At 38.1% G+C, this 57,671-nt stretch carries 52 protein-coding genes, 1 pseudogene, 2 riboswitches and 1 other annotated feature (2 of these 56 cut by a window edge); of the genes and pseudogenes, 20 read left to right on the top strand and 33 right to left on the bottom strand.

Features of this window, described 5'->3' with window-relative positions:
* The 8 genes from MY533_RS01815 to MY533_RS01780 form a co-directional block, all read right to left on the bottom strand.
* Positions 1–1,065, bottom strand: partial view of an adenosylcobinamide amidohydrolase gene (locus tag MY533_RS01815; protein ID WP_248717807.1) — the 5' portion only. The gene continues 411 nt to the left of window position 1, outside the view; the window shows 1,065 of its 1,476 coding nt (coding positions 1–1,065); it begins with the start codon at positions 1,063–1,065; its stop codon lies off the left edge, out of view.
* Positions 1,062–2,063 carry a FecCD family ABC transporter permease gene (locus MY533_RS01810; protein ID WP_132360296.1) on the bottom strand — a complete coding sequence of 334 codons (1,002 nt, stop codon included), beginning with the start codon at positions 2,061–2,063 and terminating at the stop codon, positions 1,062–1,064. Before MY533_RS01810 ends, MY533_RS01815 begins: the two co-directional genes overlap by 4 nt.
* A complete protein-coding gene (locus tag MY533_RS01805) occupies positions 2,060–3,025 on the bottom strand; it encodes an ABC transporter substrate-binding protein (protein WP_248717806.1) in 966 nt (321 codons plus the stop codon). Before MY533_RS01805 ends, MY533_RS01810 begins: the two co-directional genes overlap by 4 nt.
* A gap of 284 nt (positions 3,026–3,309) precedes the next feature.
* Positions 3,310–3,493, bottom strand: a riboswitch (cobalamin riboswitch).
* A gap of 300 nt (positions 3,494–3,793) precedes the next feature.
* A complete protein-coding gene (locus MY533_RS01800; protein ID WP_248717805.1) occupies positions 3,794–5,461 on the bottom strand; it encodes an acyl-CoA dehydrogenase family protein in 1,668 nt (555 codons plus the stop codon).
* A gap of 1 nt (position 5,462) precedes the next feature.
* The gene (locus MY533_RS01795) at positions 5,463–6,965 is read right to left on the bottom strand and encodes a class I adenylate-forming enzyme family protein (protein ID WP_248719129.1); all 1,503 of its coding nucleotides are present in this window, start codon (positions 6,963–6,965) and stop codon (positions 5,463–5,465) included.
* Positions 6,958–7,347: a MerR family transcriptional regulator gene (locus MY533_RS01790; protein ID WP_248717804.1), complete on the bottom strand. Its 390-nt coding sequence runs from the start codon at positions 7,345–7,347 to the stop codon at positions 6,958–6,960. Before MY533_RS01790 ends, MY533_RS01795 begins: the two co-directional genes overlap by 8 nt.
* A gap of 1,172 nt (positions 7,348–8,519) precedes the next feature.
* The gene (gene argS, locus MY533_RS01785) at positions 8,520–10,187 is read right to left on the bottom strand and encodes an arginine--tRNA ligase (RefSeq protein WP_248719128.1); all 1,668 of its coding nucleotides are present in this window, start codon (positions 10,185–10,187) and stop codon (positions 8,520–8,522) included.
* A complete protein-coding gene (locus tag MY533_RS01780; RefSeq protein WP_248717803.1) occupies positions 10,187–10,618 on the bottom strand; it encodes a YwiB family protein in 432 nt (143 codons plus the stop codon). The genes argS and MY533_RS01780 overlap by 1 nt, the downstream gene beginning before the upstream one ends.
* 205 nt (positions 10,619–10,823) lie before the next feature.
* On the opposite strand from MY533_RS01780, the gene MY533_RS01775 reads away from it, so the two are divergent.
* Complete coding sequence (locus tag MY533_RS01775; protein WP_248717802.1) at positions 10,824–11,768, top strand: threonine ammonia-lyase; 945 nt, start codon at positions 10,824–10,826, stop codon at positions 11,766–11,768.
* A 26-nt stretch (positions 11,769–11,794) separates the two neighbouring features.
* Here MY533_RS01775 and MY533_RS01770 read toward each other — a convergent pair whose 3' ends face one another.
* The 3 genes from MY533_RS01770 to MY533_RS01760 all read right to left on the bottom strand — a co-directional run bounded on the left by MY533_RS01770 (position 11,795) and on the right by MY533_RS01760 (position 14,013).
* Positions 11,795–12,553: a type II CAAX endopeptidase family protein gene (locus MY533_RS01770; protein ID WP_248717801.1), complete on the bottom strand. Its 759-nt coding sequence runs from the start codon at positions 12,551–12,553 to the stop codon at positions 11,795–11,797.
* The gene (locus tag MY533_RS01765) at positions 12,550–13,119 is read right to left on the bottom strand and encodes a TetR/AcrR family transcriptional regulator (protein WP_248717800.1); all 570 of its coding nucleotides are present in this window, start codon (positions 13,117–13,119) and stop codon (positions 12,550–12,552) included. The genes MY533_RS01770 and MY533_RS01765 overlap by 4 nt, the downstream gene beginning before the upstream one ends.
* A gap of 519 nt (positions 13,120–13,638) precedes the next feature.
* The gene (locus MY533_RS01760) at positions 13,639–14,013 is read right to left on the bottom strand and encodes a winged helix-turn-helix transcriptional regulator (protein WP_248717799.1); all 375 of its coding nucleotides are present in this window, start codon (positions 14,011–14,013) and stop codon (positions 13,639–13,641) included.
* Between the two features lie 166 nt (positions 14,014–14,179).
* Here MY533_RS01760 and MY533_RS01755 point away from each other — a divergent pair, with 166 nt between their 5' ends.
* Positions 14,180–14,896 carry a 3-ketoacyl-ACP reductase gene (locus MY533_RS01755; protein WP_248717798.1) on the top strand — a complete coding sequence of 239 codons (717 nt, stop codon included), beginning with the start codon at positions 14,180–14,182 and terminating at the stop codon, positions 14,894–14,896.
* A 233-nt stretch (positions 14,897–15,129) separates the two neighbouring features.
* On the opposite strand, the gene speB is transcribed toward MY533_RS01755, so the two are convergent.
* On the bottom strand, positions 15,130–16,002 hold the full coding sequence (gene speB / locus MY533_RS01750; RefSeq protein WP_142509221.1) for an agmatinase: 873 nt from the start codon (positions 16,000–16,002) through the stop codon (positions 15,130–15,132).
* 426 nt (positions 16,003–16,428) lie between these two features.
* On the opposite strand from speB, the gene MY533_RS01745 reads away from it, so the two are divergent.
* Positions 16,429–18,483, top strand: a complete 2,055-nt coding sequence (locus MY533_RS01745) for a transglycosylase domain-containing protein (protein ID WP_248717797.1) — start codon at positions 16,429–16,431, stop codon at positions 18,481–18,483.
* 345 nt (positions 18,484–18,828) lie between these two features.
* On the opposite strand, the gene MY533_RS01740 is transcribed toward MY533_RS01745, so the two are convergent.
* Complete coding sequence (locus MY533_RS01740) at positions 18,829–19,344, bottom strand: YwhD family protein (RefSeq protein WP_248717796.1); 516 nt, start codon at positions 19,342–19,344, stop codon at positions 18,829–18,831.
* Between the two features lie 165 nt (positions 19,345–19,509).
* Here MY533_RS01740 and MY533_RS01735 point away from each other — a divergent pair, with 165 nt between their 5' ends.
* Positions 19,510–19,695 (top strand): 2-hydroxymuconate tautomerase, encoded by a 186-nt coding sequence (locus MY533_RS01735; RefSeq protein ID WP_248717795.1) that lies wholly within the window; start codon positions 19,510–19,512, stop codon positions 19,693–19,695.
* A gap of 82 nt (positions 19,696–19,777) precedes the next feature.
* Here MY533_RS01735 and MY533_RS01730 read toward each other — a convergent pair whose 3' ends face one another.
* Complete coding sequence (locus MY533_RS01730; RefSeq protein ID WP_248717794.1) at positions 19,778–19,978, bottom strand: hypothetical protein; 201 nt, start codon at positions 19,976–19,978, stop codon at positions 19,778–19,780.
* Positions 19,979–19,998: 20 nt separating this feature from the next.
* Here MY533_RS01730 and MY533_RS01725 point away from each other — a divergent pair, with 20 nt between their 5' ends.
* Both MY533_RS01725 and MY533_RS01720 read left to right on the top strand, forming a co-directional pair.
* Complete coding sequence (locus tag MY533_RS01725; protein WP_132360266.1) at positions 19,999–20,667, top strand: class A sortase; 669 nt, start codon at positions 19,999–20,001, stop codon at positions 20,665–20,667.
* A gap of 235 nt (positions 20,668–20,902) precedes the next feature.
* A complete protein-coding gene (locus tag MY533_RS01720) occupies positions 20,903–21,766 on the top strand; it encodes an aminoglycoside phosphotransferase family protein (RefSeq protein WP_248717793.1) in 864 nt (287 codons plus the stop codon).
* A 238-nt stretch (positions 21,767–22,004) separates the two neighbouring features.
* Here the strand turns inward: MY533_RS01720 and MY533_RS01715 are convergent, their stop codons facing one another.
* From MY533_RS01715 to MY533_RS01705, 3 genes are all read right to left on the bottom strand, one after another.
* A complete protein-coding gene (locus tag MY533_RS01715; protein WP_248717792.1) occupies positions 22,005–27,230 on the bottom strand; it encodes a collagen binding domain-containing protein in 5,226 nt (1,741 codons plus the stop codon).
* Positions 27,231–27,720: 490 nt separating this feature from the next.
* Entirely contained in the window at positions 27,721–29,094 is a 1,374-nt protein-coding gene (locus MY533_RS01710) for an HD domain-containing protein (RefSeq protein WP_371873289.1), read from the bottom strand.
* A gap of 313 nt (positions 29,095–29,407) precedes the next feature.
* Positions 29,408–29,632 (bottom strand): YuzB family protein, encoded by a 225-nt coding sequence (locus tag MY533_RS01705; RefSeq protein ID WP_049667962.1) that lies wholly within the window; start codon positions 29,630–29,632, stop codon positions 29,408–29,410.
* A gap of 566 nt (positions 29,633–30,198) precedes the next feature.
* On the opposite strand from MY533_RS01705, the gene MY533_RS01700 reads away from it, so the two are divergent.
* The gene (locus MY533_RS01700) at positions 30,199–30,846 is read left to right on the top strand and encodes an RsfA family transcriptional regulator (RefSeq protein WP_248717790.1); all 648 of its coding nucleotides are present in this window, start codon (positions 30,199–30,201) and stop codon (positions 30,844–30,846) included.
* A 33-nt stretch (positions 30,847–30,879) separates the two neighbouring features.
* On the opposite strand, the gene MY533_RS01695 is transcribed toward MY533_RS01700, so the two are convergent.
* Positions 30,880–31,716 carry an octanoyl-[GcvH]:protein N-octanoyltransferase gene (locus tag MY533_RS01695; protein WP_248717789.1) on the bottom strand — a complete coding sequence of 279 codons (837 nt, stop codon included), beginning with the start codon at positions 31,714–31,716 and terminating at the stop codon, positions 30,880–30,882.
* Positions 31,717–31,873: 157 nt separating this feature from the next.
* On the opposite strand from MY533_RS01695, the gene hemQ reads away from it, so the two are divergent.
* Positions 31,874–32,623: a hydrogen peroxide-dependent heme synthase gene (hemQ, locus tag MY533_RS01690; RefSeq protein WP_248717788.1), complete on the top strand. Its 750-nt coding sequence runs from the start codon at positions 31,874–31,876 to the stop codon at positions 32,621–32,623.
* Positions 32,624–32,780: 157 nt separating this feature from the next.
* Here hemQ and MY533_RS01685 read toward each other — a convergent pair whose 3' ends face one another.
* The gene (locus tag MY533_RS01685) at positions 32,781–32,963 is read right to left on the bottom strand and encodes a hypothetical protein (protein WP_248717787.1); all 183 of its coding nucleotides are present in this window, start codon (positions 32,961–32,963) and stop codon (positions 32,781–32,783) included.
* A 965-nt stretch (positions 32,964–33,928) separates the two neighbouring features.
* Here MY533_RS01685 and MY533_RS01680 point away from each other — a divergent pair.
* Positions 33,929–34,354 (top strand): cell wall hydrolase, encoded by a 426-nt coding sequence (locus tag MY533_RS01680; RefSeq protein ID WP_305883980.1) that lies wholly within the window; start codon positions 33,929–33,931, stop codon positions 34,352–34,354.
* A 21-nt stretch (positions 34,355–34,375) separates the two neighbouring features.
* Positions 34,376–34,717 (top strand): spore coat protein GerQ, encoded by a 342-nt coding sequence (gene gerQ, locus MY533_RS01675; RefSeq protein ID WP_132360250.1) that lies wholly within the window; start codon positions 34,376–34,378, stop codon positions 34,715–34,717.
* 256 nt (positions 34,718–34,973) lie between these two features.
* On the opposite strand, the gene MY533_RS01670 is transcribed toward gerQ, so the two are convergent.
* The 5 genes from MY533_RS01670 to MY533_RS01650 form a co-directional block, all read right to left on the bottom strand.
* Positions 34,974–36,152 carry a M20 family metallopeptidase gene (locus MY533_RS01670; RefSeq protein WP_248717786.1) on the bottom strand — a complete coding sequence of 393 codons (1,179 nt, stop codon included), beginning with the start codon at positions 36,150–36,152 and terminating at the stop codon, positions 34,974–34,976.
* Between the two features lie 217 nt (positions 36,153–36,369).
* The gene (locus MY533_RS01665) at positions 36,370–36,750 is read right to left on the bottom strand and encodes a DUF423 domain-containing protein (protein ID WP_248717785.1); all 381 of its coding nucleotides are present in this window, start codon (positions 36,748–36,750) and stop codon (positions 36,370–36,372) included.
* 226 nt (positions 36,751–36,976) lie between these two features.
* Positions 36,977–37,243: a YwdI family protein gene (locus MY533_RS01660; RefSeq protein WP_132360244.1), complete on the bottom strand. Its 267-nt coding sequence runs from the start codon at positions 37,241–37,243 to the stop codon at positions 36,977–36,979.
* Positions 37,240–37,419: a uracil-DNA glycosylase gene (locus MY533_RS01655; RefSeq protein ID WP_248717784.1), complete on the bottom strand. Its 180-nt coding sequence runs from the start codon at positions 37,417–37,419 to the stop codon at positions 37,240–37,242. The genes MY533_RS01660 and MY533_RS01655 overlap by 4 nt, the downstream gene beginning before the upstream one ends.
* Positions 37,420–37,596: 177 nt before the next feature.
* Positions 37,597–38,274 (bottom strand): uracil-DNA glycosylase, encoded by a 678-nt coding sequence (locus tag MY533_RS01650; RefSeq protein ID WP_248717783.1) that lies wholly within the window; start codon positions 38,272–38,274, stop codon positions 37,597–37,599.
* 528 nt (positions 38,275–38,802) lie between these two features.
* Here MY533_RS01650 and thiD point away from each other — a divergent pair.
* A complete protein-coding gene (thiD, locus tag MY533_RS01645) occupies positions 38,803–39,633 on the top strand; it encodes a bifunctional hydroxymethylpyrimidine kinase/phosphomethylpyrimidine kinase (protein ID WP_248717782.1) in 831 nt (276 codons plus the stop codon).
* Between the two features lie 258 nt (positions 39,634–39,891).
* Here the strand turns inward: thiD and MY533_RS01640 are convergent, their stop codons facing one another.
* Complete coding sequence (locus MY533_RS01640; RefSeq protein ID WP_142509401.1) at positions 39,892–40,443, bottom strand: acyl-CoA thioesterase; 552 nt, start codon at positions 40,441–40,443, stop codon at positions 39,892–39,894.
* Between the two features lie 178 nt (positions 40,444–40,621).
* Here MY533_RS01640 and MY533_RS01635 point away from each other — a divergent pair, with 178 nt between their 5' ends.
* The 3 genes from MY533_RS01635 (at position 40,622) to bshB2 (ending at position 42,650) form a co-directional block, all read left to right on the top strand.
* Positions 40,622–40,948: a hypothetical protein gene (locus tag MY533_RS01635; protein WP_248717781.1), complete on the top strand. Its 327-nt coding sequence runs from the start codon at positions 40,622–40,624 to the stop codon at positions 40,946–40,948.
* Positions 40,949–41,596: 648 nt separating this feature from the next.
* Entirely contained in the window at positions 41,597–41,947 is a 351-nt protein-coding gene (locus MY533_RS01630; protein ID WP_132360232.1) for a YojF family protein, read from the top strand.
* A 13-nt stretch (positions 41,948–41,960) separates the two neighbouring features.
* On the top strand, positions 41,961–42,650 hold the full coding sequence (gene bshB2, locus MY533_RS01625; RefSeq protein WP_132360230.1) for a bacillithiol biosynthesis deacetylase BshB2: 690 nt from the start codon (positions 41,961–41,963) through the stop codon (positions 42,648–42,650).
* 51 nt (positions 42,651–42,701) lie between these two features.
* On the opposite strand, the gene MY533_RS01620 is transcribed toward bshB2, so the two are convergent.
* Entirely contained in the window at positions 42,702–43,445 is a 744-nt protein-coding gene (locus MY533_RS01620) for a TerC family protein (protein ID WP_248717780.1), read from the bottom strand.
* 245 nt (positions 43,446–43,690) lie between these two features.
* On the opposite strand from MY533_RS01620, the gene ilvA reads away from it, so the two are divergent.
* Entirely contained in the window at positions 43,691–44,953 is a 1,263-nt protein-coding gene (ilvA, locus tag MY533_RS01615; RefSeq protein ID WP_248717779.1) for a threonine ammonia-lyase IlvA, read from the top strand.
* Positions 44,954–45,148: 195 nt separating this feature from the next.
* Here ilvA and MY533_RS01610 read toward each other — a convergent pair whose 3' ends face one another.
* From MY533_RS01610 to MY533_RS01595, 4 genes are all read right to left on the bottom strand, one after another.
* Entirely contained in the window at positions 45,149–46,114 is a 966-nt protein-coding gene (locus MY533_RS01610; protein ID WP_248717778.1) for a nuclease-related domain-containing protein, read from the bottom strand.
* Positions 46,115–46,237: 123 nt separating this feature from the next.
* On the bottom strand, positions 46,238–47,032 hold the full coding sequence (locus tag MY533_RS01605) for an ABC transporter ATP-binding protein (protein WP_132360222.1): 795 nt from the start codon (positions 47,030–47,032) through the stop codon (positions 46,238–46,240).
* Positions 47,025–48,053, bottom strand: a complete 1,029-nt coding sequence (locus tag MY533_RS01600; RefSeq protein ID WP_248717777.1) for an ABC transporter permease — start codon at positions 48,051–48,053, stop codon at positions 47,025–47,027. Before MY533_RS01600 ends, MY533_RS01605 begins: the two co-directional genes overlap by 8 nt.
* 360 nt (positions 48,054–48,413) lie before the next feature.
* Entirely contained in the window at positions 48,414–49,436 is a 1,023-nt protein-coding gene (locus MY533_RS01595; protein WP_248717776.1) for an ABC transporter substrate-binding protein, read from the bottom strand.
* 567 nt (positions 49,437–50,003) lie between these two features.
* Between MY533_RS01595 and MY533_RS01590 the strand changes: the two genes are divergently transcribed.
* From MY533_RS01590 to trpB, 4 genes are all read left to right on the top strand, one after another.
* The gene (locus tag MY533_RS01590) at positions 50,004–50,258 is read left to right on the top strand and encodes a hypothetical protein (protein WP_248717775.1); all 255 of its coding nucleotides are present in this window, start codon (positions 50,004–50,006) and stop codon (positions 50,256–50,258) included.
* A 78-nt stretch (positions 50,259–50,336) separates the two neighbouring features.
* Positions 50,337–50,729 carry a DUF1259 domain-containing protein gene (locus MY533_RS01585; protein ID WP_248717774.1) on the top strand — a complete coding sequence of 131 codons (393 nt, stop codon included), beginning with the start codon at positions 50,337–50,339 and terminating at the stop codon, positions 50,727–50,729.
* Between the two features lie 246 nt (positions 50,730–50,975).
* Positions 50,976–51,020: riboswitch (PreQ1 riboswitch) on the top strand.
* 6 nt (positions 51,021–51,026) lie between these two features.
* On the top strand, positions 51,027–51,509 hold the full coding sequence (locus MY533_RS01580; RefSeq protein ID WP_248717773.1) for a QueT transporter family protein: 483 nt from the start codon (positions 51,027–51,029) through the stop codon (positions 51,507–51,509).
* Between the two features lie 83 nt (positions 51,510–51,592).
* Positions 51,593–51,793, top strand: a binding site (T-box leader).
* Positions 51,794–51,853: 60 nt separating this feature from the next.
* Positions 51,854–53,017: a tryptophan synthase subunit beta gene (trpB, locus tag MY533_RS01575; protein ID WP_248717772.1), complete on the top strand. Its 1,164-nt coding sequence runs from the start codon at positions 51,854–51,856 to the stop codon at positions 53,015–53,017.
* 42 nt (positions 53,018–53,059) lie between these two features.
* Here the strand turns inward: trpB and MY533_RS01570 are convergent.
* The 3 genes and pseudogenes from MY533_RS01570 to MY533_RS01560 all read right to left on the bottom strand — a co-directional run.
* A pseudogene (locus MY533_RS01570) lies at positions 53,060–53,266 on the bottom strand (fatty-acid--CoA ligase); the annotation flags it as partial.
* A 132-nt stretch (positions 53,267–53,398) separates the two neighbouring features.
* Entirely contained in the window at positions 53,399–54,352 is a 954-nt protein-coding gene (locus MY533_RS01565) for an L-threonine 3-dehydrogenase (protein ID WP_132360208.1), read from the bottom strand.
* 321 nt (positions 54,353–54,673) lie between these two features.
* Entirely contained in the window at positions 54,674–56,347 is a 1,674-nt protein-coding gene (locus MY533_RS01560; RefSeq protein ID WP_248717771.1) for a methyl-accepting chemotaxis protein, read from the bottom strand.
* 534 nt (positions 56,348–56,881) lie between these two features.
* Between MY533_RS01560 and MY533_RS01555 the strand changes: the two genes are divergently transcribed.
* On the top strand, positions 56,882–57,671 hold the 5' portion of the coding sequence (locus tag MY533_RS01555) for an FtsW/RodA/SpoVE family cell cycle protein (protein ID WP_248717770.1). Its footprint extends 380 nt past the window's final position; only the first 790 of its 1,170 coding nucleotides appear in the window; it begins with the start codon at positions 56,882–56,884; its stop codon lies off the right edge, out of view.

Here is a 57,671-nt window from a genome sequence, read left to right as displayed (position 1 = left end):
ATATTCATTAATAGCTACAAGATTTGTTGGGACAGCCGTTAACATGACGACGGTACTTGTAGATGAAAAATGTTCCTTTAGTAGAAATTCAGCGACCTCTCTCTTCACATCATTAATGACATAATCTATTGGTACAGAGCGATTTAACAGACAATCATACCAACCAATACCCGGATTATGGACAGCTGAGGACACTGTTTTTAACGGAAACTCCGATTGAAGTTTAATATAACGATCTGTAACAGTGAAATTTTCTTTTGTAATGACAGCACGCTGCTGCTGTTCAACTGATGCTGGCATCATGGTGATTTGAGGCTTTGGAATTTCTGGATGTGCGTAAGTTGCAACTCGAGCTTGATAGACGTCTTCGATTTGCGAAGCGATTAATACTTCATGCGGCGCCCCCAATGCTCGCATCCGCCCCTCCTCCATTAGCAATAATTCATCACAATAAAGGGAGGCTAAATTCATATCATGCAGTACCATAATAACGGTCAAACCACTTTCGATTGCTTCCTTTCGCACCATATCTAAAATTTGACGTTGATGAGCAATATCTAGATGGTTCGTTGGTTCATCTAGCAGCAATATTTCAGCTGTTTGCGCAAGTGCTTGGGCTACAAATACTCTTTGCTGCTCACCGCCCGACAAAAATTCCATCGGTGTTTGTTCATAGCGTTTCACACCAGTTTGCATCATGGCATGTTGGACTGCTTGTTCATCGCGATCAGTCCAGCTTGAAAAGAAGCCTGTTTGATGTGGATAACGCCCAAGTGATACTGCCTCCCGTACACTGTTAGAAAAAGCATTAGCATGTAATTGTGGTAGCACCGCCATTTTTTTTGCTAATGCACGGGCATTGTAAGAGCTGCTACTTTTACCATCTACTAATATAGTGCCTGCATTTGCTGGTAGTATACCACTTATTACTTTTAACAGTGTGGATTTCCCGCTACCATTCGGCCCTAAGATCCCTAGTATTTTGCCTTTTTCAACTGAAAAACTTATATCCCGGACGATAGGTACGTCTTCATAGCCGCCGGAAAGATGTTCAACAACAATCATGCCCGTACCCCCTTGCTTCTACGTTGCTTGTAAAAAATATAGGAAAAAACCGGTGCCCCAATAAATGCAGTAATGACACCAATCGGTAGCTCTCTTGGCATAATAATTGTTCGTGCTATTAAATCACAAATAATCAGCAAAGTTGCCCCATTTAAAAAGGATAATGGCAATAAGTGTCGGTGATCAGAGCCCCAAACCATTCTCGTCATATGAGGGACGACTAAACCAACAAAGCCAATCGTTCCAGAAACAGCTACCGCAGCTCCTGTCAACATGGATCCACCCACTAAAATAATATATTTACTGCGCTTAACATGAACACCTAAATGCTTCGCGCGTTCTTCACCATATAACAGCACATTTAACTCGCGTCTTTGTGTCCAAAGCATAATGGAGCCTATTATGACAAACGGGATAATCATCTGAACATAAGGCCAACCACGCATCGATACTGAGCCGAGCAGCCATCCGATAACTTGGCGAAGCTCTTCACCAGATAATGCAATCATTAAAGAAATTAAGGAACCTAAAAATGAACTAAATATAACTCCCGTTAAAATTAGAGTTTCCATTTTTAACGAGCGGTCTACTATTCTAGCAAAGCCCATAACAGCTACCATCGTTAATATGGCACCTATCATACTAAAGGTCGGTAATGTAAAATGACCTACTACAGGTATTGATATACTAAAAAAAATGGTCATAACTGCGCCAACTGATGCACCAGAGGAAACACCTAACGTATAAGGATCAGCCAAAGGGTTTTTTAATAAGCCTTGAAAAGCGGCCCCTGCAATTGCAAGTGACGCCCCTACAAGCCCTGCAAGCAAAACTCGAGGTAATCGAATTTTCCATAAAATATTGGCGGCTGTTTCATCAGCCGCCTTATTCCACAATACTTCTAGCGGAATATGAACCGAGCCTATCGCCACGCCACACCAGATGCTAATAATTAGAAGCGTTATTGCTGTTACATAGGCTACAATTTTTTTACTCATTTAAACGCCTCAGGGTAGACGGCCTTCGCTAATTCCTCAAGACCATCTGCTAAACGAGGACCTTGACGACTTGTTATATTTTCATCCACTTGTACTATGGCTTTATTTTTCACGGCAGAGATTGTCTCAAAGCCTGCACGTTGTGGAATTTTCGTTAAAATATTAGGTACGTAATTATATGCCACAACAATGACATCTGGATTTTTTGCGATAATTTGTTCAGCATCAATTTTATACCAGCTATTTGAATCTGCTGCCACATTTTCGGCATGAATCATTTCTAGCATTTCATTCATAAATGTACCTTTACCAGCTGTATAAATTTCTGGCTCATCAGACGACTCTACAAAGACTTTTTTCGCCTCAACACCGTCAAGTTTTGTTTCAACTTCTTTAACTTTTGCCTTCATATTTGCAACAATTTTTTTAGCCTCTTCTAGTTTTCCTGTTGCACGACCAAGCTGTTCAATTGTTGTGTAAGTTTCATTAAAGTTTTTTGCATCCGCTACAACAAATACTTTTACACCTGCCGCCTCAAGCTGTTCAATAGCTCCTTTTGAATAACCCATACCCGACGCATGCGCAAAAACGATATCCGGCGTTAAAGCAATAATTTTTTCAATATTATAATCCATACCGCCAACCTTTTCTTTTTTAGTAACCTCTGGTGGATAGTCATCATTATCTGTCACACCAACTATTTCATTATTTAAGCCAAGGCCAAATAAAATTTCTGTGTTACTCGGAATGAGTGAGACAATTTTTTCAGGAGGTGCCTCTAGCGTAATATCCTTACCGGTAGCATCCTTTATCGTCATTGGGAATGTTGCTTGGTCTACTTTTGTTGTCCCTTGTTGCTCAGAAGATGACGGCTTTTCATTTGTCGCCTCTTTTGTATTACATGCAGCAAGTAAGCCAATAGCTAAAAATGCTGATAACCCTATTTTCCAAATTTTCTTCATGTGAATCCTCCTCAGTCTATTTGTGCATATAGTTGTTATTGTTTTTCTGATTTATCGATACGTTTTAGTTTTTGATTACCTAACATTGTAGGGGTATATCAACATTGCGGACTTCTAGCCAACATTTTAGATTTATCACCTAACATTTTGAATTTATCGCCCCTGTTTTCAAATTTATCGACATTCATCTTCCAAAACAAATACCCCTCATCAAAAAATAATGAGGGGGTCAAATTTGCACAAAAATACATATACAAAATCCACCATCCTATCCTCGTAGGCTACAACGTGTTTTCTATAAAGGCAGGTCTCCTGGCTCGTGCTTCATACGCTTTTTCAAGCCTTCCCGAAATTTTCAGTGGCGCAGATTGAAAAAACTCACACATACAGTGGCGGGACCGCATCGGAATTACACCGATTTCCCTTTTCACTTTACTTAAGTAAAGAACCTTTATAATATTCAGTTGATTTTATTATACATGAAAATGAAAGAAGTCGCCTCCATTCGAGACGACTTCTATACAATCCATTACGCCTTGGCATAATTGCGTCCGGGATTGGCTTTGTGCTTAGGCCTGCGTGATGCAGGTCAGTTAGCCGTTATTGCATGGATGCGATGATTTTAGGCTAACATCCTATGTGAACATCTTTCCGATTCAGTGACATTCGCCAATATGATGTTGGTCACTCAGTCATCGCCACAGGACGTGGCGTTCTTAGACTGAGTTCCTCTATTTCAGCAGGTTATTTGGACACTACCGAACTAAGTTAAACTATATCTGAAAAATACTGTACCGTTTTCATTGGTGCACCCATTTCTCGCAATGCCCATGTATTCTCTAAATAAATATCTGCTAGCTTCTCATATTTGCCGCCGAATTTTTGTGCCCATTCGACTGCTACCACACTTTCATATAAATGCGCCATTTTCTCTGCGACCTTTTTTGCTTCAAACGATTTTGTTGCATCATCTAAACGGCTAAATGTTTGCAAAGTTGAATCTAGTTTTGCTAATTGATCCACAACAATTTCAACTAATGGACTGTCAGCTAGTTTTTCTAGACGTTCTTCCATGACACGAACAAACATTTCGTGCGCATGAAACTTATCAACTAAGCGAATGAGCTCTAAAGCTAAAATATTCGCAGTCCCTTCCCATACAGTAAGTACTTGTGCATCTCTTAATAACCGAGGTGTAACAAAATCTTCAATATAGCCGTTTCCGCCATGTAATTCAATGGCTTCACTAGCATAATGTACAGCTTGCTCTGCCGTTTCTTTTTTCATGATCGCAATATACAAACGGTTTAAAATAATATCTTCTTTAATCCCAAGCCCACTAGTTACTTTATCGTACAGCTGAATAAGATCAAAAACAGTGGCAACTTCTACATGAAGCTTGGCACCGAATTTCCCTAGTGTATCCTGGATCATGGGATATTGTGTTAAAGGTTTACCAAAGGCATGACGATTTGTCACATAATGCTTCGCCTCTAAATAACCGCGGCGCATTATGCCGATAGAAGCAACCGCATTGCAAATTCTCGATAAATTAAGTGCCTCCAGCATATAGTAAATCCCTTTATTTGGGTCACCGACAACATATGCTAATGCACCATCAAATTCCACCTCACCAGAAGGTACTGCTCTAACGCCAAGTTTATCCTTTAAACGGCGAATGCGCAGGTTATTAACTGTACCATCCTCATTTCGCCATGGAACTGCAAACAATGTTAAGCCCTTTGAACCCTCCTGAGCCTCTTCCATGCGCGCCAATACCATAGTTACTCCACACATTCCTGCGTTAGATGCAAAATATTTCTCCCCATATAAACGATACTGATTGCCGTCCTGTCTTGCCTTCACAACATTCGCTCCAACATCAGAGCCACCTTGACGCTCCGTTAAAAACGTAGCCCCCTCATATAGCTCTGTCTCTCCTGTTGCACAAACATGTGGTAAAAAGCGCGCCTTCACCTCATCACTTGCATAATGATCAAGGAGATAAGCCGTTGCCATTGTTAACGTAACAGGACAGTAAAAGCCTGGCTCAGCATGTGACAGTATATAGCCTTGGGCAAAGCTATAGACATAGTTACCCTTTCTACCTAATTGCGGAATATCCTTATGCACATAGCCAACAATGCCGGTATTGTATGTCTCTTCAATTGTTCTTTTATAGCCATCATTGACCCAAACCTCTGACACTTCTTCACCATAGGCATTATACCTTTGTAATCGAGGTTCACCCTCCCTATCAGTATGCTTAGCTCTCACATCAATATCTCCAGCACAAAGTTCACCAAAATCTGTTAGCTCACGTTTTGCATAGTCAACAAACTCTTTATCTAGCATCATTTCTAAAACTTTATGAAGTGTATCATTTTCGTTAAAAAAGTTTGTTGTTTTCATTTCTTCCCGCTGTAAAACTTTCATGCTATCTCACCCCTTGTCCCTTCAAGGATTGTTTTAGTATTTTGCCCGATGCATTTCGTGGTAACGCTTCCACACGTTCAAAGATGCGTGGAATTTTATATTTAGCAAGATGCTCCTCCAAATAAGCTTTAAGTTCGTCCTCGTCAGTTTCCGTTTTAGCGGCATAAACGGCCTTCACCGTTTCTCCCCACTCCGGATGTGGTACACCGATCACAGCCACTTCAAATATCCCCTCATAGCACAACATACGATCTTCTATTTCTTTCGGATAAATATTCACACCACCTGAAAAAATAACATCCTTTTTACGATCAACAATCCAAATATAGCCGTCCTCATCTATGCGAGCTAGGTCACCTGTTTTCAGCCACCCATCTATAAATGCACCCTTTGTGGCAACATCATCCTTGTAATAGCCCAGCATATTACCTTCACCGAATAGCACGATTTCTCCTACGTCACCCACACTGACATCTTCTCCATTGTCGTTAATAATCCGTAGCTCCGCCCCAAGTGGTGCACGCCGACCGATGCTCCCCGCCTTCGTTACATGCTCTTCACCAAACAATATTGAACCATTTGGACCAGCCTCTGTTAATCCATAGACACAGGTTACATGATCCGTTCGGAAAGCTTTTTGGATAAAGCGAATTTCATTTTGCGATAACGGCGCTCCACCATAAACCCACCATTTCATCGATGATAGATCAGCTGTTTGCAATCTTGGCATTTGGGCGGTTAACAAATAAGCAACAGGAGCTCCGAAGAAATGCGTTGTCCGTTCCTGCTCGATTGAATCTATCAATAAATCAGGTGTAAATGTTGGCGCTAGTATATTGGTCGAGCCTACAAGTACTCCTGCCATTAAAAATAAATGTAATGGAGCTGAATGCGTCAATGGCATCATAAGAAGAATCCGACTTTCTGGCTTTACTTCCATTTCTATTGCAATCATTTGCGCTACAGTTAAAATATTGCGATAGCTAAACAACACGCCCTTTGGTTTTCCCGTTGTACCCGACGTATATAAAATCGTTGAAACGTCATCTTCATTCAATTGGCAATCAATTGTTTGACTGCTTGCATGTTGAATAAGCGATTCATAATTTAGCCAACCAGCCTTCTCTTGACCTGTTTTGATTTTTAAAGGAACTATCGTGATGTTTTCAACTGCTGCAAAAATTGCCTCATGCACGAGAATAGCTTTAGCATCAGCATGCTGCGCTACATACTCAACCTCTCGCAGCGTAAATTTCGCATTTACCGGAACGACAATGGCTCCAATGCGCTGAATAGCAAAATAGCTAACAACAAACTCTACAACATTTGGCATAAAAATAATAACTTTGTCACCTTGCCAGACCCCCTGCTCTAACAAAGCATGACTAAGACGTGTCACTTGCTCATCTAAATCACGATAAGTCACACGTCTGCCCTGACAAACAACCGCTTCACTCATAGGGTACTTTCGCGCATTACGTGCTAATAAATTCGAACTATTCATCATGCATCTCTCCCTTTAAAGTCGCTAATTTTTCTGTAAATATGCCTTGTAATTGCTGTAACTCCTTTTTCATCTGTACAAGCTCTGCAATTTTGCTATCAATTTCTTGTATTTTTTCCTCCCCATATTCGACCGTGCGCTCCAACTGCTGAATGCCCGTGCGATCATCATCAAACAGCAATACCATCTCCTTGATCTCCTCAAGTGAAAAACCGTACCGCTTCCCTCGGAAAATAAGCTTAAGCTTCGCTAATTCTTTTTTTGAAAAGGTTCGCTGATTAGTAGATGATCGATTAGGTTTAAGCAGCCCTAGTTCCTCATAATAACGAATTGTCCGTGTTGAAACATCAAACTCCTTAGCCACTTCTTGAATCGTCTTCAACACCATCTCCCCTTTCCGTTTTTCATCAGTATATCATTGACGCTAACGTAAACTACAACAAGATTTCTGAATTTTGCAGAAAATTTAAGTTTTAGAGAGATGAATCTAATTATTTCAGGGATTTTATCTGGCACTTTAATGGTTCTATCCATGATATTGGGGGTTCTATTCATGTTTTTTGGGGGTTCTTTCCGTCGCTTGGCTGTCTCTTCCGTCGCTTCGACTATTCTTTCCGTCGCCTAAGCGGCTCTTTCCGTCGCTTCAGATTCTTTCCGTCGTTCTGGCGGTTCTTTCCGTCGCTTGGGCTGTCTCTTCCATCGCTTCGACTATTCTTTCCCTCGCCCCGGCTGCTCTTTCCGTCGCTTCAGATTCTTTCCGTCACTCCGACTGTTCTTTCCGTCGCTTCGACTATTCTTTCCGGCGCCTCGGCGGTTCCTTCCGTCGCTTCAAATTCTTTCCGTCGTTCTGGCGGTTCTTTCCGTCGCTTGGGCTGTCTCTTCCGTCGCTTCGACTATTCTTTCCCTCGCCCCGGCTGCTCTTTCCGTCGCTTCAGATTCTTTCCGTCGTTCTGGCGGTTCTTTCCGTCACTTTGGCTATCTCTTCCGTCGCTCCGGCTGCTCCTTCCGTCGCTTCAAATTCTTTCCGTCGCTCTGGTGGTTCTTTCCGTCACTTCGGCTGTTTCTTCCATCGCTTCGACTATTCTTTCCGTCGTCCCGGCTGCTCCTTTCGTCGCTTCAGATTCTTTCTGTCGCTCTGGTGGTTCCTTCCGTCACTTGGGCTGTCTCTTCCGTCGCTTCGACTATTCTTTTCGTCGCCTCGGCGGTTCCTTCCGTCGCTTCGGTTGCTCCTTCCATCGCTTCAGATTCTTTCCGTCACTTCGACAGTTCCTTCCGTCACTTCGACTGTTCCTTCCGTCGCTTCGACTGTTCCTTCCGTCGCCCTGGCTGCTCCCTCCGTCGCTTCATATTCTTTCTGTCACTTAGACTATTCTTTCCGTCGCTCCGGCTGCTCCTTCCGTCGCTTCAAATTTTTCCGTCACCCCAGCTGCTCTTTCCGTCGCCCCAGAATCTTCCCCTCAACCCGGCCACTCTTTCCCTCGCCTCAACCGCTCTTGCTTTCTAAAACAAAAAACCCCCGGCACATGATTGTGCCGGGGGCTAGAAAGACGATTATTACATTTTTTCCGGTGCAGATACGCCGATTAAGCGTAGTGCGTTGGCAATTGTTGTACGTACAGCAGTAATAAGGGCTAAACGAGCTTCTGTTAGCTCTTTATTTGAAGCATCTAACACTTTTTCAGCGTTATAGAAGCTGTGGAATGCAGCTGCTGTTTCTTGAATGTAGTTGGCGATACGGTGTGGTGTACGGTGCTTCGCTGCATCTGCTACCACTTTCGGGAAGTCGCCCACTTTTTTCAGTAAATCAATTTCTTTTTCTGCAGTTAACAGCGTTAAATGATCTGTTGTTGCAGCAAAGCCTTGCTCATTCGCTGAGCGTAAAATGGAAGAAATACGTGCATGCGCATATTGTGCATAATACACTGGATTTTCATTTGATTGAGATACAGCAAGATCAAGGTCAAAGTCCATGTGAGAATCGCCCGCCGTTTTCACGAAGAAATAACGAACTGCATCTAAGCCAACCTCTTCTACAAGCTCACGCATTGTAACAGCGTTTCCTGTACGTTTAGACATTTTGAACTTCTCACCGTTTTTATAAAGTTGAACCATTTGGATGATTTCTACTTCAAGTGTATCACGGTCGTAGCCAAGCGCCTGAATAGCAGCCTTCATACGTGGGATATAGCCGTGGTGGTCAGCTCCCCAAATATTAATTAATTTATCGAAGCCACGTACAATTTTGTCCTCATGGTAGGCGATATCTGGAGTCAGGTATGTGAAAGAACCATCGTTTTTAATTAACACGCGATCTTTATCGTCACCAAATGTTGTTGAACGGAACCAAGTAGCACCGTCTTCTTCAAATACATGACCATTTGCTTTCAGTTTATCTAACGCTACTTCGATTTTGCCGTTTTCGTATAGTGAAGTTTCTGAATACCACACATTAAAGTTTACACGGAAGTTTGCTAGGTCTGTTTTTAACTTGTCTAATTCTAACGCTAAACCATGTTGACGGAAGAATGCAAAACGTTCTTCAGCAGATTTTGCTAAAATTGCATCGCCATGCTCGCCTGCTAGTTTACCAGCGATTTCAATTATATCTTGACCGTGGTAGCCGTCCTCTGGCATCTCAGCATCCATTCCTAAAGCTTGCTTATAACGCGCTTCTAGTGAATACGCTAAATTATTAATTTGGTTACCCGCGTCATTAATGTAGTATTCACGAGATACTTCGTAACCTGCCATATCTAGCACGTTACATAATGAATCCCCTACAGAAGCTCCACGTGCATGACCCAAATGTAGATCACCGGTTGGATTCGCAGATACGAATTCAATTTGAATTTTTTCTCCTGCGCCAGCATTAGAACGACCATAATCAGCACCTTGCTCAAGTACTGCTTTTACTACACCTGATAAGAAATCTTTACGCACAGTAATATTCATGAAGCCAGGACCAGCAATATCGATTTTCTCGATATCTGTGCCTGCTGTGTCAAGATTATCCAAAATAGCTTCTGCAATTGCACGAGGTGGTTTTTTTGCTAATTTCGTTAATTGCATAGCAATATTTGTTGCATAATCTCCGTTTGCTTTATCCTTCGGTGTTTCAAGGTGAATATTTAAATGTGTGCCAGCCTCGACTAAGCCAGCTTTTTCAACAGCCTGCGCAATCGCTGTTTTAATGGCTTGTTGTACTTGTTCTACTGCGTTCATCATTGTACCTCCGTAAATGTAATGTCTAATGTATAATTGCCAACGGATTGCCCACCCATTAGTAAATCGTACTGTACATGGAAATCTCCGCTTACTGCCTGCTTTGTAAATGTCATTTTTTTCGTGTCAATGACGAGTGGCATTGAACCGAAATCACTCTCATAATGACCCATTTGTTGTTCAATTATGTTAAGTGGTAGTCGCATTTTTACTGCTCCATTACGCATAATTAATGCCTGTTCATTGCCTAGCTTCATAGTTGTGCGGATGGTTTTATCCTCCTGCACCTCTTCATATTTCAAATATATGCTTCCTGCTTTTTCAAGTAGCTGCCCTGTCAGCCACATTTCATAACTTTCAGACTCCCCATCAATCGGGTGAATCCTAGAAATGAGCTTAATGTTCACCTGCGATCTTGCTTCGTTCGCCATTATGGACGCTCCCTTTTATTGTTTTTACTATAACCTTTTTATTATAGGATGAATCCTCATATTTTTTCAAGGTAGAAGTAAGTATTCTATCCGATGTTTGTTCAGAATTACTTACCATTTAAGTATTGACACAATTTCCCTGTAAATCTACAGTTATATTATAAAGTTTGAATTTTCAAACTCCTTATCGAAATGAGGGTTGCTTATGTTAACACTTGAACAAATTCATGCTGCTAAACGAAGAATTTCTCCTTATATATTTGAAACACCTATTATTCGATTAAATGGGCTCGATCAGCTTTTAGGATGTCACGTCTACATAAAAGCTGAGAATTTGCAAAAAACAAACTCCTTTAAGCTTCGAGGGGCTCTCAATAAAATGCTTTCCATTCCACTAGAACAACTACAAAAAGGCGTAGTTGCTGCATCCTCTGGTAATCATGGTAAAGGTGTTGCCTATGCTGCCAAGCTATTAAATAGTATGGCGACCATTGTTCTACCGGATTCAGCTCCTAGCGTTAAGGTTGATGGAATACTTGCCTTAGGTGCAGAAGTTGTACAGTGTAAGCTGGCAGAAAGACATGTCCTAACTGAAAAACTTAGTCGTGATCATGGCTATTGCAACATACATCCTTATGATGATTACGATATTATGGCAGGACAAGGAACAGTAGGTTTGGAAATAGTAGCACAGCTTCCTGAAGTCGATACTATTGTTGTTCCTATTGGCGGTGGTGGATTAATTAGTGGCGTTGCAACAGCTGTCAAATCCATAGCCCCTCATATCAACATAATTGGTGTGGAACCTGCTGTTGTTTCGCGTTATACAAAAAGCTTAGAGGCAGGCGAAAGATTGCTTTTAGCGGAACACAAATCTTTGGCTGATGCTCTACTAACTTTACAGCCCGGAGAACGGAACTTCCCAATTGTTCAGGAGCTCGTCGATGAGGTTGTAAGTGTAGATGAGGCTTTGATCCAACGCGGGATGAAAACCTTCTTCTCCGAGGGTAAAATTATCGCAGAGCCTTCCTCTTCTATCGGCATTGGCGCTGCCCTACAAGGAATTTTACCTATTCGTAAAAATGAAAAAGTGTGCTTCCTTATTTCTGGAGGAAATGTCGGATTCAAAAAAGCATCCACTCAAATTTAATGAGTAGATGCTTTTTTGCTTGTCGTTTAAACGTAACTCTCAGGATTTTTTAAATTCATAACAGCCTTTTTAGGAAATAAAGCTCTCCAGAAATAAATTGCGAGACCCATTAACACTAAACAATGAAGGACATAAATAGAAACAGAAAGAACATTCTGCTCACTATCGGTCAAAAATGCAATAAAATCATGCGTAGCGTGCCAGACAATCGGGAAAATAATACTTTTTGTCTTTGCTACAATTTCTGCACAAACTAGCCCAAAGAGGCATGCATAAGTAACCTGTAGTAATGTCATTAAAAAATCCTGACCGGAAAGTAAATTTGTAAAATGACCAATACCAAATAAAATTGAAGAACCTATAATAGCCATTTTAAGCCCTTTTGCTGATAAATATTTGAAAACTAGGCCTCGGAAAATAAGCTCTTCACAAAAACCAACAGCAATAACAAATAGCAGTAAAATAAATACATACTGCGCAGAAAAACCATCTTTATCAGTAATACCGTTCAAGAATGTAGCCAGCTCAGAAACAATGATAACCGCTATCCACGCCTCTGCTTTAAACTTTCTAAATCCGAAATCTTGGAAAGAGAATCTACTTTTTTTCATGATCCAAAGAGTAACTAGTACACCAGCTGCAAAGGCAATAAATTGAATTAAAACTATAGAGCTTAAGCTACTTATATGTTTGACAGCTATAATTACACCAGCTACGAAAGGAAAAACAAGCGCAAGCAAAGTAAATAGTATCGATAAAAGAATAGGTGAATTTTTTATTTTCATTTATTCTCTCCATTCAATAATTTTAGTTTAACGCCTTCAAAAACATCTTTTAAAATACTCTCAATTTCCGAGCTGTCTAAATCGCAAGTATTCGTCGCACACATTGTCGCTATACCATGCGTAGTTAACCATATATCGATAAATAGAGATTTAGCAGAGGTTTGAGTTAACCCTGTTAATTTAGAAATTAATGCTATAATTCCTTGGTTTTCTACATCATTTACTAATTCCAAAAAGCTCGTGATCTTATATTTGTTGGAGAGAAATAACAGCTCAAATAACTTTTTTTCCTCGCGAGCAAAATTAATATAAGCTAACCCCATTCCTAAAAAAGAACTTTCTTGCAAGCCCTGAAACATTCTTTCGTTGTATAGATCGCTAGCCCTTTCATATATTGCATACTTTAAATCGTCCATACTCGAGAATAATCGAAATATAGGCTTTGTCGAACAACCTAATTCTTTTGCTAAATCTCTTGCATTAACACTATCAATCCCACTCTTCCTAGCCATTTCAAAAGCACAATCCATTAAAATTTCTTCTGTAAACCGCTCTTTTGGTGCCAAAAAAATTTGCCTCCTTTTAATAGGTAACACTAGTTACCTATAATGTAACAGTATTCCCCTTCCAATGTCAATAAAGTATTCAAAAAAATGCCAAGAATAAAAAAAGCTCACTTTATAAATGAGCCGTAAACTCCCAATACTATGGATGTCTGGAATGAAAAAGGCTAAAAGTGAGCTTATTACGCTTCCCCACTTATAGCCCCAGATATTCGTTATTTTAAATTTAACAACTCCGAAATTATTTCTGCACTACCTGGCGAAAACATAAATATTGAGCATGAAATACATAATAATCCTACAAATACAAAACTAATTTTCTTTATTAACAAAGATTGCTTTTTCATAAATATTCCTTTAATTACGAAAAATAGCCCTATAAATAAGATTAAGAAATACCAAACGCCCATTTTAGCTCACCCCTTTTACAAAGAAGACGTTAACAGTCAAGGGAAGTTCTACCATCCCGAACAGCTTGTGTATCAAAATTAAAAACCAGCAATGTAAATTATCCTAAATGACCTAGTTATTGCTTTCTTGTTTAATTTGATTGATTCTATTTTTTCCCCATTCATACATCATCTCAACGATTGGTAATAACGTCATCCCTAGTTCTGTCATGGAATATTCAACTTTCGGAGGGACTTCTGGAAACACTTCTCGGTGAACAATTCCATCTTCCATCAGTTCACGTAATTGGTTTGATAATATCTTATGTGATATTTTCGGAAAAAGTCTTTGAAGCTCACTGAAACGATGTGGTCCTTCGACGCCTAAATGCCACAGAATGACGACCTTCCATTTACCACTAATGATTGATAATGTAAGTTCTTTTTCACAATGGTAATCGTTATTTAATATTCTCTCTTTTATCTCTTCTCTTAATTTATCTGACATAGAGCTAACTCCCTTTTCATATAAGTAACTTTTAGTAACCTCCGCACTAAAAAGTGCACTCTTCACAATGTATAAAACCGTAGTAAAATGAGGATAGTCTTAAAGACAAATCTTAATCTATTTTTTCGTCTAAATAAAATTATCTCAACCGAAGGAGCAAAAAAACATGCAAACAATCGCAGGAAAAGTAGCGTTAATTACAGGAGCTGGGCGTGGAATCGGACGTGCAACAGCAGTAGCTTTTGCGCAAGAAGGTATTCACGTAGGTCTTGTTGGACGTACTCTTGAAAATTTACAACAAGTTGCAGAGGAACTTAAGCAGTATGATGTGAAGGTTGCAATCGCTGTGGCAAATGTGGCGGATTTAGACTCTATTACTACAGCCGTTGAATCTATTCGCGGAGAGCTTGGCGCCATCGACATTTTAGTAAACAATGCCGGAATTTCAAAATTCGGTAACTTCATGGACTTAACACCTGAAGAGTGGACAAATATTATCGATGTCAATGTAAAAGGTGTGTACTACACAACACGTGCTGTATTACCGGAGATGCTAGAGCGCAACACAGGCGACATCATTAATATCTCATCAACAGCTGGTCAAAAAGGTGCACCGATTACAAGTGCATACTCGGCTTCAAAAGCTGCGGTTATCGGACTAAGTGAATCATTAATGCTTGAAGTGCGTAAGAAAAACATTCGCGTTACAACATTAACGCCAAGTACAGTTGCTACGGATATGGCGGTTGAGCTTAACTTAACAGATGGCAATCCAGAAAAAGTAATGCAAGCAGAAGATTTAGCAGATTTAATGGTTGCTCAGCTTAAACTTCATCCACGTGTTGTATTAAAGCATGCTGGACTTTGGTCAACGAACCCTTAATAGAACTATTCGAAATATCAAGGCGCTATCTTTGGATGGCGTCTTCTTTTTTATCATGAAAAGGATAAGGAAAACGGGGCTAGCATATCGCTAACCCCGTTCCAATCGCTTCATTTCGAAGACCCTTACTTATTTGATCCAGCCCAAAATCATTTCTCTTAGCAATTTAGAAGCTGTATTGGCGACTGGCGTTTCACTTTCGTCGCAGAATGCATTATTTAGTGTTTCTGGTTTTATTTAATCCAGCCCAAAATCATTTCTCTTAGCAATTTAGAAGCTGTATTTGCTGTCATTTCAGATGAGTCGTAAATTGGTGCTACTTCAACTAGGTCAAAGCCCACAACATTGACGTTACTTGCTGCAATCGCATGGATTGACGCTAGTAATTCTTTTGATGTAATCCCTCCGCAATCTACTGTTCCTGTACCAGGTGCATGTGCGGGATCAAGTACATCTATATCAATTGTTACGTAAACATTACGTCCTGCTAAAGACGGCAATACTTCTTTTAATGGTTCTAGCACTTCAAATTTTGAAATGTGCATGCCATTCTCCTTTGCCCATTCAAACTCTTCCTTCATTCCTGAACGAATACCAAATGAATAGACATTTTTTGGTCCGATATGTTCAGCAATTTTACGAATCGGCGTTGAGTGAGAAAGTGGCTCCCCTTCATATTCCACACGTAAGTCTGTATGTGCATCGAAGTGGATAATTGCTAGATCATCGTATTTTGCAGATACAGCTTTCATAACAGGCCACGATACTAAATGTTCGCCACCCATACCTACAGGAATCTTGCCGTCTGCTAAAAGCTTCTCGATATACTTTTCAATTTCATCTAATGAGCGCTGTGCATTACCGAATGGTAACGGTATATCACCCGCATCAAAATATTTCACTTCATCTAGCTCACGGTCTAAATATGGACTATATTCTTCTAGCCCAATAGATACTTCACGGATACGCTGTGGACCAAAACGTGAACCCGGACGATAACTAACTGTCCAGTCCATTGGCATACCATAAATGACCGCCTGAGCATCCTCATATGTAGGATGACTTTTTATAAAAACGTTTCCTGAATAAGCTTCATCAAATCTCATTACTCAACCTCCACTATATAAAAAATTATTACATTCATTTTCACCACTAGAGTTGATATCCGTTCTGGGCATTTCTGGAGCTCCCATCCTCATACTCCAATCACCTTATTGATATGACATCTGTTCTAGCAAATGTCATTCAAATCCTTCAATAGGATGAACCTTTTATCATTACTCTATTAAGGACTTACAGGAATGTAATGAAACCTCTATCCTTGTATCCTCGTATACATTATTGGAACGTCTAGCAAAATTCGATTAAAATCTACAAAGTGTTTTTTTTGTCGAACACTAGCATTTCAAACAGTACAAAAAAAGTATAGATGTTTTTGAATAAAGTGCAATAGTTTTTACCAATAATTTCGATTAAATACGAATGTTCAGACACATACTATACGCAAGTGTGAGAAAACGAGGTGAAGTCGGATGCAAAGAAAAAGCTATCAACGTAAACAAAAGCGTGTAAAGCGTACGCGTAAAGTTCTTACCCTTTTTATCGCCTTTACATCTGCAATTGTAGTAGCATTTATAGCTTTACGCGTCTATGTTCAAGTGGCTGGTGCCCCACCTTTAACCGTACCTAAAGCGTCTATTTTCTTAGATGAAAATGAGAACCAAATCGGAGATCACTTTACGAATGAACGACGTTATTGGGTTGGGCGTGATGAGATGTCCCCCTATTTAGCAAAAGCGGTAGTCGCTGTTGAGGATAAAGATTATTATAAGCACAGCGGTTTTGATTTTTCTCGTATCGCTGGTGCAATATTAGTTGATCTTAAGGCTGGAGGTAAAGTTCAAGGAGCAAGTACAATTACGCAACAATACGCTCGAAATCTATATCTTTCACATGAAAAATCATGGACACGAAAATTAAATGAAGCACTGTATGCTTATAGATTAGAAGTTTTTTATGATAAAGATGAAATATTGGAAGGCTACTTAAATACTGTTTACTACGGACATGGTATGTACGGCGTAGAAGCAGCTAGTCGATTTTATTTCGGAAAATCAGCAAAAGATTTAACATTAGCAGAAGCTGCAATGTTAACAGGAATTCCAAAAGGTCCAAGTATTTACTCTCCTATTGTCAATCTAGATAAAGCAACTAATCGCCAACACGTTATTTTAAAACTGATGGCTGATCAAGGTGCTATTACGCAAGATGAAAAAACACGTGCAGAAAGTGAAAAACTTGTCTTAAAGAATGATAGCTGGGTTGCAGCAAAATCTGTAGCACCATTTTTCCTAGATGTAGCATGGCAAGAGGCTAGTGAAATTTTGAAATCGAAAAATCTCGACATTAGTGAAGGTGGCTGGACTATCCAAACAACTCTTAATCTAGAACACCAAAAGGCAGCAGAGGGTGCTGTAGCCAAACATATGCCTAATGATGATCTTCAAACTGCTTTTGTTAGTATGAAATCCAAAACAGGCGCTGTTACAGCATTAGTTGGTGGTCGTGACTATGCTACAAGTTCATTTAACCGAGTTACACAGGCAAAACGTCAGCCAGGCTCAACCATTAAACCTATTTTATATGCAGCAGCTTTAGAGAATGGTTATACACCTTTAACCTATTTAGATGTAGGTGAGACAACTTTCACTTATGATCATGGACGTGCCACATATGCACCCAAAAATGTTAATGGCAAATTTGCAAACCATGATATGTCAATGGCCCAGGCTATCGCTATTTCAGATAATATTTACGCTGTGAAAACTTTAGAGGAAATTGGATTTAAAGCATTTCATAATATGGCTGATCGCTTCAACGTGAATATCGGTACTAAGGACAATTTATCCATCGCGCTTGGAACGACTGAAACAACATTATATGAAATGACGAATGCGTATAATATTTTAGCATCGCAAGGTAAAAAAACTACGCCTACTACTATTGTTTCTATTAAAAATGCGAATGGCGATATCATCTATGAAAATAAGGAAGCTGATAAAGAAGATGAGACTGTTCTATCAAAAGAAAATACGTATATCTTAACAGAAATGATGACGGGTATTTTCGATCCAGTCTTTAGTGATTATTCTCCAGCTACAGGGATTGGCATTCGCTCTCGCATGACGCATACGTATGCAGCCAAATCTGGCTCTACAAATAGCGATCAATGGTTAATTGGATTTACACCTAGCTTAACTGCTGGCGTGTGGAACGGCTATGACCAAGGAAAAAATCTAACAGAAAGAGAAGATACTGCATCTACAAAGCAAATTTGGATCGACTTTATGGAGGCTGTCAATAAAGGAACAAAGAACGAAGATTTTGCAAAGCCTAAAGACGTTAAAGGTGCGGTCATCGATATTGAATCAGGTAAGTTAGCAACAAATGCCTGCCCAAAACAACGTCTCGTTTATATGGAGGCGAAAGATGTACCAACTGAAAAATGTTCAAACTTCGATATTCTCGATACGAATACGTGGGGAAAATTCTGGAATATGCTTCCATTCTCCATCTTTAAAGATTAACATGCGGAACCTTTATCGGAGATAGACGTTTTAATTAACGAAGGCTCTCGACAAAGTCCAGACATATACGAAAAAGAAAAGCTTTCTCTTCCCCGGAGCCGTGTCCGTGGGAACAGAAAGCTTTTCTTATTTATGGTTCGCGAAGTAGATGAGCATCATGGGGCATTTGGCTTGGGTTTGGGTTGTTCAAATGCCGCATAGCGCTCATCACATTCGCAGAACCAAGCGTCCTAGCTTACTAAAATGTAAGCTCTGCATCAAGTTTACTTTGTTTCAAATCCACTTTCAACCTTATATCGAAAGCGATCGCAAAATGTCACATATTGTTCAATCATTGTAGGTCTATTAAACAAATAAATCTTGACGCAATTGCTCCTCACTACGTGCCCACAAGTCCGGATTAAGCTCTTCTAGGAAAGAAGCTAACACCTTTTTAGATGGTGCGTCCATATGTTCAACAATAATATGACGTTTCATAGATTTATCCATTTTATTCACATGATCAGCTAAAATTTTATAGCCCCGACGTTTTTCGCGATTGACTACCATTTCACATGCAGTTACACCTGCATAGTAAGGTCCATCCGCTTTATGGTCTATCGTCACCCAAACTAACCAATACGGTTTCCCACCTTCTGAATCAGCACGATCTGTCGTAAATTTAATACCTCGTTCCACATCACTGCGAGCATGCATAGCACCAATTTCAACTGATGCCGTCCCCTCTTCTATATCGATAATGACTGGCGATACGTTTTCAAGCGAAAGCGAACCGATACCAAATCCCTTATGTCCGTCTGTTGGGTCATTTTTAATAATAGTAAAGCCCATTTTTTGTTTTTCTTTTTCTTCATTTGCCATACTTTAACTACCTCCGTTCTGCTATTATAAAAGTAAAGCATAGTTAAGCGCATTAGCACCGGAATGAACACGACACTGGCATTGCGCATATGCCTAAATACAAGTAAGAAGTTTATACTTTCTTATAAACACTATACAACATTATTCAATAAAGGAGGCAATATTATGCCATACGTAACAGTGAAAATGCTTGAAGGTCGTACAGAAGAACAAAAACGCGCACTAGTAAAAGAAGTAACAGAAGCCGTTTCTCGTACAGTTAATGCGCCACCAGAAAATGTAACAGTCTTCATCGAAGAAATGTCTAAAAACCATTACAGTGTTGCAGGCGTGCGCTTTAGCGATAAATAAAGAGTAACACGGGTAGAGCATATAAAGCTCTACCCATTTTTACCGTATTGTAGCCTTATAGTGCCTTGCAACGTTTGGAAAGCTATATTGCTTCGTTAGCTTCGTTTTTCGGTTTTAGCGGCGGAATTTGGCCTTTTACCGGCGATTCTCCTTGTTTTAGCGGCGGAATTTCACCTTTTACCGGCGATTCTCCCTGTTTTAGCGGCGGAACTTCACCTTTTAGCGGCGATTTTCCCTGTTTTAGCGGCGGAGCTCGACCTTCAATCGTTAACTCTAATTTCAATATTGGATGTGATCTATGAAATGAATAAATTTAAATTATCACTACTCATTTGTATGCTCATCATTGGCCTCTTACTTATTTTTATTAATCCCATTCAAAATGCAATTATCGCTCATTTAAGTAAACAACTAAATACAACTGATTACAGTGTAGACGATATTGAAAAAAACAAAAACGCGGATGTCGATTTTGAATTTGAAGCGGTGCAATCTCTATCCATTGCTGAAGTTTTAAAAGCTCAAACAACCGCAAAGAAAATGCCTGTTATTGGTAGCATCGCTGTTCCTAGTGTTGGTATGAAACTTCCTATCGTCAAAGGAGTTGGTAATGCCTCTCTTGCCGTTGGAGCAGGCACTATGAAGCCTAATCAAAAACTCGGTCAAGGAAACTACGCATTAGCAGGTCATTACTTTGAGGAAAAAGATATTTTATTTGGCCCCTTATACAAGGCAAACATCGGGGATACGATTTATTTAACGGATTTAACAAATATTTATGAGTACAAAATAACAATCAAGGAAATTATTGCTGCTACAGATGTTTATGTTATTAACGACATCCCCGATAAAACTATTTTAACCCTCGTGACATGCGCTGATAGAGGCACGAAACGACTTGCTGTACAAGCAGATTTTGTCGAGCAATATCCGTTCGACCAAGCACCTGCAAAACTATCAGAAACTTTTTAGTATAAAAAACATTAATACGAGTTATTTTTAAGCTAAACTAATTTCTGCATTAGTTTAGCTTTTATTTGTGATTAATATTATATTTAGGAATATTTGTTAAAATCAATTAAATTGGGTGTAAAATCGCACCTTATTTAACGAACGGCTGGTTTGTTGAAGAAAGGTTGTAATGTAGATATTGTTAAAAAACAAGAGTATTTCTATGGTAGGATTTTATTAAAAAGGGGAAAATTAAATGTTAAATCGTGTCATTCAACAGTTTGGATTGCAGGTAGTATCAATTAATGAGGTTGAAGACTCCTTTAGTTCAACAGTTTATAAATGTACTTTGTCTAATAGTGAAAATGTTTTTTTGAAAATTCCTTTTTCAAAATTGAAGTATCAGCGAGAGTTAGAAGCTTATGAAATCTTAAAAGGAAGAGTTTCCATTCCTGTAATGTTAGATTTTTGGTCTGGTGATGCGGAGTGTGCTGGAGCTTTTTTATTATCTGAATTAAAAGGAAAACCGTTAACATCTAAGGCTACACCATCAGTTGCGTACCAAGTCGGGGTTCTTCATGCTGAAATGCATTCTACTCGTCCTCCTGCAAATAAAGTGTTAGCGGGTATAAAAAATGAATTTACGAACTGGTCAAATTTTGTTGAACACCAATTTTATAGTTTTGCTGAAGATGTAAAGGACATTTTGGATGAACAATTATTTAAAAAATCCATTGAAAAATTTGAAAAGATGAAACAACAGCTCCCGTCTCCAGATGGCCCAAGCTTTGTACATATGGATTTTCGTCCAGCAAATATAATTGTTGATAATGACAAAGTTTCAGGAATAATAGATTTTGAAAGCGTAAGATTTGGTTCGACAGAAATCGATTTTACCAAACTGTATCGAGATTTTTTAAATGTTGATGTTAACTTGTTTAATGCATATCAAGAAGGCTATAACAGTATCAAGCCATTAATTGCCTTAGAAAATGTATTACCTTTCTATCGATTTACAGATGCATTCAATAGTATTGGATGGTGTAAACGTCGAGGAATTGAAAAAAATGCGTTATTTCTAGAAGAAAATTTAGTGAGATTAAAAAAATGGTTACTATAAAATATTGGTGATTTTCTCTGTTTGTGATGGAAGAAAAGGTTGGCTAACTTTAAATACTAATAATTGATATTTACTCGTTATTCCTTTTGGACAATAATCATACCAATACAATTCTTTAATAAATTATACAAAAATAAAAAAGCACATTACTAAACTTTTTGTTTTTAGTAACGTGCTTTTTATTGAATGTGTAACATTTTATGAAAGTGTTACCAAATTATTACCTGTACTTTGAAAATTATTTTACTTCTGTATTGCGGCGACGCAATAAGAATAATGCACCTAGAACGAGAGCCACACCAATTAGTGTAAGAGCTGTTTGGTTTGCTCCATTTGTTTGTGGCAGTTTACCTTGCGCCTTTAACTGCGCTTCCATTTCTTTAGCATCTGCTTTGATTTTGTCAATATCAAGTGATTTTGCTACTTCTTCCTGTTCCTCTTTAGATAACTTGTTGTATTTATCGAGGAAATCCTTATATGCATCTAAAGTGTCTTTATTTGCTGTAGAAGGATTGTATGGCTTTAAGTCTTTCCCTTGGTCAATGACTTCTTGTACAGATGGTTTTCCAGGTTTTGTTGGATTTTTCGAATCCGTTGTTGGGTTACCTGGATTTTCTGGATCAACTGGTTTCTCCGGTTCTGGATTTGGTTTGTTTGGATCAACCGGCTTCTCTGGTTCTGGAGCTGGCTTGTTTGGATCAACTGGTTTCTCTGGTTCTGGTTTTGGTTTGTTTGGATCAACCGGCTTCTCTGGTTCTGGTTTTGGCTTGTTTGGATCAACTGGCTTCTCCGGTTCTGGTTTTGGTCCAGGTCCTGGGCCAGGGTTTGGACCCGGTCCTGGTCCTGGGCCTGGATCAGGGTTTGGACCTGTGCCTGGTCCTGGGCCTGGATCAGGGTTTGGTTTTACTAATGCAGAACATGTATCTTTTACAGTAAATGAGCCAATTAAACTACTTCCTTCATATACATAGTACGTGCCTTGTTTAATAGCTTCGTTTGGCAATACAACCGTTCCAGTAATACTTGTTGTTAGAACTTCACTGTTGTCTAAACCTTTAACGATATTTCCATTAGTATCTTTTACCGTGATCTTTGCATTCGCATTAGGCATTCCATACTTAGTTTGTACAGTCAATGTAAACTCAGGACATGCAGGTGCTGCTGATATTTCTGCATTACATCTTTCTGAATATTTAACTGTTATTTGACCAATGAACAGATCACCTTGATATACACGATACTTACCAGAAGGAATTTTTGTAGGCTCAATAGTAATTTGCCCTAATTCATTTGTCGTTTGGTTTGTAGCAATAATTGCGCCTGTTTCATCTTTGATTGTGATATTGCTAACATTCGGACGTGGTTTATTATTTTCATCCTTCACCGTTAATGTGAATAGTTCACATTTTGGTGCTGGTTGAATTGATTTTTCACATTCGATATTTGTTTGGAAGGTACCAATTTTTTCACCACCAACTTCAACTGTGTAAGTACCTGGGTCTAAATCCCGTAATACAATAACACCTGTCTTAGTTGTTGTATTAATAATTTCTTTACCGGCAGCATCCTTAACAACGATTTTTGTAGTATTATCCGTAATTTTATTACCATCAACATCTTTTACTGTTAATTTGAACTCTTCGCATTTTGGTAATTGTTTAATGATAAATTCATGCCCACAATCTTTTGTATACGTTAAATTTACTGTTCCTAAGAATTGTTTACCTTCGTACACCAGATACTCGCCTGGCTTTACACCATTAGTAGGATTATTTTTGTTTGATTCAAAAATAAACTTGCCTGATGTGTCTGTTGATGCCTTTACTTCTGTAGTACCTGATTTTAATGTTAACTCTTTAATATTTGTACGGATATTTCCGTCTGTATCTTCAACCACGATTGTGAAGTTTTCACACTTAGGTGCTGGTTGAATTACATTTTCATCCTTACAATTATCATCGTATTTCACTGTAATGTTACCTAGCTTATTTCCATTTGAATCATAAACATCGTATTGACCAGCTTTAACTTGGTCTGGAGTAAAAGTAACTTTACCGTTTTCAACGGGATGATTTTCGGATATACCCGTCGCTTCACTTACTAATGTCACTGTTCCATTAACTAATTTACCGTCAATATCGTATACTGTTAATCCAAAATTTTTACATGCTAAACCACTTAATGGTTTGTTTTCAATTTCAATCACTTGGAAACCAGCATACTTACCTGATGTTTCGATTTCTTTTTCATCAAGTTCAAACTCTTTTGTTAATGGTTCATAGCCTGGCTGTGTTTCTTCAATTACTTTATATTTCTTACCGGCAGTACTTGGCGCTAATTTTAAGCCATAGTTTAAATAGCCATCTGCATTTGTTGTTTTTGACGCTAACACGGTGTTACCTGTGTATGGTCCTAGTAAGTCAAACTTAACGTTTTCCATTGGTAAACCTGTTGCTGCATCTGTTTTGATAATGACGAATGGTACTTTACCAACTTTACCACCACCATCATAAGTGAAGTTGTTTTTATTAAATACATCCTGACCATGATCACCATCTGTACTAGTATAAGCAACATCTACTGTGTTGTTTATACTCTCACCTGATGCTCCCATAAATACTGTTGAGTACGTAACGTAATATGCTTTATCACCATTAGGTAATTTTAATGTAAACGTACCTTTTTCAATATCAACGTTAAAATTAGCATCTGATAAACTAATTTCTTTACCACGAGTCGGTGTTGGGTTAGTTCCTGTAAAATTCATTTCATATACTTTAAATGAATCTTTTAAAATCAATTGGTTTGGATTACCTTCGCTGTCTTTATCTACAGTGTCAGTAATAACGATGTTATTTAATTGTGACTGTGCATAGTTAAACTTAAAACTCCAGTTAACTTGCGGAGAATTACCTACTTGTTTGCCTGTTTTATCTAAGATGTTCTTAGTATGAGAAACCGATACATCTTTCTCCCATTCTGCGTTAGGCTTAGTACTTGTATTTTCATACAATGCTGCTTTATTACTAATTGTAATGTCTGAACCATGTGGGAATACACCATCAGCATCTTTTGATGTATACGTCACCTTATAAGGTCCTTTAATCGATCCTAATTCGAGCACGATCTCATTTTTGTTAGGTGATGTATTAGTGTAATTTTTTGATGAGACTGGTTCAAATTGTCCTGCTGCATTTAATTGACCTTCAGTTACTGTAATACTAGTCACTTCTTGAGATGGATCTAATGTATCTTTAAATATTGCATTCTCAAATGTATTATAGTTAAAGTTTAGCTCAACATCCCAATGGAATGTTTTCGTTTCATAGTTATAATACCCATCTTTTTTACCATTTGCTTTTTGTTCTTCTTTAACCTTTTGCGTTGCTGAATCAGACGACTCTGATGTAAATATACCAGTGTCTTTCAATTTCACAGTATTCGTGTAAGTACGATCATTTGTACCAATATCTTTAATTTCATAATCTGTTGTATAGTTAATTTCAATTACACCATTAACAGGCTGTTCTAATTTAAGAATAAATCCTTTTTCTTTACCGTCAACTTCTGTTTTATCTAAAGTAAAGTCTTTAAACTCCTTACCATCAACTGTGACTGTTAAACTACCATCTTTTAATTTTAGTAATGAATCACCATACGTATCTTCAAATATTGTCCCAGCTTTCAACGCATATTTCGCTTGATTCGCTACAATCTTCCACGAGATTGTTTTATTTTGGTAGTCAACCCCAAGAGCAGATTTGTCTAATACTAGTTCATTCTTTTTATAATGAGAATAGGCGATACTTTCCAAGCCATCCTCACGAGTAACTGTATTTTTTACTTTAATTTCTGTTGTCGGATATACACCATCGGCAGGCTTAGTTTTGTATTTAATAACGTATGCTCCAGTTACATCGTCATTAAACGACAATTCGAAACCATTTGTTCTATTATGAGTTAAGTTATATTTTTCTTTAGCAACAAGTGTGCCATTCTCTTCATAAACGTCTACATTTCCGACTAAAATTTGTGTCTCATCCCATGTATCAGATAATATTGCCTGTTTTGCTGGAATATTACGCTTATTAAAGTTGTATTTAATGTTCCATTCCGTTGTTAAATCAGCAATATTAGGACCTGAACTTGACTTTTCTAAAGGTGTACCAAATTCAACATTCACATAAATTGGTTTTGTTGATGTTCCATTGTAAGTAGCAACGTTACCAAAGTTTGCATTTTCAACATTACCTGGATCGCCTACTTTTGTTTTATAAGTAATACGGTAACCTGTATGTTCCTTATTAGGTAAGTCAATTGTCATTGTATTATCGTTAATAGTTGTCGGTGGTGCTGGTGTTAATTCTTTACCTTCTGTTATAGCTCCCGTTGGAGAAATACTTAATTCTGTTACAGTTGGAATGCCTTCGAAGCTATGTTGATTAATTAATGTGTCAGTAAATATAGTATTACCAGTATTACTATTCACATCTAAGTTCGTATTAACATCTACTGTCCAAGTAATAAATTCACTATTTTTACCATCACGGTCTGCTTTACCTGATTTAGAAACTACTTGACCGCTATTTGCTGGTTGAAAATTCAATTCAATCGTCTGGTATCCTGGCACTTCAATATTCTGTAACCAACCATCACCTACAGATTGAAGTTCACCTTTAATAGTGAAATAAACATCTTCTACTATTGTACCCGCATTAGCTTCATCACGAATTTTATCCGTGAATGTAAGAGTAGCAGTTTGCCCTGAAACAACTACGTTACCAATTAAAGCACCTTGATAATATAAAGGTGTGTCTCCACTTAGACCTGCAAATTGACTCGGCAATGTATAAGTTAAAGTAGAACCTTCACTATACTGGTGACCTGGGGCTAAACCTAAATCCACTCTAAATTCTACAAAATCTCCAACTTTTCCTTGTGCCGATGTTCCAGAAACTTCTGCCCCATTAATTTTTAAAGTGATTTTCTCTTTAAAGTGAATATCTTCTCTATCAACAGGTAAACCAGGTGTTATTTGTTCATTCGGTGGCTGTGGTGATTCACCCTCTACTGGTTTGTTAGCATCGTCCCCTTCGCCCTTAAGGTCATCTTCACTTGGATTTTTATCTTCTGTACTTTGATTTTTATCCTCTGTACTTGGATCTTTGTCTACTGTACTTGGACTTTCATCTACTGTACTTGGATCTTTATCTACTGTACTCGGATTTTTATCATCCTCACTTGGATTTTTATCTTCTGTGCCACCTTCTCCATTTGTGCTACTAGTAATATCACTAGATTCTTTACCATCTTTTCCGATTTCTTGGTTATGATCTTGTTGCTCAGACTCTAATGGTGTTGAAGAGGTGTCTTCAATCGCAAACACTGATATCGGTGATAGCACTGTTTGGAATACGAGTAGCAATAAGATTATTGCTATGTTAAGTTTTTTAAATTTCCTCATGTTTCTCTCCTTTTCTAAGTTCAGAGGGATACCTATTGGTGTTTGCTGACGACGGTGCATCCTTTCTACATGTTGTAAAGGGATGCTACAAACATCAGTTGATCTCTCTTTCCTCCTATTCAGTTGTCGTCATACATTCTATTAAGTACTCAGAGTAGGTATTCATGATGACTTATGTATATTCGATGTACAATTAGAATGTATACATAGTACTTTTGTGACACATTCAATAATAGGCCTCACCCCCTTTAGGGTTTTTGGCTCATTATAAAAGATAATACTAAACAATTTCTAAACAATCACGGACTTTTTATTTAAAAGATTCTAAAAAATTCTATATTTTTTCCACTTTTTTCATCTTTATACACAACAAAAAAACAGTGAAAGTAACTCAATTAGAGTACATTCACTGTTTTTCACTATTTGTATGTTGGAATACTATTTAATTTGATTATTTTATATACATATTTTTATACATAAAAAAAATTTTTTATTTTTTCCCTTTTCCTTGAAGGATAGCTAATATTTTCTTCTTAATATCGGAATGGGTACTGTTGTCTTCTAAAAAATCTAGTGGAAAATAAACTTTATGATCTCGCTTCATGCGGCCAGAAATGGAATCAACAATAATAGATTCACGCGATAGCTCTCGTAGCTCTCCATTTTTCATTTCTAAGAAAATAGGAACACGCACTTCTTCCTCTCCAGGTCGATAAAAGTCATAAGGTAGATCTGCCGTCGTATCATGGACAAGATAATATTCTGGATTTAAATCAGCTTGCTTGAAGAGTTCTTGGAGTTTTTGATATTTATCCAACTCAACACCTGGGTCTAAATCGATGTACTGAAATAACTTTCGATTAACAAAACGGCGGCTTAAATCACGTAATATAGCATCTTCCTCTTGCATCCAAAGCTGAAAATATGTAAAAAGAATACTTTCATCTAATGCAAGATAGTCTTCAAGCGTAATTGAGTTACGGAAAAACGCTAAAAAGTGTGTAGGCTCGTGCTTAAATTTATAGCCTGCCAAGCTTAGCTCTTTAGCGCGTTTTAAAATATTATTTAAAACAACCTCTGCGCTGCGAGATACTGGGTGGAAATAAATTTGTAAGTACATTTGATAGCGGCTCATTATATAATCCTCTACCGCATGCATGCCCGTCGTCTTAATAACGACTTGATTTTTTCGCGGACGCATCACTCTTAAAATTCGTTCCATATCAAAATGACCATAGCTTACGCCAGTAAAATAAGCATCACGCTGTAAGTAATCCATACGATCTGCATCTATTTGGCTTGATATTAAACTGACAACCTGCTTATTCGGATATGTTTTTTCAATTACCTGTGATACTTTCTCTGGAAAATCAGCTGATACTTTTTTCAATACTGCATTCACTTCTGTATCGCCGAGTAAAATTTGCCTTGTATAAAATTCGTGATCAAGCTCGAAGACATTTTCAAAAGCGTGTGAAAATGGTCCATGCCCTAAATCGTGTAATAGGGCTGCACAAAGCACAAGCAATCGTTCATCCTCATCCCATTCAGGACGACCTGCAAATATATCATCTACTATACGGCGTACAATTTCGTAAACGCCAAGCGAATGACTAAAACGGCTATGCTCCGCTCCATGGAACACTAAAAACGTTGTACCAAGCTGGCGAATTCGTCGTAATCGCTGAAATTCTTTCGTACCAACTAGATCCCAAATCGCTTGATCCCGTACATGCACATAGCGATGCACTGGATCCTTGAATACTTTTTCTTCTTGTAATTTAGCTTTTGCATAATGTGTCAATTGTACAGCACCCCCGTTTCCTATTTGTTCTATTATATGCGATAAATATAGGACTAGCATACATATTTACTTTTAATTATAGAGACTATCAACCTAACTCACTGTATTCTCGTCTTAATTTAGGATTCAATTGACCTAATTTCTAAGCGATGAAGCGAAAGTAAAGCTTCCCATCCCCCGCTTTATACGCTCTTTCCATCGAAGTGGCTCTTCTTTCCGTCACTCCGAAGATTCTATCCGTCGCTCTGGCTCTTCTTTCCGTCACTCCGGAGGATCTATCCGTCGCTCTGACTCTTCTTTCCGTCGCTATTAAAAATCCAAAAAAACAAAAACTATCTTCAACTAGACTAGTGAAGATAGCGTTTTGTTTTACTTATTTTTTTAACTTTGCTAAAACCTTTTCCATTAGTTCTTCTTCCGTTAATGCGGCAACAGGACGGCTATTTACAAAGGTAAATGTTTTTTTACGTCCTGGGCCACAATAAGAATGACAGCCAATTTCGATGGTTGCATCAGGATCGATTTCCTTTAATTTTGGAATTAACGTTTTTAAGTTAACGGCCTGACATTCATCGCAAACTTTAAATTCGTTTGCCATTTTGTCAACAACCCTTTCTATATAGTATTTTTTTAACTTCTTTCAGCAGGTGTCTTGGTAGCGAAAGCGCAGCGTCAGCTACAGATGTCTTTTGACCGAAAGCGTAGCGACAGGTACAGATGTATTGGTAGCGAAAGCGCAGCGACTTGTACAGGTGGTTTCGCTACATAAGTGAAACGGCAGTTACAAATGTCTTTTTGTAGCGAAAGTATGCGTTAGCTACAGAAGTCTCCTATTCTATAGGTGGTGAGATAAATGCGGTTTTAGATCACTTTTTTAGCGGGTGTCCAAACATCCTAGCCTCCGGCGGATATCACGGAATCTTAATGGGACTCTTTGTGGTAAGCACAAAGCCGATTCTTAATTCAAAAATTCGTTTCTATTGAACGTATGACTTCACATAGTTAAGTATGTAGCATACGTACAAACCTACATCGGGTATTGTATCGCATTTTTCCCCTTGTATTCAAGCATAATAATTCTTCCACATAGATGAATAAAAGGTTAAAAGATTGGTCATGCTAATTGTAAATAAAAGTTCCAAATAAAGGTGGGAGGATTTTAATATGAGTAAAATAAGACAAGATGCTTGGTTAGAAGAAAACGATGAATTATTAGCTGAGGCGGTAATTCGCCATGTAACAGAAGGTAGTACACAATTAAATGCCTTTGAGGAGGCTGGTGATGCTTTAAATCGTACTGCTGCTGCATGTGGTTTTCGTTGGAATGCTGTTGTTCGTAAAGAATACGAGGAACAATTATCACAAGCAAAAAAAGAAAGAAAAGAAAGAATGCGAGTGTTGGGGGCTCCAGCAAGACGCCGTGCTTCTAGTATGTTTACAGTTAATAGTAGTGGTGCAGAGGGTAAATCAATTCCTCTTTCTGCATTAAATCTTGATATTGTCATAGCTTATTTATTACGTTTACAGCACTCTGGTGAAATAGGTAATGAGTCTACAAAATGGCGACAACTAGTACACGTAACATCTGAGAAAAATAAAAAACTAGAAAAAACTATAACACAGCTAGAAGAAGAAAATAGAGCTATTCGAAAAGATTACGAGCAATTTGTACAAATTATGAACCGAGCTCGACGACTAGTAACACTAGATGAAGAGGAAGAACGAATTGCACCTGTTTTTAAAATGGAGAAAAACGGAAATCTTGTTGTAAGTAGTCCTTATGCACAAGAAAACGGCGATGCGCTTAATTAGCAGCATCGCTTTTTTCTTTGAAACGATTTTTGATTAAAGTTTCGGTTCTAGCATTTTCTTATTCCGCTCTAAAACACGTTGTAAATAAAACGCATATTGCGTTAATTCTTCATCATGAAAAGATTCAGCCCGAATTTCTTCTGCCATATTGTGAAGAAGCTGCTGTAAACGAATAACAACGGCTTCCACTGTTAATGATGCATCAATAAGTTCGGATAATGACGCCATTACATCAGGGACGATTTTAGGATACGTAAATTTTGTTTCCTCACCTTTTAGACTTTCCTCATAAAAGTCACGAATGAGAGCTGCTCGTTCAGAACCGCTTCCTTCAATACATAAATAAATTTGCACCGCTACTCCTTGACGTAGGCGTCTCTGAGAAATACCAGCAAATTTCTTCCCTGCAATACTTAAATCATAAGAACCTGGACAATAGGAGCCTACGATTTCATAGGCTTCAATTTGATCCGATACTTCAGGGAACAAACCTTTTACTAGAGCTACCATGACATCATAGCCATCATTAATGCTTAGTGCTTCCGTTTGTTCAGATAAAACAATAGAAATATTCAGTACACCTTCATCAAGCACAACTGCTAATCCGCCTGAATTGCGTACAATAGGATCATAGCCACGTTCTTTGAGCAAGTCCATCCCCTGCTGCACATATGGTAAACGGTGATCCTGAATACCAAGCACAACCGATGCATCATGTACCCATGTACGAATAGTTGGTGGAGAAGATAATTGACCTACTAACTGACATAAAGTATCGTCTGTTGCAAAGGATTCAAGTGGCGATCTTTGCTTTGCGCTAATGGATTGATCGTAAAAACGCCAAATCGGCTGTTGTAAAATACTTTTCATGATTGGAACTCCTCTATCTACATCTATTCTCTTTAGAATACATTATCTATCGAAGGTGTCAAATTCGTGAAATGCAATCATGGACTTAGGGAATTTGTACAAACTATGATAAACTAAAATTTGAAAGATATTCACTTATAAAGGAGTGTTCTTAATAATGAATGAAGCAGCAATTACTTTAGATGGTTGGTACGCTTTACATGATTTCCGCTCAATTGACTGGGCTTCATGGAAACTAGTTTCTGCTGAGGAACGCCAAGCAGCAGTAGAGGAATTCATTGCATATTTAGAAAAATTAAACGAAGCTGATATCGCTAAAACAGGTTCTCATGCATTTTACGCAATCGTTGGTCAAAAAGCTGACTTTATGATTATGACATTACGTGAAACAATGGATGAGCTACAAGAGCTTGAAGCTGAATTCAATAAATTAGCGATTGCTGATTTTACAATTCCTACATATTCATATGTATCTGTTGTAGAGCTTTCTAACTATTTAGCAGGTGAGTCAGACGAAGATCCTTACCAAAATCCACATGTACGTGCTCGTCTATATCCTGAACTTCCACGTGCTAAGCATGTATGCTTCTATCCTATGGATAAACGTCGTCAAGGCAATGATAACTGGTATATGCTTTCAATGGATGAACGCAAATCTCTAATGCGTTCTCACGGTATGATTGGTCGTGGCTATGCTGGTAAAGTTAAACAAATCATTACTGGTTCTGTTGGCTTCGATGATCACGAATGGGGCGTAACACTATTCGCAGATGACGTACTACAATTCAAAAAATTAGTATATGAAATGCGTTTTGATGAAGTTTCAGCTCGCTATGGTGAGTTTGGTGCATTCTTCGTTGGTAACCTTCTAGATAACGAAAAACTTGTGAAATTCTTAACTGTCTAAAATGCTTTTAAATATTATCGCCTTGGCGTCATTGCGTCTCGGGGGCTTGATCATCATTCAGTAGATGTTTGGAAATGGATTTATCTCACTGACTTCGTGGGAGTCTTCAGCTGAATATAGATAAAAATGCGAGTCCATAGTCGTGGACTCGCATTTTTTAATATTCACTTTCTTCGCTGTTCTCTGATTCCAATATTAAAATAATTGTATGAATAAAAAAGCCCGTTAGAATCATAAGAAAAACTAAATACCAATTATATGGTTGATGATAGTATTCTGCTATACCAACTGCCATGAATGCACTTATGATAATTGCTACAAACGTACCAAAATTATGCATTATAACACTCCTTCATAAAAGCAAAAAATAATTTTCCACTTTAGTATGTCACAGTTTATTTTTAATATACTTACAAAACATTAGATTTCATCTACTTAATCAAAAAAATAAAAAAAGTGCCACCAACCTTGATGACACTTTCTTATTATAAAGACCTTTCATCGTTAACTTTCAAAATTAGTATAATCGTATGGATAAAAAATCCTACTACAATTATTAATATAAAGAGATACCAATGGAGTGGCTGTCCGTAAAAACTCCCTACTAAAAATGCCAGCACAGCACTCAACAAAATGCCTACCCAAACACCAATCTACATACTCTATCACCTCACATGTATTCAATACACATGCAATTTCCTATCCCATGTTCCCCATTCTATCTCTATTTATAAAATTTTGGCTCATCACCATAACGTGGGCTTGATTTCCGTTCCTGGCTAGGCGGTTTCCTTGGGACATCAGAAGAAAAAGTGTTTTCTAAGTGAAAGTGTATATCACGAGGCTCACAGGACGTGATGCTTTTGCATTCGTTCCCCTACCCGTTTACGCTCGGGGTCTTATCCGTGACGCTGTTTCCCAAGGACCTTATCTTCACGCCAATCAACTTATAGAGCAAACGTTTGGTGTTGAATATCTACTTTTACAGACTACTCGTATTACTAATATATGCGTAGCATTTTTAAATTGTGAATTTCTTTCAATTTTAATTATGTCCGGAATCAGATTTGCACTTAGGCTTACAGATGTTTTTTCGTGAAAGCGTGGCGTCAGCAGCAGCATGTAGGTCAGTTAACAGTTATCGCATAAGTGCGACCCTTTTCGATTACGTGACATCCACTGCCCCGCATTCATACTATAGAGATAGGAGACTTCTGTACCTGTCGCTACCAAAACACTTATTGAAAAAAGTTAAAATTAAACATGTCTACAATACCATCATGCATATACTGTCTGCGAGGAGGAGTGAAAATCGCCGTTATAAAGACGAATGATGCACAAACAGCCATGCTAGCAAGGCTTATGCGCTCTGAGGCAGAAGGTGAAGGAAATTTAGGTATGCTGATGGTCGGCAATGTTGGCGTCAATCGTGTACGAGCCGATTGTTTAGATTTTACGGATGTTCGTACAATTGAACAAATGGTTTATCAGCGTCCTGGAGGCTTTGAAGCGACACAAAAAGGCTACTTTTATCAACGCGCACGTGATCAAGACATTCGATTAGCGAAGAGAGTTATTCAAGGCGAAAGATTCCACCCCGCGACTCGTTCCCTATGGTTTTTCAGACCTGAGGGAGATTGTCCAGCACAATGGTATGGTCAGTGGAATACGGGGAGATTCAAAGCACATTGCTTCTTCTCGCCAACCGAAGAAGATTGTCCTCAAATCTAAAAGAAAGAAGGTTGATAACTTATGATGCCTTATTATTGGACACCGACAACGCAACAACAAATGCCGCCACAGGTAATGCCTCCACAGACGACTGGAGCACGACCAACTGGACGGGAGCAATCGTATATTGAAAATATTTTCCGATTAAATCGCGGAAAGCCTGGAACTTTCCATTTTTCCTTCGAGCATGCGGTTGAGCAAGGAAAAAACACAAAAACTGTGCGAGGCGTTGTAGAAGCAGCCGGTCGAGACCATGTTATTTTACGTGAACTCAAATCGAATCATCGTTTCCTTTTCCCAATGATTTATTTTGATTTCGCTGAATATGATGAAGAAATGGCTTATTTTAACCAAAATCCATAAGAAAAAGCTATTCAAAAATTCATATTTTCTTTATGGTAAAATCCCGCTCCTCAAGGCTAATCGGCTTGCTCCTTCGCTCTGTTTTACTTAAGCTTCGTCGCATTGCAAATTTCGTTAGACTCCTCATTGAGTCTCGTATCCTTGCATGCGTCGCAAATGTGTTAGTAGTATGAAACGAGGAATCTGCGTGGATATTGCCATTAGATCAAAAGAATTGGCATGTTAGGATATTTCCTAGCATGCCAATTTTTATTTACTATTGATTTTCTTGTAAAAACTGCAATGTTGCTTTTCCTAATGTTTTGGCAGCAATCAACATTGCACGTTCATCAAAGTCAAAGCGTGCATGATGGTGAGGAAATGCTACTTCCCACTCTGGCTTTTTAGCACCTGTGAAGAAAAATGTTCCTGGTACATTCTCTAAATAATACGCAAAGTCCTCACCAATCATAAACGGTGGACACGTGATAATATTTTCTACCCCTGGTACATCTGCTGCAAGTTGTGCAATAAATTCTGTTTCTTTCACATGGTTATACACCGATGGATAGCCTCTTGTATAACGATAGTCATAGCTTGCACCGAATGCCAAACAAGTGGCATTTAAAATTGCCTCAAGTTCTTGCTCCATTTGTTTACGTACCTGCTCTTCAAAAGTACGGACTGTTCCAGCTAATACTACTCGTTCGGCAATAACATTAAAAGGATTAATCGCCTCCAAATGACCAAACGTTAAGACAGCTGACTTTAATGGATCAATACGTCGAGATATAATCTGCTGTGCATTGACTACAAACTGTGACGCAAGAGTAACTGCATCAATAGAATGATGAGGCTCCGCACCGTGACCACCTTTGCCATGAATCGTAATTTCCACTTTATCCGCAGCAGCCATAATCGCCCCGTCTCTCACCAATATATCTCCTAACGGCGTTGGTGCCCATAAATGTGTACCGAAAATAACATCTACCCCGTCTAGACAGCCATCTTCAATCATAGGCTTTGCTCCACCAGGCGCCATCTCTTCTGCATGCTGATGAATAAATACTACATTGCCCGCAATATCATCCTTTATTGCATGAAGTGCTTTAGCAAGCCCTAGTAATGTTGCAGTATGACCATCATGTCCACATGCATGCATTTTACCATCTACTTTTGATTTATAAGGGACTTCATTTTCCTCCTGAATTGCCAGTGCATCAAAATCAGCGCGTAATGCCACTGTTTTACCTGGCTTCCCTCCGCGTAAAGTAGCAACAACACCACGTTCTCCTACATGCTCACGAACCTCATGTCCTAATGCTCGATGAAAAGCAGCTACATAGGCTGGAGTTTCCACTTCCTCAAAGGATAATTCTGGGTATTCATGTAAATGACGACGAATCGCTACCATTTCATCATAGTTATGATCTAGTAAAGTAAAAAGCTTCTCCATATCACAAAACCTCGCTTCCTATTTTCGAACTTATTTGATAATTATAGTGTACTATAAATCCTTACAAAAAAAATAGGAATTAAAACTAACCATTGTATTGTCATTATATTGTTTATTACGAAGGAAAATTCACTTGACCCATTTCTAGTACCAACAAAAAAACCCCTTCACACATAGTGCAAAGGAGTAACTTTAGAAAAATATTCATATTTAACTTTCATCGCGCATGTTTAAGGGCAGCAACTATTATTAGAACCCAGCCTGTTAAAAATAGAACACCACCGATTGGTGTGATGGCACCTAGAACTTTAACGCCGCTGATTGCCAGTACATATAAGCTTCCTGAAAAGAAGACAATACCTAGGTTAAAAAAGATTCCAGCTAAATTTAACTGCTTTACTTCACCTAATAGTTTCGAGCTCATCAATATGCCAATTACCAGTATAGCCGTGGCATGAAACATTTGGTACTGAACAGCAGTTTCCCAAATTCCGCGACTATAATCGTCTAGAACCTCTTTTAAAGCATGTGCACCGAATGCACCCAATGCCACTGCTAAAAAGCCGTGGAGTGCACCTGTTACGATAAACTTTTTCATGTCATTATCCCTACCTTTAATCAATTTCGCTTTGGCTAATTGCCGCTGTCGCTTTCGCGCAGATAAACAATGGTCCGGATTTTGAATTTGTTGCACAATTTATTCCTATCAAAATCCACCGGGGGCTTTATCTTCATTCAGTAGGCTTTAGGACACCTACTGAAAAGGAACCACATCCGCATTCATCTAGCCACCTTTTAAGTGGCGTCTTTACTGAAGAAAATAATTAAAAGTCAAAAATTGAATCACCATTTGCTCCGTCTTCTTCTTCAATTTTTGCAGTATATAAGCTTGTTTGCTTCGGTTCTGACACTAGCATTTGTGGTAGATGTTTTGACTGGGCTTTAGAAATATCGTCAGATGAGTCTAATACCACATCACATAATGCTCGGATTGCCGTTAAGGCCTCACGAATTTGCTGTTCGTCTCCAGCATTTTTAACACCAGATAATTGTTTTTCAAGTTGTTGAATAACGGCTTGATAAGGAATCATTGTATTCTCCCACTTTCTGCTTTTGGCACAAATTTTAAACAGTCTGTGCCAGAGGATTGTTTAACGACAACAGATGGTATTTGCTTCGTTTTAAAGCCATATGCTGCACATGCCCGTGGAGTTTTTGGGTCCCACGTTACTTTAAAATATTGACATTTGAAACAATTTACCTTCATCGTTGTTCCTCACTTTCTTCTATTATTAACTGTAACACGAAACGATGAGTGATGTGCATCAATTTCGCCTTGGTCTAATAGTAGCTGTTGCTTCGCTTTCGCTACAGGAAACATTTGTAGCTGTCGCTTTGCTTTCGTTAAAAAAATTATTGAATGAAGATATCGATCTATGCCAATCTATGCTAGATTCCAATCAATTGGTTGCTCTCCCCATTCCACTAACTGTGCATTAATCTTCGAATATGGTTTACAGCCGAAAAAACCTCGATAAGCACTTAGTGGACTTGGATGAGGTGCTTCTAAAATTAAATGCGCTGTTGAGTATTTACGAATTAATTGTTTTTTACGTTGTGCTGGTTTACCCCAAAGCACGAAAATAATTGGTTTATCTCTTGATGCTAATTTATCGATTACAGCATCGGTAAATTGCTCCCATCCTTGTTCTTTATGAGAATTCGCCTGACCTGCACGAACAGTTAATACAGTATTCAATAACATTACTCCCTGCTGCGCCCATTTTGTTAATGTTCCATTTTGGGGGATTGGATAGCCAAGATCATCTTGTAATTCTTGTAGCATATTTCGTAGGCTTGGTGGATGTTTGATTCCCGGCATGACCGAAAAGCTTAATCCATGTGCTTGATTTGGTCCATGATACGGATCCTGACCTAAAATTACGACCTTTACATCTTGATAGGCCGTCGTATTAAATGCATTCATTATGTCATTTATCGGTGGATAAATTGTTTGTGTTGCATATTCATGATTTACAAATTGTTGTAACTTCGTGTAATATGTCTTTTCTATTTCTTCTGCAAGTATTGCTTGCCAATCATTCGGGAATACTTGTTTCATTGTAATATAAGCCCCTCTCTCTTCTTACAACGGTACAAAAAAATAATGTTGAATTCAAGTATCCAATTCAATTATGCCTTGGCATAATTGCGTCCAGAATTGGGCTTTACGCTTAGGCCTGCAACTGTTTTTTGTGCGAAAGCCCAGTGCTGACGTAGCGGCAGAACAATTGTTTTTTGTTTGGAAGCGCTGTACTAACTTAGCGGCTGCAACAATTTTTTTGCGCGAAAGTTCAGTATTAACTTAACGGCAGCGACACCGAAATAGGTCAGTAAGCCGTTATCGCACGGATCTAACATCCTTAACGCCTTTCCGATTCTGTGACATCCGGTGAGGCTTTAACTTCCTTCAGATGAAAAGTGAGAAAAACCACATTCATCACAGCGTCTATAGAAATAAAGACTTCTACTGAAAGAAGTTAAAACTGACCTTCTAAAAATATCTAACTCTGACTATTTTTACAGCATCAGAATAAGACTATACTAGATGGTAATTTTAAAACTTTTATCTATAAAGGAGATATTCCACATGGCTCTAAAAAAAACTTTAACGATTGCTGGTTCAGATACATCAGGTGGCGCAGGTATGCAAGCCGATCTTAAAACATTTCAGGAGCACGGCACATATGGCATGGTGGCATTAACAGTTGTCGTAACAATGGATCCAAACGGTTGGACTCATAACGTAACACCATTACCAACAGAGCTTTTACAAAAACAAATCGATACTGCTCTTTCAACAGGCATTGACGCCATAAAAACTGGTATGCTGTCAACGGAAGAGATTATTCGTATCGCAGGTGATGCTATCGCAAAATCTGGTACTGCAAACGTGGTCATTGACCCTGTAATGGTATGTAAAGGAGAAGATGAAGTATTAAACCCCGGTAATACAGATGCAATGATTCAACATCTTTTACCATTAGCTGCAGTTACAACACCTAACCTATTTGAGGCTGGCCAATTAGCTGGTACTGGGACACCAAAAACAATCGAAGAAATGAAAATAGCCGCTCGTAAAATTCACAACCTTGGTGCCAAAGCCGTTGTGATAAAAGGTGGAAAAGCGTTAGCTACTGAAAAAGCAACTGACTTATTCTTCGACGGTGCAAAATTCTACTTATTAGAATCTGAAAAAGTAGCTTCAACTTATAACCATGGGGCTGGTTGTACATTTGCTGCTTCCGTAACAGCAAACCTTGCAAACGGTCTTTCAGTACAAGAAGCTGTAATTGAAGCAAAAGAATTCGTTTCAGCTGCAATCGCTCACGGTTGGGCATTAAATGACTATGTAGGGCCAGTTATGCACGGTGCAAAATCTCGTTTTGGCGCACCACAAGTAACAGTAACAGAAATCTAACTTTTTTCAGCGGATGTCTTGGTAGCGAAAGCGTAGTGTCATCTAGATATCTTTTGACTGAAAGCAAAGCCAGACATCCCACCCTATAGCTATTAGATACGTTCACTTTTCAGTGGGTGCCCAATTATCTGCTATTAAAGAAATTAAAGCCTCTTGCGGATGTCATGGGACGGAAAGGAGTTCACAAAGCTGATTCCGAGCTCAATAATGCCGAGGCATAATAACTAAAAGGCATCTGATTAGTTTCAGACGCCTTTTTTACATATAGTAGTTCTCCATCATTTCGAGCCGATAATCCCATGGATCGTTCATCGAAATAAATTGAGCCAATGCCTTACTTTCCTTTTTACGATCTGCACGTGCCTTCGCTCGTTCAGATGCCGTTTCATGTAGTTTTGTCTCCTCTACTGTTTCTGGGATAACAGATGGAACTGGGGCTGGTTTATTATTTTCATCTAATGCAACAAAGGTTAACAATGCTGTTGCTGCTACCTTACGTTCTCCCGTTTTCAAATTCTCAGAAATGACCTTTACGAAAACTTCCATTGAAGATGTCCCTGTCCACGTTACATAAGATTCGAAATAGACAGAATCGGTCGGGCGTATTGGATGCAGGAAGTCTACAGAATCCGTTGAAGCTGTCACACAATCTCTACGGCTATGCTTCGCAGCGGAAATTGAAGCTACTTGATCGATGTCACTCATCAAACGACCACCAAACAGTGTATTATGATTGTTAATATCATTCGGAAAAACTCGACTTGTACGCATAACTCTAGAATCTTTACAATATTTAAAGTTTTTATTCACATCTATTCCCCCTAAAAACAACTGTTTATTTCTACTATATTGCTCTATTTTTCCATAAAAGGCAATTAAATTATCGGAAAATTAAGAATTTTTAACTGTTGTTTTTTTATTAATTCTCTGGACAAGATACGCTACTGCTTCCTATGCCATATATTAGCTGTATATGGGAGGGAGAAAAATGGTAAGACGTAGACAACAAAACATAAATGGTGATCCAATTAATCTAGGTGGTCAAGAAGCAGGTCTCCTAGGTGAAGATACAGGTACCCAAACTGGAGATATAACCTCTACTAAAGTAGAATTAATCTCTTCAATGGTTTTGACAATAGGGTATTCATTAGCAACCCTCTCCAACATTTTAGCATTACAGGAAGAAGAGGCAAATGAACAAACAAGAACATCCGACGCGCAAAATCAACATGTACTATATAGACAAATGCATAAGCATCTATCACATCTCAACAATCGTCTAGATTCCATTGAACGAAAACTCAACCGATATTAATAAATACATACCCCATAAAAACCGCTACTTATAAAAAGTCGCGATTCTCCGTCATAAAAGAGAATCGCGGCTTTTTTTACTATAATATGATAATGAGCTTTCAGTCTTCTTCCCTTTTTTACAGCTATACATACCAATATTGAAGGAACGTCATCTATTGTACCAAGATAGAATTCGTTATTACCTAGTTTTAAATCCCCTTCAACATTATGCGCTGCCTCTCCACTGTTAAGGAAGAAATCGTGTTCAGTATCTTTTCATTTGTGAAACCGTATACACTACAAAACGACACATTTTGTACAAAATTGCTTTCACACTCATTATATTGATATATTTCTATAATTTTTTCAAGAATATTGCTTAAAAATCTTCATAGATTAAAAAATGGGATCATCGTAGCATAACGGAATGGCAGCAACGATACAGCACAGCACGGCACGGTGTTGGTCACCCAGGCGTTTTACAGAATGATAAGTTCTTATCCTGTTTCATTGATATATGCGGACCCACTGAAAGAAGTTAAACAAGCCTTCGAGATTCATTGGAGGTGAAGCATATTAATGATGTTGTGTTACATAGGCATTCAATTTCCCTTTGTGAATTATTTTTACTATACTTAAAGGAGAAATAATCGAGAGGAGTGTTAAGATGCAAGAAGTACAAGTAAAGACGTTGCAGGAATTATTGAATTCTTTCGCCAACAAAGACGTTTATATTCATCTTGAGACGACAAACGGTTCTTATGCAGCACACTATGATGAGAAATTTTTCAATGCAGGTGCTTTTATTCGCAATGCAAAAATCAACTTTGAACTTGCTAAAGTGGTAGATGATTCACCCCATCGTGTCGGGTTAAAAATGGCACATGGCTGGGTTTATGCTCAAGGCATCACACATTTTGAATTAGATGATTTAGGCCGTTTATTAATGGCTGGACTAGACTACTCAGGTAAATTGGCGATTGCACTCGAAATTAGCGAAACGCCATTTACTTACTAAGGGGGACGACTTTTTGAATTTACAACCACAGCGTCATATTTTAATTGTTTACCCTCACCCAGATGATGAGGCTTTTTCAGTTGCTGGAACAATTGCCTATTATACAAAGAAAATGAATACACCGGTTACATATGCCTGTTTAACATTAGGTGAGATGGGGCGTAATTTAGGAAACCCACCTTTTGCAACACGTGAATCTTTGCCAGAAATTCGACGTAAGGAGCTTGTTGCAGCAGCAGAGGCTATGGGCATACAAGATTTACGTATGCTTGGTTTCCGTGATAAAACGATTGAATTTGAAGACGATGAAAAAATGGTAAAGCTTGTTGAAGGTTTAATTGAGGAGCTAATGCCTTCTCTTATCTTTACGTTCTTACCTGGTTTTGCAGTGCATCCAGACCATGAAGCTACAGCACGTGCCGTAGTGGAAGCTGTTCGTCGTATGCCAAAAGCTGCACGTCCACAAGTGTTAGGTTGTGCCTTTGCAAATGATACGATCGAAAAAAATGGAGAGCCACATGTTGTCAACGATATACGTGAAATGAGGATGGATAAAATTAAAGCATTACAAGCACATGCATCTCAAACTGCTTGGATGATGCAAGAAACAGAAAAACGTGTTGATAACGGCGAGCCAATGAGTGAAAGCTGGCTTAATATTGAAAAGTTCTATATTGTGAATCCTGATCAATATGTAAAATAACAATAAAACGGTTCTGTCCTCTTTCTTCATTGGGAACAGAACCGTTTTATATTAAGCGACCCTCATCTTTTTTAAAAAATGAATAATGAAAGTTATTGAGAAAATAATAATTAACACCACAAAAAACATATAATGTGGAACGTGAATACCGATGACACTGGCTAGCATTTTCAGTGCAATAATCCCAATAATAATGAATGCTGTTGCCTCTAATTCTGGTATTTTTTCTATAACGATTAAAAATAAGCCAGCAATCGTTCTCATCATTAAAATACCTAACATTCCCCCGATTAGTAATATCCAAATTTGATTGGATATCGCAAAAGCAGCAAAAATCGCGTCAATTGAAAAAGCAATATCCATCAGTTCCACAGAAATAACCGTTGCCCAAAAAGTTCCAAAAAGGCGAACCAACAGCCCTGTTTTTTTCATCTCTTTAGTACTATCCGCTTCCCCTATCTGTAAGAAATGTGCAACACATAGCCAACCTAAATACAGGGCTCCTAGCAATTTAATAAACCAAAATTCTACCAAATAAACACCTATCCCGATAAATAAAAATCGGAAAAAATAAGCCCCCAACATACCGTACATTAATGCCCGTTTGCGTTGCTTGGTTGGCAAATGCTTTACTAGCACTGCTAATACAAGTGCGTTATCTGCTGAGAGTAAACCTTCTATTATAATTAGTGTTGATATTAATCCCCAAGATACGGGGTCAGTTAAGATCTCTTTCCACATTTCCCAATTGAAAAATTGCATGTATGTAGATAGAATTCCTTGAATGATTTCCAATTACATACCCTCCTACTTGTCCTAAGGTATTCTATTATATGCTTGACCATTTTTGTTATGAGGAAATGTGTGTATCCTTTATTTCTACAAAAAATTCTCGCAAAAATTTAATTATTCTGCATTTTGTAGTTTCCTAGATAAAACAGACACCGAAAATTTAGAATTTACTAAAAATTAATAACAAAAAGCTTATAATATGTGCTATCATAGGTAAATGTTTTATACGTATACGGAGGATGAATATTATGGAAGCTGCTGACACTAGAACTGTGCAGGTAGAAAATATCTTGATTGCACATCATTTCTTAAAAGACGTAGTGGTGCATACGCCGCTACAAAAAAATGACTATCTATCCGAGAAATATGGAGCTAATATTTATTTTAAACGCGAAGATTTACAGCATGTACGCTCATTTAAACTTCGTGGTGCTTATTATAAGATTAAAAAAATTGAAGAAGAGGCTCGTAAAGTTGGCGTCGTTTGCGCGAGTGCGGGTAATCATGCCCAAGGTGTGGCCTACGCTTGTGCTCAATTGAAAATTCAGGCAAGTATTTTTATGCCTCAAACAACACCTAAGCAAAAAATTGACCAAGTGCGTATGTTTGGTCGTGATTATGCAGAAATTATTTTAGCAGGTGATACCTTTGATGATGCTGCAGAAAGCGCATTTGCTTACTGCGATGAACACGATAAAATCTTTATTCACCCATTTGATGATTTGGATGTCATTGCTGGACAAGGAACGGTCGCTGTTGAAATTATGAATGACATGGAAGAACCGATTGATTACGTGTTTGGTAGTATTGGTGGCGGTGGCTTAATGTCAGGTGTTTCTGCCTATGTGAAAAACCTTTCCCCTAAAAGCAAAATTATCGGTGTTGAGCCTACCGGGGCGGGCAGTATGAAGGCTGCTTTTGCAGAAGGCGGTGCAGTGGCACTTGATTGGATTGACAAATTTGTAGACGGTGCTGCGGTAAAGTGTGTCGGTAACCACACATATGACGTTTGTCGTCGCTACTTAGACGATATCGTACTAGTACCTGAAGGAAAAGTATGTACAACGATTTTAAATCTTTACAATAAACATGCTATTATCGCAGAGCCTGCTGGAGCATTATCAGTAGCAGCACTCGACTCCTACAAAGAGGAAATTAAAGGGAAATCAGTCGTTATCATCATTAGTGGTGGTAATAATGACATCGATCGTATGCAGGAGATTAAAGAAAAGTCTTTAATTCACGAAGGCTTACTTTACTACTTCATCGTTAGTTTCCCACAACGTGCAGGCGCACTTCGCCAATTCCTTACAAGTGTGCTAGGTCCAAATGATGACATTACAACTTTCGAATATACAAAGAAAAACAACAAAGAAAGTGGTCCTGCCCTAGTCGGTATCGAACTTGGCAATCGTGAAGACTTCGAAGGATTACTCGTTCGCATGGATGAATTCGGCTTCAAATACAAAGAAGTAAACAACGACATTCAACTATTTGGCTTACTCGTCTAACATAGAGAGTCACACTACTTGCGTGAGTGTGGCTTTTTTGCGGGAATAAAAGGTTTATCGAAACTTTTTTGAGATTTATCGAGACTTTTTTGAGATTTATCGAAACTTTTATCTTGTTTATCGAAACTTTTCAGACGTTTATCGACATCTATCTTATAAGCGACACTATCTGACCGCACCGATAGTTTACGTCGCTTACATTTCATCTAACAATTTCGCAGGAATTATATATTTTCTATTTTTCTTTTCACCTATCGCTTCAAATTTTAACTTTTTCAATAAATAATAAACCGCCTTCTCTGAGTCAATATCAAAAAAATTACGAAACTGAGCATTTGTAATATTGTTGCTTATCATTAATCGAAAATCATGTAATGCGATTAGCATCGATTGATTATCAATCGATTGGCAATTGCTACAATGCCATTTCCCATGGATGTAACGTAGAACATGGTCAAAATGACAATGAGAGCATAGTGCACCTTTCTTTAATTCACCCACTTTAATATCTAGAGTCCATTGAATTGGTTTGTGCCTCGTTAAAATATGCGCCGATAATTCTCTCAAATCTTTTTCGCTTAGACAGACTTGTTGATGCTGCTTGAACAGTTTATATATCCTTTCTGCCAAACCACTTACATGAATAATTGGCTGCGACAAGAAAGTCGGCGTCATAATCATATTCGGATTTGCAGAAATGACTATATATTCAATCGGTATATGATGACCGCTCATTTGAAATAGCCGACGCAAAAACCTAGCATGGCGCTTCACTTGATCAAAGGGATTGCGAAAGCCATCTACTCTGCCATTAGAAGTAATTCGAATAAATTGATGGTTACCTTCCATATATTCTACACGCCCAACGATATTTTTGATTTCCACTATTAAAATAAAATTCTGCGACATCAACAATGTATCCATTTGATGTATGGATCCACCTTCATCCTTAAGCGCAACATCGTGTAATAAATAATGCGTTTGCTCTAAATAAATACTTTGCCATTCTCGATCTACTCGTTGCTCACCTGCATACCCTGCTCTTGTTCTATTGAGCAAATCTTGATAGTAAGTAGTTTGTGGGTGAGATTTCGGTAATCGCCTTTCAAGCATTTCTAATGTGAGTTGTTTTGATGAAACTTCGCGCTTTTTGAGTAACATATTTTCACCTCCTTTAGTTAGATTATAATGCACTTTATCGAAAGAGTTTGCTTATTTATCGAGAATTTTATCGACATCCAACGAAAAAACGCCCACACCTATGTATGAGCGTTTTATCATAAATTATCCTAGTAGCGCACGGTCTGAATTCATTTTCTCTCCGCGGATGCGTTCGAACTCTGCCATTAAATCTGGGATGGTTAATTCATGCTTACGATCCTCGCCGACCTCTAAAATAATTTGACCTTTATCCATCATAATCAGTCGATTTCCTAAATCTAATGCCTGTTGCATATTGTGCGTGACCATTAATGTCGTTAAGTTGTCTTTCTCAACTAAATATTTCGTAATACGTGTGATTAACTCTGCACGAGATGGGTCAAGTGCCGCAGTATGCTCGTCTAGCAATAAAATCGAAGGCTTCGTAAATGTTGCCATTAAAAGTGACAAAGCTTGACGCTCCCCTCCCGAAAGTAAGCCCACTTTTGCAGACAATCGATTTTCAAGATTTAAACCCAACATCTCTAACGATTCCTTGAAAAATTCACGACGCTTTTTATCAACACCGAAGCGCATGCCTCTACTCTTATTACGTGAGTAAGCTAATGCTAAATTTTCCTCAATCGTCATTGTTGGCGCTGTACCAGCCATCGGATCCTGGAATACTCGACCGATAAAGTGGGAACGTTTATATTCTGGCAAAGTAGTAACCTCATTCTGATCAATTGATACCGTGCCAAAGTCTGGTGTTAGCGCGCCAGAAATCATATTCATCATGGTCGATTTACCAGCACCATTACTGCCGATAATTGTGACGAAATCCCCTGGCTTCAAATGCAAATTAATTTCTGCGAGTGCAATTTTTTCATCAGGCGTACCTTCATTAAAAATCTTATTAATGCCGTTTAATTTAAGCAAGGCGCTTCCCTCCCTGCTCAACCGTCTTTACGTGTGTTCTCTCTGCTGCACGCTTCACCTTTCGTTTTCGTTCCTTACCCTTATTGATAAATTGCGGTAAAACTAACGCTATAATAACAATGATAGCCGTTATTAATTTCATATCGCCTGAATCAAGGAAATCTACTCGTAATGCTAATGCTAAAATAATGCGGTAAATGATCGCTCCAGCAATGACAGCGAAAGTTGTGCGCATAATCGTTTTTGTACCGAAAATTGCTTCACCGATAATAACAGATGCAAGACCAATCACAATCATTCCAATCCCCATACTGACATCTGAGAACTTTGAATATTGAGCGATTAAAGCTCCAGAAAATGCCACAAGTGCATTAGAAAGTCCTAGCCCTAAAATTATAAGTGTATCTGTATTTGCCGAGAAGCTACGAATCATGCGCTTATTATCACCGGTTGCTCGAATAGCCAATCCAACCTCTGTTTTTAAGAACCAGTCTGCAATGAACTTAATGATAATCGTAATGATTAAAACTACGATTATCGTACTCCATGTTGAAGGTAGTTGCTGAACGCCGAGGCCTTTTAATAGGTTATTTAAAGCAGTATCGATTCCCAAATTACTCCAAAACGCTTGAAACTTTGAAAATAAAGTCTCTGAATTTAATAGTGGAATATTCGGACGACCTATCGTATTTTCTGCTGTTGATCCCATAATGCGTAGGTTAATAGAATACAAAGCAATCATCATTAAAATTCCCGATAATAGAGGATTAATCTTTCCTTTTGTGTGAAGAATTCCTGTCATACATCCAGCAATAAATCCAGCAACAATTGCCACCAAAGTTGCTAAGATTGGGTGGTAGCCAAGCATAATCATTGTCGCTGCTGTAGCTGCCCCTGTTACAAAGCTTCCATCAACCGTTAAGTCTGGAAAATCTAACACACGGAATGTTAAATACACACCAAGTGCCATAATTGCATAGATGATCCCTTGCTCCATCGCGCCAAATATAGCTAAAAACATAGTTCATCATCTCCTAATAATTTCTTAATAAATATAATTTCGCTCAACACCATAACTTGAAATTGATTTCTGGGGCGCCCGATAAGCCTTCGTTCCTCTATCGCTACTTCCTAAGAGTCGCCTAGCCTTACTCCAATCAATTTTCAATATGAACCATCATTTTTAGTATTCTAATAAGATGAAACTAGAAAGGATTACCCCACCATAATTGGGATTAATGCAATGTACTCTATTCGCTCGTAACTATATATAGCGCTAATCCTTCCTCATAATGACTTCATTTTTTATTCTAAAAAGTAGATAAAGCGGGGGCAGTTTTCGTTCTCCCCCGCTTCGTTCCATAAGATAATCATGTCGTCATTACTTTTCTAACAGCTCTGCACCCCAAGAATCCTTCATTTTGATCCCTAAATCATCCGCTACTTTTTTATTGATTAATAGTTTTAATTTTTGTGGGTATTGCGCTGGTATATCAGCAGGTGTTGCTTCACCTTTTAGAATCTTCACAGCCATTTGCCCCGCCTCATAACCGATGTCATAATATTCAAAACCATATGCAGCTAAGCCACCACGTGCTACAGAGTCAAGCTCTCCTACAACTAGTGGTAATTTATTAGAGTTTGCTACATCAATTACTGACTCAAGTGCCGAAACTACTGTATTATCAGTAATGATATAGAATGCATCCGCTTTACCGATTAATGATTCAGCAGCTTGTTTTACTTCTGCAGAAGTTGCCGCAGATGCCTCAACTACTGTTAGGCCTTGCTCAGCCATAACTTTTTTCACTTCTTTTACTTGTGCTACTGAGTTTTGCTCACCAGCGTTGTAAACCATACCTACTTTTTTCGCACCTAGTTCCTTTAAGAATGCTACTGTTTTTGAAATAGTATCAGGATGTAAATCAATCGTTCCTGTTACGTTTTTTCCTGGCTTCTCCATAGATTCAATGAGCTGTGCGCCAACAGCATCCGTTACAGAAGTGAAGACAATCGGAATATCACTAGTAGCTGTCGCCGCCGCTTGTGCTGATGGTGTAGAGTTAGCAAAGATTAAATCTACGTTGGCACTTACTAGATTGTTTGCAATCGTCGTATTAAGACTATTATCTCCTTGCGCTATTTGCGGATCGTATTCAACTTTTAAGCCAGATTCTTCAATTGCTTTTTTGAAACCTTCAGTTGCAGCATTTAAAGATGGATGCTCAACAATTTGAGTAATCCCAATTTTAAATGTTTTGTCATCTGCATTGCTGCTCTCACTTGCATTATTCTTGTCGTTCTCTTTTGAGTCTGATGAACTAGATCCACTGTTGCCACAAGCAGCAAGCATTAAAACTAATCCAAATAACAGGAACGAAAGCTTTCTTAAATTGCTTTTCACAAATAATCCCCCCAATATTATCTCTAATATTTATCACACTTTATCCAAACAAAGTGTGAACTTATCGCTATATTATCGTTATTATATAGGTTCGTCAACAACATTATGAATGTTCTGACTATTAAACTTCACAAAATATTTTATTTTTTCACTTAATTTGTCACTTTAAACCGCTAAACTACACTATTTCTATAAATTGATTTCTTTTTCTAATATAACAAAAGTTTTATTGACAAATTTCGCGAAGTTATTTTTCTGCTATTGATTTTTCAAGTAATTTATATAAAACCTAAAAACCCGACATTCCCCAAAATAAATGTCAGGCAGTCAAATTATTATATTTATTCACTATTACTTCTACAAGGTATCTACTTATTTTGGAAGCATACGTGCGTTTGAGCAACACCTTGGATGGCAGAATAAAATTAACATTCGAGTTCACTATTCTCCCTTAATGTTTACATTTGGCCACTAACAAGATTGATCTACATATTTCAGTCTCCTTTTTTACACTTAATGCATATGATGCAAATAAGACGAATGCTGCTTTCTAAAAGGAGGAATACCATGAACAATGAAGAAACCAATTTAAATCAACCTTCTTATTCACAAGAGAAACAAAATGCAAATATAGAGGATATTGACACAATCATCTCTAATCTTTGTGACAGTCTATTTGCATTTTCTCTAGATTTTGCCTTAAATGCCTTGGAATATACAAAAGATTTAGATGGAGAACTAGAATATACAGATGAATTCAAAAAACAACTTGACGATATCATTTTTGAAATAGGAGAAATTAAAAATGTTTTAGATGAATAAATCCCAACGAGAGACCTCCTACTTCTTTAGCACCAAGGCATCCTCAGAATAGAAGTTTAAAAAAGCAGAGGTGTCTAAATGCAAAGCTTTCAAGATATGTGTACAAAATTTGCTCAGATTGCCAACGGAAAAGCTTCTATGGAACATGGTGTATGTTCCGTAAAACTTAATCGAAATCTTACTGTTACGATTCAAGGTCGCCCAAGTCGTAGTGCACTTCATGCTGGAATAACGTTCGAATCACTCGATATATATGGAAATGCACTTAACTTAGGAGAAGTTGTAGTACTTCAAGAAGAATTAACACCATTTGTTAAGGTACTTGCAGAAAATAATTTAATTATTAGTGCCGTCCATAATCACTGGATATATTCAGATCCAGTAATTTTATACGTTCATTTTCAATCAATAGAGCCCCCATTAATCTTCGCCCAAAAATTTGCTCAAGCATTTCGTGTTTTAAAAAGATAACTCTACCTGTTAAAAGAACTGCTTAGAACAGTTCTTTTTACTATGACTGTTTTTAATGTTCACGGTTGCTTCTCAGCTATAGTTCAGTTTCATTCATTCCATCTGTAATGAAGCAACTGTACAAGCCCTCTTCTTATGAGCACAACGAACAAGGGTTAAATATTACCTTTAGCACTATGAATTTCTGCGTTTTTTTTACTCATTGCTATTTACAAATAAGCATGAACATTGATATGATTGCATTTGCTTCACGTGGTTCGTAACCATCCCACGCAAAAAAACTAAGGAGAAATGTATATGAAAGTGAAATTTTTAACAACGAGTGGCATAATTGCAGCTCTTTACATCGCTATTACATTGTTAGTCGCCCCATTTGGCTTTACAGAGGTGCAGTTCCGTCTATCAGAAATGTTTAATCATTTAGTTGCGTTTAATCCACGCTTTGCCTTCGGAATCATTATTGGTGTATTTATCTCCAATCTATTTTCACCAAACGGCATTATCGATTTGTATTTTGGTGTAGCCCATTCGATGATTACTCTTGGATTGTTCATTCTTATTTGTAAATTTGTTAAAAATATTTGGGCACGTTTAGTCATTAATACATTATTATTTACTTGCACAATGTTCATCATTGCTTTTGAATTGAACATTGCACTAGAATTACCATTCTTCTGGACATGGTTAACTGTTGCTACAGGTGAATTTATTGTCTTAGCGGTCGGTGCACCGATTATGTATACATTGAATAAACGCTTAAACTTCAAAAATTTAATTTAACTGACGGATCTTAATAGATTCGTCTTTTTTTATTTTCTTGTTATTCTTGACAATATTCCGAAAATACTTTACAATTCTTTTCAATAAATGCTAAGAAAAAGAATAGTAGCAAGCGGGCGTACTTAAAGAGAGCTGATGGTTGGTGCAAATCAGTAGTACGTACTTGCGAATGGGCTTTGGAGCAGCCTCATCAAATGTGAGGACGAATTTACTCCCCGTTACCGGAGTACGAAAGCGCGCAATATATGCGAATGAAGGTGGCACCACGGTTACTCGTCCTTTTTACAGAAGGATTGTAGTGACTTTTTTTTATGGAAAAATTAGAAAAGAGGAGTCGAGAGAAGATGAGTATAGTAGTAGAGAAAAAAGGATATTTCGGTGAATTTGGTGGTAGCTTTGTTCCTGCTGAACTTCAAAATGTATTAAATATTTTAGATGAAAACTTCCAAAAATATAAAGACGATGAAGACTTTAAGAAAGAGCTAGATTATTATTTCCATGAATATATTGGGCGCAAATCACCACTTTATTTTGCTGAAAATTTAACAAAACAATTAGGCGGCGCAAAAATTTATTTAAAGCGTGAAGATCTTAACCATACAGGTTCACATAAAATTAATAACGTCCTTGGACAGATTTTATTAGCAAAGCGCATGGGTGCTAATCGTGTGATTGCCGAAACAGGTGCGGGTCAGCATGGTGTAGCAACAGCAACGGCTTGTGCAATGTTCGGAATGGATTGCACCATTTATATGGGTTTAAAGGATACAAAGCGTCAAGCATTAAACGTCTTCCGTATGGAGCTTCTTGGTGCAAAGGTAGTAGCTGTTGATAAAGGACAAGGGCGATTAAAGGATGCTGTAGATGAAGCATTTGCTGATTTAGTGGAAAACTATGAGACGACTTTTTATTTACTAGGTTCTGCTGTAGGACCTCACCCATTCCCTTCAATGGTCAAGCATTTCCAATCAGTCATTAGCCGTGAAAGTCGTGAACAAATTATAGAAAAAGAAGGCAAGCTACCAGCAGCAGTACTTGCTTGTGTCGGTGGCGGCAGTAATGCGATCGGTGCGTTTGCGGAATATATTGCAGATGAAAATGTTCGCCTCATCGGCATTGAACCCGATAAGGCCGCTACATTAAATGAAGGAACACCCGGTGAATTACACGGTTTCAAATGTTTAGTACTGCAAGATGCAGAAGGCAATCCACTACCAACGTATTCAATTGCTGCTGGACTAGATTATCCTGGAGCTGGTCCAGAGCATAGCTATTTAAAAACTATTGGTCGTGGAGAATATGTAACGGTGACGAATGAAGAAGTGCTTGAAGCATTCCAAGTGCTGTCAAAGGTTGAAGGAATTATTCCGGCACTAGAAAGCTCCCACGCAGTTGCTCACGCACTAAAACTTGCGCCAACATTATCACCGGAAGAGAGTATTATTATCAATATCTCTGGCCGCGGAGACAAAGACGTAGAACAAGTATTTCAAATGTTAAGTAGATAAAAATGAAAGAGCGACTTCCCTTTGTGGAAATCGCTCTTTTAACTATACAAATGAAGCTAATTTCGGATAAATTTCTGCGATATTATCCCGAAGCTTTATCTTCAGGAACTTTCCAACTGATGTTTTTGGAATTTCATCTAAAAATACTACATCATCCGGTACCCACCATTTTGCAAATTGACTTCCTAAAAATGCCAGAAGCTCCTCTTCACTTGCCGCCATTCCTTCCTTCAATACTACACAAGCTAGCGACAAATAGCTCGTAACGAACTAATATCTCGCTCACAGATAATTACATCTAGAATCGGCCAGCATTCACACAGATATCCAACACTAAAGGACGAAGAAAACTAAATTCTTCGTCCACTTTTAGGAATTTTTTTATGAACAGGCTTTTGTCTGTAGTTTAATTTTTAATTTATCTAGCATATCAACTGTCATTTTTGCTAGATCATACTGCGCTTTAAAGCCCCATTCTTTTTGTGCGGCTTCTATATTTAATGAATTTGGCCAGCTATCTGCTATCGCTTGACGAACCGGGTCTACATGATAATTCATACGAAAATGTGGCAAATGCTTGTTAATTTCCGCCGCAATTTCAGATGGCTCGAAGCTCATTGCAGTGATATTAAAGGCATTGCGATGTATTAGTTTGCTACTATCGGCTTCCATTAAATCTACAATAGCTTGCAATGCATCTGGCATGTACATCATGTCCATATACGTACCTTCTTGAATATAAGATGTATACTTCCCTTGCTCGATCGCCTCATAGAAGATCTCTACCGCATAGTCTGTTGTACCGCCTCCAGGAGGAGTTACGTATGAAATTAACCCAGGGAAGCGTACACCGCGAGTATCTACACCAAAACGATTGAAATAATAATCACATAACAGCTCACCAGCAACTTTATTTACCCCATACATTGTTGTTGGACGCTGTAATGTATCCTGTGGCGTATTATCCTTTGGTGTCGATGGACCAAATGCGCCTATTGAGCTCGGGGTAAAAAATTGCAAGCTTAACTCTCGCGAAACCTCCAACGCATTCATTAAACCGCCCATATTTAAATTCCACGCTAGCAAAGGATTTTTTTCTGCTGTTGCCGATAATAACGCCGCTAAATGCATCATTGTATCTGCACCAAAATCTTTCGCTAAATCATGCATTCTTTGTCCATCCGTCACGTCCAATACTTCAAATGGACCTTTAGAATGCTCAAGCTTCCGGATATCTGTTGCTAACACATTGTCCTCTCCATAAATACCACGAAGTTTTTCTACAAGCTCAGAACCTATTTGACCTAGTGCTCCTGTAACCATTATTTTTTCCATTTCTCCAAACCTCCACCTGTGAACAATTGTACTTTCTGAGAGTACAATAATATATAATAAAACATTGATTTAATAACACTTATGATGAATTTCATTATAAAGTGTTCATATTAAAAATACAACCACAATATTTTCAATTTTTAAAAACAGAGCAAAGAATCCTTCACCAACAGTATATGAGACCTATAAAATATTGTGCTAGAAAAACATATAAAATACATATGTACAACTCAGGTGTACATTCAAACAATATAAATTTTGTTTAATACTACTCAAAAAAAAGAATCTCCTTTGTCGACAAAGAAGATCCTTTTGTTGTTATTAAATACGGAAACGCTTTACGGCTATTTGCAAAACTTTTGATACCTTATGTAGCTCTTTAATATAATCATGGAATTGCTGCTGTGCGGTTAATTGATCGGCTGTTAATGTAGCTACATGTTTAGTGGATGCTGCATTCGTATCAGAAAATGATGTTAACATTACCGCATCTTCACTAACCTTTTTCGTATGGTTGGCAATTTCTTGAATAGTCGTAGATACTTCCGTTATATATGGCTTCATTGTATGTACTTTTTCTAAAATATGATCGAAGCTTGTTGCCGTATCTCCTGTAACCTGCACTCCCTTTTCAGTTGCGACTAACACACCCTCCATCATTTGCACAGCATAGCTGGAATCTAAATGAATATTTTGTACAATGGACGTAATCGTTTGGGTTGAAAGAACGGTTTGCTCTGCAAGCTTGCGAACTTCATTGGCTACCACCGCAAATCCTTTACCATGCTCCCCTGCCCTAGCAGCCTCAATAGATGCATTTAAGGCTAGAAGGTTTGTTTGCGCAGTAATTTTTTCAATTACTTCAACCATTTGATCGATTGTAGCTGCTCTCTCTACAAGATTAAAAATGGCTGTATTCGATTGTTCAACTGCGCGTTTAATGGCCTGTATTTGAGTTAAATTCGCCTGTACAATTTCCGTACCACTTTCTGCATCACTCGCAGTTTTATGAGCAAAATTTTCAACAACCTGCACTTTTTCTAAAATTACTTGTACACTATTTAGCACTTCCTCTAGAGATGCTGTATTCGAAGCTAATTTTTTAGTAGAAGCAGCAGTTGAATCTGAAATAGACTGTACATCCTTTGCAATTTTGTGCGTCGTGTTAGACGATTTTTCGGAGGATTCCTGCAGTTTCCCAGTCATTTCTTCAACCTCATGTGCACTTTTTGATACTGTATGAAGTAGTCTTTTCACCTCTGTTGTCATCTGATTATAAGACAATACTACCTCGCCCAGCTCATCCTGCGCCACATAACTGGCATTCGCTGTGAAATCCCCCTGCTCCGCGCGCTTTAATAACGACTTCAATTGACGCGTTGGTATATTCACAGCTTTTGTTGCTACAAATCCTATACAGATTACTAACAAAACAACAAATAAACATACTCCCCCTAATAGCCAATAACCAAATTGCACATCTTTCTGGTATGCCTGTTGCTGTTCTTTAGCCCGCTGAACCAAATAGCTTTGAGTTTCTTCTAATAATGAATGACTTTGCTGGCTTACAGATAAATAAGACTGACCATAAAATTGTTGCTGTTCTTTTTGGCCCAATTGTTTATAGTTATTGATCATTTCTACCTGCTGTGCTAGTAAAGTTTTAAATTTCTTCATCTGATGGTTCATCTTTTTATCGATTTCTAGACTTACTAAATGTTCTAAAGGCTGCTCAGCGTTTTTTAAAATGACAGTCATTTCTTGATAAGCTCCGGCTGAATCTACTAAATAATCTAATTGTCGTTGTGATTCCTCTAGTTCATTTAACCATCCAATCGGTACAAGTCCTTCAGTATAGCTTTCACTTGCATGCCATGACATTTTCCGTAAATAATCAACACTAAAAATACCTAGCAATACATTTGATAGTACACAAACTATCATCAGTATAAGTAACTTGTCCTTCACCATTATGTATCGAAAAAAATGCATCATCTCGGCTCCTTCTCCAACTCTTACCAATAATGATAGTATGAAGATTTAAAGCCAGTGTTATGTTTTTGTAAAGATTGCACGAAATGTTGTGAAAATAATCCCATTACTCCTACTATAATCGGCGCATATTCCCCTCTAGGTAACATGATATTAGTCCTCATAAATGCCTTTAGGGACATACCAGTTTAATTAGAAAATTACCTGGTGGAGAGCTTCGCTTTGCCCGTAACTCCCACTGCGTTACTTCCGTATCTAAATCAATCAAACGTTATCTTAGTAACCCTACGAGTTCACTCCAAATGTAAAATTAACAAAATAGCAAAATTGGTTTTAACTTCCAATAATCATAATAATCATTTAACTTGCAACCTTCTGAATTTCCTATCGTTGTCTATTAATAGTATGGTTTATCTAGCTTCTGCTAAGTGTTTTTAGTACGAAAGCGAAGCGGCAGCGGCAATTGGTTTCTGCGCGAAAGCGGAGCGGCAGCGGCAATTACGCTGAGGCAAAATTACTCAAAAGGGAGGTGTGTGAATGTTACAGTTTAATAAATTAGATAAAAGTTTAGTTATTAGCTTGGCATTGCTCGGTATCATTAGTTGTCTCTTTGTTCATTCCAGTAGTACGGTGTTTGAGCAGTATACAAGCTCGTTCATTACAAAGCAATTTTTTTATTACCTAATCGGATTTTTAATTATGTTTGGAGTAGCAAAGCTTGATATCGAGCAACTAAAAAAGATTGGCTGGCCATTTTATTGGGCGATGGTCTTATTAACATTTGGCTTATTTATTGCACCAGAAAGTATAGCTCGGACTATAAATGAAGCAAAACGCTGGTACCAAATCCCAGTTTTAGGATCTATTCAGCCGTCAGAGTTTTTAAAGTTCGCGTTTTTAATCGTAGTCAGTAAGGTTATTGTTGCACATCGAGAGAAATATGAGCGCCCAACCTTTTTTACGGATATGCGACTACTCTTAATCATCGCTATTATCACTCTTCCACCTACGCTTGCTGTTTACAAGCAACCAGATACGGGCATGGTCATGCTTTATATGTCGATGATTATACCGATGATTTTCTTTTCAGGTATACAAAAAAAATTACTTATACTCTTTACAGCCATTCCGGTATCAATTCTCAGCGTAGTGGTTATTCTTTATGTAAAGTTTAATGATTTTTTTACAGATAAAATTTTAAATAAATTATCAGGGCATCAAATTTCTCGAATTTATGGCTGGTTGCAACCAAATGAATATCCGGATTCATCTTTTCAAACAAGGCAGGGATTTTCGGCAATTGGTACAGGGCAGTTTACTGGAAAAG

Source organism: Lysinibacillus sp. Ag94 (genome assembly GCF_023242215.1).
Lineage (GTDB): Bacteria > Bacillota > Bacilli > Bacillales_A > Planococcaceae > Lysinibacillus.
The sequence above is the reverse complement of the archived record's forward strand: the minus strand, read 5'-3'. Positions and strand labels throughout refer to the sequence as shown.

What these genes read in the sequence shown, in the direction of transcription:
- MY533_RS01810 (WP_132360296.1), bottom strand. Translation starts at nt 2,063, where the DNA reads ATGAGTAAAAAAATTGTAGCCTATGTAACAGCAATAACGCTTCTAATT.
- MY533_RS01805 (WP_248717806.1), bottom strand. Translation starts at nt 3,025, where the DNA reads ATGAAGAAAATTTGGAAAATAGGGTTATCAGCATTTTTAGCTATTGGC.
- MY533_RS01800 (WP_248717805.1), bottom strand. Translation starts at nt 5,461, where the DNA reads ATGAAAGTTTTACAGCGGGAAGAAATGAAAACAACAAACTTTTTTAAC.
- MY533_RS01795 (WP_248719129.1), bottom strand. Translation starts at nt 6,965, where the DNA reads ATGAATAGTTCGAATTTATTAGCACGTAATGCGCGAAAGTACCCTATG.
- argS (WP_248719128.1), bottom strand. Translation starts at nt 10,187, where the DNA reads ATGAACGCAGTAGAACAAGTACAACAAGCCATTAAAACAGCGATTGCG.
- MY533_RS01780 (WP_248717803.1), bottom strand. Translation starts at nt 10,618, where the DNA reads ATGGCGAACGAAGCAAGATCGCAGGTGAACATTAAGCTCATTTCTAGG.
- MY533_RS01775 (WP_248717802.1), top strand. Translation starts at nt 10,824, where the DNA reads ATGTTAACACTTGAACAAATTCATGCTGCTAAACGAAGAATTTCTCCT.
- MY533_RS01770 (WP_248717801.1), bottom strand. Translation starts at nt 12,553, where the DNA reads ATGAAAATAAAAAATTCACCTATTCTTTTATCGATACTATTTACTTTG.
- MY533_RS01760 (WP_248717799.1), bottom strand. Translation starts at nt 14,013, where the DNA reads ATGTCAGATAAATTAAGAGAAGAGATAAAAGAGAGAATATTAAATAAC.
- MY533_RS01755 (WP_248717798.1), top strand. Translation starts at nt 14,180, where the DNA reads ATGCAAACAATCGCAGGAAAAGTAGCGTTAATTACAGGAGCTGGGCGT.
- speB (WP_142509221.1), bottom strand. Translation starts at nt 16,002, where the DNA reads ATGAGATTTGATGAAGCTTATTCAGGAAACGTTTTTATAAAAAGTCAT.
- MY533_RS01745 (WP_248717797.1), top strand. Translation starts at nt 16,429, where the DNA reads ATGCAAAGAAAAAGCTATCAACGTAAACAAAAGCGTGTAAAGCGTACG.
- MY533_RS01740 (WP_248717796.1), bottom strand. Translation starts at nt 19,344, where the DNA reads ATGGCAAATGAAGAAAAAGAAAAACAAAAAATGGGCTTTACTATTATT.
- MY533_RS01735 (WP_248717795.1), top strand. Translation starts at nt 19,510, where the DNA reads ATGCCATACGTAACAGTGAAAATGCTTGAAGGTCGTACAGAAGAACAA.
- MY533_RS01725 (WP_132360266.1), top strand. Translation starts at nt 19,999, where the DNA reads ATGAATAAATTTAAATTATCACTACTCATTTGTATGCTCATCATTGGC.
- MY533_RS01720 (WP_248717793.1), top strand. Translation starts at nt 20,903, where the DNA reads ATGTTAAATCGTGTCATTCAACAGTTTGGATTGCAGGTAGTATCAATT.
- MY533_RS01715 (WP_248717792.1), bottom strand. Translation starts at nt 27,230, where the DNA reads ATGAGGAAATTTAAAAAACTTAACATAGCAATAATCTTATTGCTACTC.
- MY533_RS01710 (WP_371873289.1), bottom strand. Translation starts at nt 29,094, where the DNA reads ATGCTAGTCCTATATTTATCGCATATAATAGAACAAATAGGAAACGGG.
- MY533_RS01705 (WP_049667962.1), bottom strand. Translation starts at nt 29,632, where the DNA reads ATGGCAAACGAATTTAAAGTTTGCGATGAATGTCAGGCCGTTAACTTA.
- MY533_RS01700 (WP_248717790.1), top strand. Translation starts at nt 30,199, where the DNA reads ATGAGTAAAATAAGACAAGATGCTTGGTTAGAAGAAAACGATGAATTA.
- MY533_RS01695 (WP_248717789.1), bottom strand. Translation starts at nt 31,716, where the DNA reads ATGAAAAGTATTTTACAACAGCCGATTTGGCGTTTTTACGATCAATCC.
- hemQ (WP_248717788.1), top strand. Translation starts at nt 31,874, where the DNA reads ATGAATGAAGCAGCAATTACTTTAGATGGTTGGTACGCTTTACATGAT.
- MY533_RS01685 (WP_248717787.1), bottom strand. Translation starts at nt 32,963, where the DNA reads ATGCATAATTTTGGTACGTTTGTAGCAATTATCATAAGTGCATTCATG.
- gerQ (WP_132360250.1), top strand. Translation starts at nt 34,376, where the DNA reads ATGATGCCTTATTATTGGACACCGACAACGCAACAACAAATGCCGCCA.
- MY533_RS01670 (WP_248717786.1), bottom strand. Translation starts at nt 36,152, where the DNA reads ATGGAGAAGCTTTTTACTTTACTAGATCATAACTATGATGAAATGGTA.
- MY533_RS01665 (WP_248717785.1), bottom strand. Translation starts at nt 36,750, where the DNA reads ATGAAAAAGTTTATCGTAACAGGTGCACTCCACGGCTTTTTAGCAGTG.
- MY533_RS01660 (WP_132360244.1), bottom strand. Translation starts at nt 37,243, where the DNA reads ATGATTCCTTATCAAGCCGTTATTCAACAACTTGAAAAACAATTATCT.
- MY533_RS01655 (WP_248717784.1), bottom strand. Translation starts at nt 37,419, where the DNA reads ATGAAGGTAAATTGTTTCAAATGTCAATATTTTAAAGTAACGTGGGAC.
- MY533_RS01650 (WP_248717783.1), bottom strand. Translation starts at nt 38,274, where the DNA reads ATGAAACAAGTATTCCCGAATGATTGGCAAGCAATACTTGCAGAAGAA.
- thiD (WP_248717782.1), top strand. Translation starts at nt 38,803, where the DNA reads ATGGCTCTAAAAAAAACTTTAACGATTGCTGGTTCAGATACATCAGGT.
- MY533_RS01635 (WP_248717781.1), top strand. Translation starts at nt 40,622, where the DNA reads ATGGTAAGACGTAGACAACAAAACATAAATGGTGATCCAATTAATCTA.
- MY533_RS01630 (WP_132360232.1), top strand. Translation starts at nt 41,597, where the DNA reads ATGCAAGAAGTACAAGTAAAGACGTTGCAGGAATTATTGAATTCTTTC.
- ilvA (WP_248717779.1), top strand. Translation starts at nt 43,691, where the DNA reads ATGGAAGCTGCTGACACTAGAACTGTGCAGGTAGAAAATATCTTGATT.
- MY533_RS01610 (WP_248717778.1), bottom strand. Translation starts at nt 46,114, where the DNA reads ATGTTACTCAAAAAGCGCGAAGTTTCATCAAAACAACTCACATTAGAA.
- MY533_RS01600 (WP_248717777.1), bottom strand. Translation starts at nt 48,053, where the DNA reads ATGTTTTTAGCTATATTTGGCGCGATGGAGCAAGGGATCATCTATGCA.
- MY533_RS01590 (WP_248717775.1), top strand. Translation starts at nt 50,004, where the DNA reads ATGAACAATGAAGAAACCAATTTAAATCAACCTTCTTATTCACAAGAG.
- MY533_RS01585 (WP_248717774.1), top strand. Translation starts at nt 50,337, where the DNA reads ATGCAAAGCTTTCAAGATATGTGTACAAAATTTGCTCAGATTGCCAAC.
- MY533_RS01580 (WP_248717773.1), top strand. Translation starts at nt 51,027, where the DNA reads ATGAAAGTGAAATTTTTAACAACGAGTGGCATAATTGCAGCTCTTTAC.
- trpB (WP_248717772.1), top strand. Translation starts at nt 51,854, where the DNA reads ATGAGTATAGTAGTAGAGAAAAAAGGATATTTCGGTGAATTTGGTGGT.
- MY533_RS01565 (WP_132360208.1), bottom strand. Translation starts at nt 54,352, where the DNA reads ATGGAAAAAATAATGGTTACAGGAGCACTAGGTCAAATAGGTTCTGAG.
- MY533_RS01560 (WP_248717771.1), bottom strand. Translation starts at nt 56,347, where the DNA reads ATGATGCATTTTTTTCGATACATAATGGTGAAGGACAAGTTACTTATA.